Origin of the sequence: Agrobacterium sp. DSM 25558 (genome assembly GCF_900100825.1) — a bacterium.
Taxonomy (GTDB): domain Bacteria; phylum Pseudomonadota; class Alphaproteobacteria; order Rhizobiales; family Rhizobiaceae; genus Agrobacterium.
Map to the genome: position 1 here is coordinate 113,469 of NZ_FMUD01000001.1, position 54,899 is coordinate 168,367.

The 54,899-nt window shown below is 55.8% G+C and carries 61 protein-coding genes and 1 riboswitch (1 of these 62 only partly in view); of the genes, 28 read left to right on the plus strand and 33 right to left on the minus strand.

Features of this window, described 5'->3' with window-relative positions; genetic code table 11:
* On the minus strand, positions 1-1,271 hold the 5' portion of the coding sequence (locus DSM25558_RS00560) for an enoyl ACP reductase FabMG family protein (RefSeq protein WP_077100774.1). 97 nt of this gene lie to the left of the window's left edge; only the first 1,271 of its 1,368 coding nucleotides appear in the window; its start codon is at positions 1,269-1,271; its stop codon lies off the left edge, out of view.
* 157 nt (positions 1,272-1,428) lie between these two features.
* Positions 1,429-2,742, minus strand: a complete 1,314-nt coding sequence (locus DSM25558_RS00565) for an MFS transporter (RefSeq protein WP_077100776.1) — start codon at positions 2,740-2,742, stop codon at positions 1,429-1,431.
* Positions 2,743-3,158: 416 nt separating this feature from the next.
* On the opposite strand from DSM25558_RS00565, the gene DSM25558_RS00570 reads away from it, so the two are divergent.
* From DSM25558_RS00570 to DSM25558_RS00595, 6 genes are all read left to right on the plus strand, one after another.
* Positions 3,159-5,429, plus strand: coding sequence for a sensor histidine kinase NtrY-like (locus DSM25558_RS00570; protein ID WP_077100778.1), 2,271 nt, complete (start codon positions 3,159-3,161; stop codon positions 5,427-5,429).
* Entirely contained in the window at positions 5,419-6,783 is a 1,365-nt protein-coding gene (locus DSM25558_RS00575; RefSeq protein WP_077100780.1) for a nitrogen assimilation response regulator NtrX, read from the plus strand. The genes DSM25558_RS00570 and DSM25558_RS00575 overlap by 11 nt, the downstream gene beginning before the upstream one ends.
* 37 nt (positions 6,784-6,820) lie before the next feature.
* The gene (trkA, locus tag DSM25558_RS00580; RefSeq protein ID WP_077100782.1) at positions 6,821-8,197 is read left to right on the plus strand and encodes a Trk system potassium transporter TrkA; all 1,377 of its coding nucleotides are present in this window, start codon (positions 6,821-6,823) and stop codon (positions 8,195-8,197) included.
* A gap of 189 nt (positions 8,198-8,386) precedes the next feature.
* Positions 8,387-8,629, plus strand: a complete 243-nt coding sequence (gene hfq / locus DSM25558_RS00585; protein WP_003496145.1) for an RNA chaperone Hfq — start codon at positions 8,387-8,389, stop codon at positions 8,627-8,629.
* A gap of 86 nt (positions 8,630-8,715) precedes the next feature.
* Positions 8,716-10,161 (plus strand): GTPase HflX, encoded by a 1,446-nt coding sequence (gene hflX / locus DSM25558_RS00590; RefSeq protein WP_200800712.1) that lies wholly within the window; start codon positions 8,716-8,718, stop codon positions 10,159-10,161.
* A 103-nt stretch (positions 10,162-10,264) separates the two neighbouring features.
* The gene (locus DSM25558_RS00595; protein WP_083716254.1) at positions 10,265-11,536 is read left to right on the plus strand and encodes a GGDEF domain-containing protein; all 1,272 of its coding nucleotides are present in this window, start codon (positions 10,265-10,267) and stop codon (positions 11,534-11,536) included.
* Positions 11,537-11,552: 16 nt separating this feature from the next.
* On the opposite strand, the gene mazG is transcribed toward DSM25558_RS00595, so the two are convergent.
* Together mazG and DSM25558_RS00605 are read right to left on the minus strand one after the other, a co-directional pair.
* Positions 11,553-12,389, minus strand: coding sequence for a nucleoside triphosphate pyrophosphohydrolase (gene mazG, locus DSM25558_RS00600; protein WP_077100784.1), 837 nt, complete (start codon positions 12,387-12,389; stop codon positions 11,553-11,555).
* Between the two features lie 26 nt (positions 12,390-12,415).
* Positions 12,416-13,003 carry a tRNA-specific adenosine deaminase gene (locus DSM25558_RS00605; RefSeq protein WP_077100786.1) on the minus strand — a complete coding sequence of 196 codons (588 nt, stop codon included), beginning with the start codon at positions 13,001-13,003 and terminating at the stop codon, positions 12,416-12,418.
* 233 nt (positions 13,004-13,236) lie between these two features.
* Between DSM25558_RS00605 and cysG the strand changes: the two genes are divergently transcribed.
* From cysG to DSM25558_RS00630, 5 genes are all read left to right on the plus strand, one after another.
* Entirely contained in the window at positions 13,237-14,697 is a 1,461-nt protein-coding gene (gene cysG / locus DSM25558_RS00610; protein ID WP_143239983.1) for a siroheme synthase CysG, read from the plus strand.
* Entirely contained in the window at positions 14,690-15,004 is a 315-nt protein-coding gene (locus DSM25558_RS00615; RefSeq protein WP_077100790.1) for a DUF2849 domain-containing protein, read from the plus strand. Before cysG ends, DSM25558_RS00615 begins: the two co-directional genes overlap by 8 nt.
* An 8-nt stretch (positions 15,005-15,012) precedes the next feature.
* Positions 15,013-16,683 carry a nitrite/sulfite reductase gene (locus tag DSM25558_RS00620; protein WP_077100792.1) on the plus strand — a complete coding sequence of 557 codons (1,671 nt, stop codon included), beginning with the start codon at positions 15,013-15,015 and terminating at the stop codon, positions 16,681-16,683.
* Between the two features lie 11 nt (positions 16,684-16,694).
* A complete protein-coding gene (locus tag DSM25558_RS00625) occupies positions 16,695-17,201 on the plus strand; it encodes a DUF934 domain-containing protein (protein ID WP_077100794.1) in 507 nt (168 codons plus the stop codon).
* A gap of 144 nt (positions 17,202-17,345) precedes the next feature.
* A complete protein-coding gene (locus DSM25558_RS00630) occupies positions 17,346-18,158 on the plus strand; it encodes a ferredoxin--NADP reductase (protein ID WP_077100796.1) in 813 nt (270 codons plus the stop codon).
* A 50-nt stretch (positions 18,159-18,208) separates the two neighbouring features.
* Here the strand turns inward: DSM25558_RS00630 and DSM25558_RS00635 are convergent, their stop codons facing one another.
* Positions 18,209-19,477, minus strand: coding sequence for an MFS transporter (locus DSM25558_RS00635; RefSeq protein WP_077100798.1), 1,269 nt, complete (start codon positions 19,475-19,477; stop codon positions 18,209-18,211).
* Between the two features lie 139 nt (positions 19,478-19,616).
* On the opposite strand from DSM25558_RS00635, the gene DSM25558_RS00640 reads away from it, so the two are divergent.
* Entirely contained in the window at positions 19,617-20,120 is a 504-nt protein-coding gene (locus DSM25558_RS00640) for a hypothetical protein (RefSeq protein ID WP_077100799.1), read from the plus strand.
* A gap of 59 nt (positions 20,121-20,179) precedes the next feature.
* On the opposite strand, the gene gcvP is transcribed toward DSM25558_RS00640, so the two are convergent.
* The 4 genes from gcvP to DSM25558_RS00660 form a co-directional block, all read right to left on the minus strand.
* The gene (gcvP, locus tag DSM25558_RS00645) at positions 20,180-23,044 is read right to left on the minus strand and encodes an aminomethyl-transferring glycine dehydrogenase (RefSeq protein ID WP_077100801.1); all 2,865 of its coding nucleotides are present in this window, start codon (positions 23,042-23,044) and stop codon (positions 20,180-20,182) included.
* Positions 23,044-23,406 (minus strand): glycine cleavage system protein GcvH, encoded by a 363-nt coding sequence (gene gcvH, locus DSM25558_RS00650; protein WP_077100803.1) that lies wholly within the window; start codon positions 23,404-23,406, stop codon positions 23,044-23,046. The genes gcvP and gcvH overlap by 1 nt, the downstream gene beginning before the upstream one ends.
* Before the next feature lie 15 nt (positions 23,407-23,421).
* The gene (gcvT, locus tag DSM25558_RS00655; protein WP_077100805.1) at positions 23,422-24,561 is read right to left on the minus strand and encodes a glycine cleavage system aminomethyltransferase GcvT; all 1,140 of its coding nucleotides are present in this window, start codon (positions 24,559-24,561) and stop codon (positions 23,422-23,424) included.
* Between the two features lie 156 nt (positions 24,562-24,717).
* Positions 24,718-24,805, minus strand: a riboswitch (glycine riboswitch).
* A 127-nt stretch (positions 24,806-24,932) separates the two neighbouring features.
* Positions 24,933-25,118 carry a DUF3008 family protein gene (locus DSM25558_RS00660; RefSeq protein WP_077100807.1) on the minus strand — a complete coding sequence of 62 codons (186 nt, stop codon included), beginning with the start codon at positions 25,116-25,118 and terminating at the stop codon, positions 24,933-24,935.
* A gap of 129 nt (positions 25,119-25,247) precedes the next feature.
* Between DSM25558_RS00660 and DSM25558_RS00665 the strand changes: the two genes are divergently transcribed.
* Both DSM25558_RS00665 and DSM25558_RS00670 read left to right on the plus strand, forming a co-directional pair.
* Positions 25,248-25,658 carry a DUF2946 domain-containing protein gene (locus DSM25558_RS00665; protein WP_143239968.1) on the plus strand — a complete coding sequence of 137 codons (411 nt, stop codon included), beginning with the start codon at positions 25,248-25,250 and terminating at the stop codon, positions 25,656-25,658.
* Between the two features lie 72 nt (positions 25,659-25,730).
* On the plus strand, positions 25,731-26,732 hold the full coding sequence (locus tag DSM25558_RS00670) for a copper chaperone PCu(A)C domain-containing protein (RefSeq protein WP_077100811.1): 1,002 nt from the start codon (positions 25,731-25,733) through the stop codon (positions 26,730-26,732).
* 55 nt (positions 26,733-26,787) lie between these two features.
* On the opposite strand, the gene DSM25558_RS00675 is transcribed toward DSM25558_RS00670, so the two are convergent.
* Together DSM25558_RS00675 and DSM25558_RS00680 are read right to left on the minus strand one after the other, a co-directional pair.
* The gene (locus DSM25558_RS00675; RefSeq protein WP_077100813.1) at positions 26,788-27,216 is read right to left on the minus strand and encodes a plastocyanin/azurin family copper-binding protein; all 429 of its coding nucleotides are present in this window, start codon (positions 27,214-27,216) and stop codon (positions 26,788-26,790) included.
* Positions 27,217-27,305: 89 nt separating this feature from the next.
* Positions 27,306-27,590, minus strand: coding sequence for a hypothetical protein (locus DSM25558_RS00680; RefSeq protein WP_077100815.1), 285 nt, complete (start codon positions 27,588-27,590; stop codon positions 27,306-27,308).
* 192 nt (positions 27,591-27,782) lie between these two features.
* Between DSM25558_RS00680 and crcB the strand changes: the two genes are divergently transcribed.
* The 5 genes from crcB (at position 27,783) to DSM25558_RS00705 (ending at position 31,240) form a co-directional block, all read left to right on the plus strand.
* Entirely contained in the window at positions 27,783-28,160 is a 378-nt protein-coding gene (gene crcB / locus DSM25558_RS00685; protein WP_077100817.1) for a fluoride efflux transporter CrcB, read from the plus strand.
* Between the two features lie 62 nt (positions 28,161-28,222).
* Positions 28,223-29,215 (plus strand): RluA family pseudouridine synthase, encoded by a 993-nt coding sequence (locus tag DSM25558_RS00690; RefSeq protein WP_077100819.1) that lies wholly within the window; start codon positions 28,223-28,225, stop codon positions 29,213-29,215.
* Positions 29,212-29,868, plus strand: coding sequence for an HAD-IA family hydrolase (locus tag DSM25558_RS00695; protein ID WP_077100821.1), 657 nt, complete (start codon positions 29,212-29,214; stop codon positions 29,866-29,868). Before DSM25558_RS00690 ends, DSM25558_RS00695 begins: the two co-directional genes overlap by 4 nt.
* 12 nt (positions 29,869-29,880) lie before the next feature.
* Positions 29,881-30,678, plus strand: coding sequence for an ATP12 family chaperone protein (locus tag DSM25558_RS00700; RefSeq protein WP_077100822.1), 798 nt, complete (start codon positions 29,881-29,883; stop codon positions 30,676-30,678).
* 118 nt (positions 30,679-30,796) lie between these two features.
* Entirely contained in the window at positions 30,797-31,240 is a 444-nt protein-coding gene (locus DSM25558_RS00705; RefSeq protein WP_077101435.1) for a hypothetical protein, read from the plus strand.
* A 12-nt stretch (positions 31,241-31,252) separates the two neighbouring features.
* Here the strand turns inward: DSM25558_RS00705 and fghA are convergent, their stop codons facing one another.
* The 13 genes from fghA to DSM25558_RS00775 form a co-directional block, all read right to left on the minus strand.
* Entirely contained in the window at positions 31,253-32,086 is an 834-nt protein-coding gene (gene fghA / locus DSM25558_RS00710; RefSeq protein ID WP_077100824.1) for an S-formylglutathione hydrolase, read from the minus strand.
* 27 nt (positions 32,087-32,113) lie between these two features.
* Positions 32,114-32,776 (minus strand): DUF1345 domain-containing protein, encoded by a 663-nt coding sequence (locus DSM25558_RS00715; protein ID WP_077100826.1) that lies wholly within the window; start codon positions 32,774-32,776, stop codon positions 32,114-32,116.
* A 19-nt stretch (positions 32,777-32,795) separates the two neighbouring features.
* Complete coding sequence (locus DSM25558_RS00720) at positions 32,796-33,242, minus strand: YaiI/YqxD family protein (RefSeq protein ID WP_077100828.1); 447 nt, start codon at positions 33,240-33,242, stop codon at positions 32,796-32,798.
* Positions 33,243-33,524: 282 nt separating this feature from the next.
* Positions 33,525-34,748, minus strand: a complete 1,224-nt coding sequence (locus DSM25558_RS00730) for a multidrug effflux MFS transporter (protein ID WP_244554082.1) — start codon at positions 34,746-34,748, stop codon at positions 33,525-33,527.
* A 98-nt stretch (positions 34,749-34,846) separates the two neighbouring features.
* Positions 34,847-35,266 (minus strand): hypothetical protein, encoded by a 420-nt coding sequence (locus DSM25558_RS00735; RefSeq protein ID WP_077100833.1) that lies wholly within the window; start codon positions 35,264-35,266, stop codon positions 34,847-34,849.
* Between the two features lie 476 nt (positions 35,267-35,742).
* Positions 35,743-37,524 carry a chloride channel protein gene (locus DSM25558_RS00740; RefSeq protein ID WP_077100835.1) on the minus strand — a complete coding sequence of 594 codons (1,782 nt, stop codon included), beginning with the start codon at positions 37,522-37,524 and terminating at the stop codon, positions 35,743-35,745.
* Between the two features lie 35 nt (positions 37,525-37,559).
* The gene (locus tag DSM25558_RS00745) at positions 37,560-38,390 is read right to left on the minus strand and encodes an MBL fold metallo-hydrolase (RefSeq protein WP_077100837.1); all 831 of its coding nucleotides are present in this window, start codon (positions 38,388-38,390) and stop codon (positions 37,560-37,562) included.
* A gap of 3 nt (positions 38,391-38,393) precedes the next feature.
* On the minus strand, positions 38,394-39,176 hold the full coding sequence (locus tag DSM25558_RS00750) for a TatD family hydrolase (RefSeq protein WP_077100839.1): 783 nt from the start codon (positions 39,174-39,176) through the stop codon (positions 38,394-38,396).
* A gap of 6 nt (positions 39,177-39,182) precedes the next feature.
* On the minus strand, positions 39,183-40,733 hold the full coding sequence (gene metG, locus DSM25558_RS00755; protein WP_077100841.1) for a methionine--tRNA ligase: 1,551 nt from the start codon (positions 40,731-40,733) through the stop codon (positions 39,183-39,185).
* Between the two features lie 95 nt (positions 40,734-40,828).
* Complete coding sequence (locus tag DSM25558_RS00760; RefSeq protein ID WP_077100842.1) at positions 40,829-41,854, minus strand: DNA polymerase III subunit delta'; 1,026 nt, start codon at positions 41,852-41,854, stop codon at positions 40,829-40,831.
* Positions 41,851-42,537, minus strand: coding sequence for a dTMP kinase (tmk, locus tag DSM25558_RS00765; protein ID WP_077100844.1), 687 nt, complete (start codon positions 42,535-42,537; stop codon positions 41,851-41,853). The genes DSM25558_RS00760 and tmk overlap by 4 nt, the downstream gene beginning before the upstream one ends.
* A 73-nt stretch (positions 42,538-42,610) precedes the next feature.
* On the minus strand, positions 42,611-43,777 hold the full coding sequence (locus tag DSM25558_RS00770; RefSeq protein ID WP_077100846.1) for a D-alanyl-D-alanine carboxypeptidase family protein: 1,167 nt from the start codon (positions 43,775-43,777) through the stop codon (positions 42,611-42,613).
* A gap of 138 nt (positions 43,778-43,915) precedes the next feature.
* Complete coding sequence (locus DSM25558_RS00775) at positions 43,916-44,971, minus strand: septal ring lytic transglycosylase RlpA family protein (RefSeq protein WP_371479246.1); 1,056 nt, start codon at positions 44,969-44,971, stop codon at positions 43,916-43,918.
* Between the two features lie 473 nt (positions 44,972-45,444).
* Between DSM25558_RS00775 and DSM25558_RS00780 the strand changes: the two genes are divergently transcribed.
* From DSM25558_RS00780 to DSM25558_RS00790, 3 genes are read left to right on the plus strand one after another with little or no spacing between them, the layout of a single operon-like run.
* Entirely contained in the window at positions 45,445-45,726 is a 282-nt protein-coding gene (locus DSM25558_RS00780) for a hypothetical protein (protein WP_077100848.1), read from the plus strand.
* Positions 45,723-46,349 (plus strand): hypothetical protein, encoded by a 627-nt coding sequence (locus DSM25558_RS29170; RefSeq protein ID WP_077100850.1) that lies wholly within the window; start codon positions 45,723-45,725, stop codon positions 46,347-46,349. The genes DSM25558_RS00780 and DSM25558_RS29170 overlap by 4 nt, the downstream gene beginning before the upstream one ends.
* 49 nt (positions 46,350-46,398) lie before the next feature.
* Positions 46,399-46,671 (plus strand): hypothetical protein, encoded by a 273-nt coding sequence (locus DSM25558_RS00790; protein WP_077101441.1) that lies wholly within the window; start codon positions 46,399-46,401, stop codon positions 46,669-46,671.
* A gap of 18 nt (positions 46,672-46,689) precedes the next feature.
* Here the strand turns inward: DSM25558_RS00790 and DSM25558_RS00795 are convergent, their stop codons facing one another.
* The 5 genes from DSM25558_RS00795 to DSM25558_RS00815 are packed head-to-tail and all read right to left on the minus strand — an operon-like array spanning position 46,690 to position 47,904.
* Positions 46,690-46,947 (minus strand): hypothetical protein, encoded by a 258-nt coding sequence (locus DSM25558_RS00795; RefSeq protein ID WP_077100852.1) that lies wholly within the window; start codon positions 46,945-46,947, stop codon positions 46,690-46,692.
* Positions 46,944-47,132: a hypothetical protein gene (locus tag DSM25558_RS00800; protein ID WP_077100855.1), complete on the minus strand. Its 189-nt coding sequence runs from the start codon at positions 47,130-47,132 to the stop codon at positions 46,944-46,946. The genes DSM25558_RS00795 and DSM25558_RS00800 overlap by 4 nt, the downstream gene beginning before the upstream one ends.
* Positions 47,129-47,341, minus strand: coding sequence for a hypothetical protein (locus DSM25558_RS00805; RefSeq protein WP_143239970.1), 213 nt, complete (start codon positions 47,339-47,341; stop codon positions 47,129-47,131). Before DSM25558_RS00805 ends, DSM25558_RS00800 begins: the two co-directional genes overlap by 4 nt.
* Positions 47,338-47,661: a hypothetical protein gene (locus tag DSM25558_RS00810; protein WP_077100858.1), complete on the minus strand. Its 324-nt coding sequence runs from the start codon at positions 47,659-47,661 to the stop codon at positions 47,338-47,340. Before DSM25558_RS00810 ends, DSM25558_RS00805 begins: the two co-directional genes overlap by 4 nt.
* 54 nt (positions 47,662-47,715) lie before the next feature.
* Positions 47,716-47,904 (minus strand): hypothetical protein, encoded by a 189-nt coding sequence (locus DSM25558_RS00815; RefSeq protein ID WP_077100860.1) that lies wholly within the window; start codon positions 47,902-47,904, stop codon positions 47,716-47,718.
* 128 nt (positions 47,905-48,032) lie between these two features.
* Here DSM25558_RS00815 and DSM25558_RS00820 point away from each other — a divergent pair, with 128 nt between their 5' ends.
* The 4 genes from DSM25558_RS00820 to DSM25558_RS00835 are packed head-to-tail and all read left to right on the plus strand — an operon-like array spanning position 48,033 to position 50,099.
* Positions 48,033-48,278: a helix-turn-helix domain-containing protein gene (locus DSM25558_RS00820; protein ID WP_077100862.1), complete on the plus strand. Its 246-nt coding sequence runs from the start codon at positions 48,033-48,035 to the stop codon at positions 48,276-48,278.
* Positions 48,275-48,781 carry a hypothetical protein gene (locus DSM25558_RS00825; RefSeq protein WP_077100864.1) on the plus strand — a complete coding sequence of 169 codons (507 nt, stop codon included), beginning with the start codon at positions 48,275-48,277 and terminating at the stop codon, positions 48,779-48,781. The genes DSM25558_RS00820 and DSM25558_RS00825 overlap by 4 nt, the downstream gene beginning before the upstream one ends.
* A 43-nt stretch (positions 48,782-48,824) precedes the next feature.
* Positions 48,825-49,124 carry a hypothetical protein gene (locus DSM25558_RS00830; protein WP_077100866.1) on the plus strand — a complete coding sequence of 100 codons (300 nt, stop codon included), beginning with the start codon at positions 48,825-48,827 and terminating at the stop codon, positions 49,122-49,124.
* Between the two features lie 12 nt (positions 49,125-49,136).
* Complete coding sequence (locus tag DSM25558_RS00835) at positions 49,137-50,099, plus strand: site-specific integrase (protein ID WP_077100868.1); 963 nt, start codon at positions 49,137-49,139, stop codon at positions 50,097-50,099.
* A 7-nt stretch (positions 50,100-50,106) separates the two neighbouring features.
* Here the strand turns inward: DSM25558_RS00835 and DSM25558_RS00840 are convergent, their stop codons facing one another.
* Positions 50,107-50,586 (minus strand): Panacea domain-containing protein, encoded by a 480-nt coding sequence (locus DSM25558_RS00840; RefSeq protein WP_077100870.1) that lies wholly within the window; start codon positions 50,584-50,586, stop codon positions 50,107-50,109.
* Complete coding sequence (locus DSM25558_RS00845; RefSeq protein ID WP_077100872.1) at positions 50,586-51,419, minus strand: hypothetical protein; 834 nt, start codon at positions 51,417-51,419, stop codon at positions 50,586-50,588. Before DSM25558_RS00845 ends, DSM25558_RS00840 begins: the two co-directional genes overlap by 1 nt.
* A gap of 468 nt (positions 51,420-51,887) precedes the next feature.
* Here DSM25558_RS00845 and DSM25558_RS28070 point away from each other — a divergent pair, with 468 nt between their 5' ends.
* Positions 51,888-52,391, plus strand: coding sequence for a hypothetical protein (locus tag DSM25558_RS28070; RefSeq protein WP_077100875.1), 504 nt, complete (start codon positions 51,888-51,890; stop codon positions 52,389-52,391).
* Positions 52,392-52,403: 12 nt separating this feature from the next.
* Here DSM25558_RS28070 and DSM25558_RS00860 read toward each other — a convergent pair whose 3' ends face one another.
* Positions 52,404-53,048: a DUF3102 domain-containing protein gene (locus DSM25558_RS00860; protein WP_077100877.1), complete on the minus strand. Its 645-nt coding sequence runs from the start codon at positions 53,046-53,048 to the stop codon at positions 52,404-52,406.
* A gap of 131 nt (positions 53,049-53,179) precedes the next feature.
* Positions 53,180-54,004 carry a hypothetical protein gene (locus DSM25558_RS00865; protein WP_077100879.1) on the minus strand — a complete coding sequence of 275 codons (825 nt, stop codon included), beginning with the start codon at positions 54,002-54,004 and terminating at the stop codon, positions 53,180-53,182.
* A gap of 186 nt (positions 54,005-54,190) precedes the next feature.
* Here DSM25558_RS00865 and DSM25558_RS00870 point away from each other — a divergent pair, with 186 nt between their 5' ends.
* Positions 54,191-54,580, plus strand: a complete 390-nt coding sequence (locus DSM25558_RS00870) for a hypothetical protein (protein ID WP_077100881.1) — start codon at positions 54,191-54,193, stop codon at positions 54,578-54,580.
* Positions 54,581-54,899: the final 319 nt, after the last annotated feature.

Consider the following 54,899-nt stretch of genomic DNA (forward strand, 5'->3'; position numbering starts at 1 on the left):
AGCCACTGAACCGGGCCGCGCGGCTGGGAAGACGCACCGAAGATCAGCGCGCCAGTTGCCTCGACCACGAATGAACTCAGGAGATCGCTGATCAACGCCTTGCCATCACGGTGCATTGCCGTGATTTCATTGGATGTCCCGATCGTCAGGTCAGCCTGTGTCTGGCTGTTGGGCTTCGGCCATGCCGAGAAGTCATAGAATGGCACCATGACATCGCTGGCTTGCAGGCTGCTGATCTTGGCGATTACGTCATTCAACGTAAATCCGTCGGCCAGAAGCTTCTCGCATGCCTGCCACTGTTGGTCGGCCCACTGGCCGCCATTTTCTTTCTTCAACGCCAGCAGAAGCGGAATCAGCGGCAGCTCGATACCCGTGAAGACGTCGGAGGAATTGGTCCGGATTTCCGGGCAATTATACACGGATGCCTTGATGCCGTGAGCCCAGGCTTCTTCAGCGATACCTTCAAGCCGCATCTTGGCATAACCCTGGGTGTAGTTGGTGTAGGTCTGCCAGCGATATTCACCGTCGATCAGAATGCCCGTGCCGTGGTAGCCGTAGGCCGTATACCGCACCTGACCGCCCGAGGCCTCGACCCGCTCGCGGATTGCAGCACTTGCATCGATGAGATGACGGAAGGTATTGGCCGAAACCTCATCGAAATTCTTCAGGATGAGCTTGCCCATATCGCTGTCGATCAGCGACTGCGACGACATATGACGGGCACCCGTTCCCTTGTAGATTCTGTTGGCGATGACCAGGAACACCTTAGCCTTTGGAATGCCGCCAGCCATCGTATGGGCGAAAAATACATTGCGACCGGCAGGGATCATACCGTCCAGAATGGACATGACCTGAGCCGCGGAATCGGTAAACCGTTTCGTCGCTATCGCCTGGCATTTTTCGATATAATCCCAGTCGAGCTTTTCACGCTCCCAGCTTTCGAGTGTTAGCCCGGCGAGAAGATCGGTTGGTGTCGGGCCACCCTCGGGCGCATCCAGATCAAATCCTGCCATCAGAGGAACGTTGATGATCGTTCCACCCAGTCGTGTTTCCGCCTCAGCAAGCTCTTCGCTTGTCAGCGGACGCAGGGCATTATTCTCATCACGCCGACCGACGGTGATACCGACGATCTGCATTCCTGCTTTCCGGGCTTGATCGAGAAGGCCAGTGGCGTAACCGCGTCCAAACAATTCGCCGAACAGAACGAAGACATCGCCTTTTCGAAACACTGTGTTTTTGGAGATGTTCTCCAGCGCAATAGGGTTTTTCATGTGCTCAGTTCTTCATAAGGGGAATCGGGACGTGAACCCGACATGTGTTGAACACTAATTGAACGCAGTCGCTCCAGATGGAAAGTCATTTAAAGTAACCGATTATATCGAAACGTGAGCAGCGACCGCGGATCGTCGCCGATTTCAGGCTAAAACCCTACTCAAGAGCCTGATTTTTCGATTCTGCGTCGATCAACCAGACGCTTATGGCGGCAATAACGAGGAGGCCGGATATGACCCCCAACGCCAATCCAAAATTCGATGCCATCAGCGGAGCGACGATGGATGGTGCCAACAGCCCGCCGAATCGCGCAACGGCTCCCGCCATGCCCATGCCGCTTGCACGAAGTGTCGTAGGGTAGAGTTCGGGCGTGAATGCGTAGATGGCACCCCATGTGCCAAGCAGTGAGAAGCTCAGGAGCAAGGTCGCTGCCACCGCGATTTCGACCGTCTGTCCAAACCCGTATGCCAGCGTGCCGACCGCGCTCAGCAACAGAAACCCGATCAAAGTCGGCTTTCTACCCCATTTTTCGACGCCATAGGCGGCCAGCGCATAACCCGGCAGTTGGGCAATCGCGAGAATAACCAGAAAGACCTGACCTCGCACGAAACCAAAGCCATCGGCAGCGAGCTTTATCGGGAGATAGACGAACACCCCGTAGTAGGAGACCGAAATCAGTACCCAGGCCAGCATCAGGAAAATCGTGCGTCGGCGCAGCGTCGTGGAAAATAGCGCGCCAACCGATTTGCGTTGTGGTGTCTGAGGTGCAAGCGGCGAAATGTCGATAGTTCGACCGTTTTCCTTTGCGACCCTTTGCAAAACCTGCCGCGCCTCTTCGGAGCGACCCTGCTGGTTAAGGTAAAAAGGAGATTCAGGAACATAGAACCGCAGCAAAATGCCCATCAACGCCGGAATGCCTGTCACGAAGAAAATCGTTCTCCATGCCTCGCCCCCATTGGTTCCGGCAACAAGTGCCAACAAGGCAAGTGCAACAGTGCCTATTGCCCAGCACCCCTCGAGCAGAACCAGCCAGCGCCCGCGCCGGTCCGACGGCAGAAACTCTGCCATCATGGCGTAATCGACGGGGAGCGTCCCGCCAACGCCGAGACCGGTCAGAAAGCGGGCGACGAGCAGCCATTGCAGATCGGGTGCAAAAGCAGACGCGACGCCGAAAATCGCGTCGAGACTGATGGCGATGAACAAGACGGGTCTTCGTCCGATTCGGTCTGCCAGTCGCCCGAAAACAAAGGCACCGATCAACATTCCCAGGAAAAACAGCGTGCCGGTCTGTAAGGCTTGAGGCACAGTAACGCCGAAGCTGACAGCAATGGAGGGCGCGCTAAAGCCGATCGCCAGAACCTGCATCGCATCTGCCGCCCAGACGAGGCCGAAAATAACGAACAGACGCTTCTGAAATGCGCCGACACCCGCTGCTTTAATGCCTTCTTCTACCGTCACAGGTGACTGCATTACCCCATCCCCATTTCCGTCGTTGTTAAAAGACTGCTCTAAGCTCGTGCCGCAATTTTGGGCGGGCCCGACATAGAAAATGTCGCTAGATGACGGTCATTTCAGATATTCGATAGCACGGTTGCGATGATTCGCAGATGCTGATCAATTTCGTAAGCGCCTTCGTTTATGACGCATCTTGATATCCGGCTGGATTGACGGTGCCAAAGGCGTTGGCAGCAACTGGAGCGTTAGCACTCCTCATCCATATGTTGTGACTGGATAGAGTGGAAACGAGGTTGACAGCCTCTGCGTGCCGTTGCATTTTCGCCACAATGTGTTGCTTAAAAAACACGAGAAAACTGGAGTCGTCTCGTTCGCCCAGTTCCGTTTTTCAAGGTTGTGGTGCCACGAGATGTGGCATGGGAAAATGAACTATGCGCAAACCTGTCGCCGATAGGGTATCTGACCGTACATCGGGCGATGTCGTGATTGCCGATAGGCGTATGTCCTTTGCTTTCCCTGGACTTGTGCTGGCGGGTGTCGCGCTCATCTGCGCCACGCTGACGCTCTTCGTGTTGCTGGGGCTTACCCCGATTGCGCCGACGACAAATGTCGTCATTGCCTCTGTCGTCATCAACTCTCTACTGGTTCTGGGGTTGATGTATTTGATCGGCCGCGAGATCGGCCGGCTGATGAAGGCGCGGCGCCGAGGCCGGGCCGCCGCTCGCCTCCACGTTCGTATCGTTGCCCTGTTTTCCATCGTGGCGATCACGCCAGCGGTTCTCGTCGCTATCTTCGCCAGTATCACGCTGAATGTCGGGTTGGACCGATGGTTTGCACTTCGCACACAATCCATTGTGGATTCGTCCAGCAATATCGCTCAGGCCTATATGCTAGAAAACGCTGGATATCTGCAGGGCCAAACGCTTTCCATGGCGACAGACCTCGACCGCAACAGGGCGCTTTTTTATCTGGATCGCACCGGTTTTGTGGAGTTGATGACGCGCCAGGCAAAAGGGCGCGGCTTTCTGGGCGCGTTTCTGGTGCAGGAAGATGGCGATGCGGTCGTGCAGGCTGACATCCAGACCGAAAGGCCGCTCCCCGCCATTCCGCACGACGCGCTGGAAAAAGCGGCGGCCGGTCAGCCGACTCTTATTCCGCCGGGTGTGACCAATCTGGTGGGTGCCATCATCAAGCTTGAGGGCATTGGCGGGACTTTTCTTTACACCGTGCGCGCTGTCGACCCCAAGGTCATGTCGGCAATGCGGCAGATGGAAGAGAACCGCGCGGAATATAAGGCCATGGAGGCTGGCCGCGCGCCGTTGCAAATTGCCTTCGCTATTTTGTACCTCGGTTTTGCACTGATCGTTCTGCTCGCCGCCATCTGGACTGCTATCGCTATTGCCGACCGTATCGTGCGGCCGATCCGGCTTCTCATCAGCGCGGCGGACAGTGTGGCGATGGGCAATATGCATGTGCTCGTTCCTGTCCGTGCCGTGGATGGTGATGTCGGCCGTCTTGCGCGGACCTTCAACAAGATGATTTCCGAAATCCGCAGCCAGCAGGATGAGATCATCGAAGCCAAGGACGACATCGATAACCGGCGCCGCTTTATCGAGGCCGTGCTATCGGGTGTCACAGCTGCCGTCATCGGCGTCGATGAGCATCGAAATATCACCATCGCCAATCCTTCAGCCGAAGAGTTTCTGGCCGTGTCTTCCGACAGATTACTCGGATCGCCCCTGATCGAAGTTGCACCCGAAATCGAGCAGGTCGTTGCCGAAGCGACCGCATCTGCGAGAATGGATTTCCGCAACCAGATCAACATCATAAGACGCGGCAAGGAACGGACGTTGAACGTTCAGGTCACCCGTGAAGATGCGCGCGATGGCCACGAGTCCTACGTTATAACCCTTGATGACATCACGGATCTCGTCATCGCTCAGCGCTCGACGGCTTGGTCGGAAGTGGCGCGACGCATTGCGCATGAAATCAAAAATCCGCTGACGCCGATCCAGCTTTCAGCGGAGCGTATCAAGCGCCGGTTCGGCAAGCAGATCACCGATGAGGCTGACCGCGCCGTCTTCGACCAGTGCACCGACACCATTGTGCGGCAGGTCGGCGACATCGGCCGCATGGTGGATGAGTTTTCCGCATTTGCCCGCATGCCGAAGCCGACCAAAGAGATGTCGGATTTGCGCATTATTTTGAAGGACGCGGCGTTCCTGCGCGAAATGGGTGCCGCACACATCAAGTTCACGACCGAGTTCGGAGACGAACCACTTGAGGGCATGTTCGATGCGCGCATGCTGGGACAGGCTTTCGGAAACCTCATCAAGAATGCAACCGAGGCCATCGAGTCCGTCGAGACGGGCGATAGCCCACGCACCGGAAATATCTTGGTCAGGGCATCCTTTGATGCGGAACATAACCGCTTCATCGCAGATGTGATCGACAACGGGCGCGGCCTTCCGGTGGAAAACCGCCACCGGATTTTGGAGCCTTACATGACGATGCGCGAAAAGGGCACCGGCCTTGGTCTGGCCATCGTCAAGAAGATTATTGAAGAGCACGGTGGTCATCTTGAGTTGCATGATGCGCCCGCCGATTTCGATCAGGGCCATGGCGCCATGATCAGAGTGCTGTTGCCGCATGTCGAAGTGGTGACCAGCGAAGTTGATAAGGAAGTTGCATATGGCGTCTGATATTCTGGTCGTAGACGACGAGGCGGATATTCGCGAAATCGTGGCAGGTATTCTGTCTGACGAAGGCCACGAAACCCGCATGGCATTCGACAGTGACAGTGCGCTGGCCGCCATCTCCGAGCGTGTACCGCGGCTGATATTCCTCGATATCTGGATGCAGGGCAGCAAGCTTGACGGCTTGGCATTGCTGGATGAAATCAAGAACCGCCATCCTGATCTTCCGGTGGTGATGATTTCCGGTCACGGCAATATCGAAACCGCCGTCAACGCCATCAAGCGCGGCGCATTCGACTTCATCGAAAAACCGTTCAAGGCCGATCGTCTCATTCTCATCGCCGAACGTGCGCTGGAAAACTCCAAGCTGAAGCGTGAGGTATTCGAGCTAAAAAAGCGGGCAGGGGATGCGGTTGAGCTCATTGGCGCGTCGCTTGCGGTCTCGCAGCTTCGCCAGACGATTGATCGTGTTTCCCCCACCAATAGCCGCATCATGATTCTCGGTCCATCCGGTTCAGGCAAGGAACTGGTGGCGCGTATGATCCATAAGAAGTCGTCGCGCGCGACAGGCCCCTTCGTCGCGCTCAATGCTGCGACGATTACCCCGGACCGTATGGAAATCGCGCTGTTCGGTACCGAAGGCTTACCCGGCCAGCCGCGCAAGGTCGGCGCGCTGGAAGAGGCGCATCGCGGCGTGCTCTATCTCGATGAAGTCGGGGAAATGCCGCGTGAAACGCAAAACAAGATTTTGCGCGTTCTCGTGGATCAGCAGTTCGAGCGCGTCGGCGGTGGCAAGCGCGTGAAGGTGGATGTTCGCATTATATCCTCTACCGCGCATAATCTCGAAGGGCTGATCGCCGACGGACTTTTCCGCGAAGACCTTTACCACCGTCTGGCTGTCGTGCCGGTCAAGGTGCCGGCGCTGTCTGAACGTCGTGAGGATATTCCGTTTCTCGTTGATATGTTCATGCGCCAGATTTCAGAACAGGCTGGTATTCGCCCCCGCAAGATCGGTGACGACGCCATGGCGGTGCTTCAGACGCATGACTGGCCGGGCAATATCCGCCAGCTTCGCAACAACATCGAACGCCTGATGATTCTCGCTCGCCCGGAAAGCGGTGAAACACCGATTTCCGCCGATATGCTGCCTGCTGATATTGGTGACATGCTGCCAAGGATCGCGGCGCAGGGTGACCAACACATCATGACGCTGCCGTTGCGCGAAGCGCGTGAAATGTTCGAACGTGATTATCTCGTGGCGCAGATCAACCGTTTCGGCGGCAATATTTCCCGCACGGCGGAATTTGTCGGTATGGAGCGCTCGGCCCTGCATCGCAAATTGAAGTCGCTCGGCGTATAACGATCCAAAATTGCCGTCTGGCCCGTAGAGAGAGTGTATGAAAGTCATCATTTGCGGCGCAGGCCAGGTTGGTTACGGCATTGCGGAGCAATTGTCGCGCGAAGACAACGAAGTCTCCGTCATCGATACGTCAGCTGCTCTGATTGCAGCGATCACCGAGACGTTGGACGTTCGCGGATATGTCGGGCATGGCGCGCATCCGGACATGCTGGCCAAGGCGGGTGCCGATGAGGCCGACATGATCATCGCCGTGACGCTTTACGATGAGATCAACATCGTTGCCTGCGAGGTGGCTCATGCGCTGTTCAGCGTTCCCACCAAGGTTGCCCGCATCCGCGACCAGGCCTATCTTCAGCCTGAATATGGCGATCTCTTCAGCCGCGAGAACATGTCCATCGACGTCACGATTTCCCCGGAAATCGAAGTTGGCAAAATGGTGCTGCGCCGTATCGCGTTTCCGGGCGCGACGGATGTGGTTCGTTTTGCCGATGACAATGTCTTCATGCTGGCTATCGAGTGCATGGAAAATTGCCCGGTCATCAACACTCCGTTGCAACAGCTGAGCCAGCTCTTTCCCGATCTGGTCGCGACCGTCGTTGGCGTTTATCGTGGCGGTCATCTCAAAGCCGTCGATTCCTCCGAGCAACTGCGCGCTGGCGACTTGGCGTACGTTATCTGCCAGAAGCATCACGCTCGCAGAACGCTTGGTCTGTTCGGCCATGAGGAGCAGGAGGCGAGCCGGATCGTTATAGCAGGCGGTGGTAATATCGGGCAGTATGTGGCGCGCTCCATCGAGGAGTTTCAGCCCAAGACAAGGGTGAAAATCATCGAGTTCGACAGAGAGCGGGCCATCGCCGCCTCCGAAAAACTCAATTCCACGATCGTGCTTTGTGGCTCGGTGCTGGACCAGAAAATCCTGCACCAGGCGGATATCCAGGACGCAGATCTGATCGTTACCCTGACCAACAACGACCAGACGAATATTCTCGGCGCCGTCATGGCAAAACAGCTGGGCTGCAAGTCGAACCTTGCATTGCTGAACGGTCCGTCTTTTCATGATGTTGCCAAGTCGCTTGGTCTCGACGCCTATATCAACCCACGCGCCGTCACAATTTCGCGGGTGTTACAGCACGTCAGAAAAGGTCGCATTCGGTCGGTCTACGCCGTGCAGAGAGGCAATGGTGAAATCATCGAAGCCGAGGCGCTGGATACGTCGCCGCTGGTAGGACAGGCTCTGCGTGATATCGACCTCCCGGATAGTGTACGCATCGGTGCGATCTACCGCGACAAGACAGTCATCCGTCCTGACGGAAGCACGAAAATCAAGGCGAAAGACCGCGTCATCCTGTTTGCGTCGGCGGATGCAGTGCGGGATGTGGAACAGCTATTCCGTGTATCTATTCAATATTTCTAAAACATTGGGTATGAAACAGAAAAAGCTCGCCTTAGTAAATCCGGGTAAGTTTTTCGACATTGCGGAACAGATCGTGATTTGATACCAGAGTTGCTGATCGGCTGACAGGGGGACTACGTTCAACCGATCCTATTATTGATTGTTTATTTCCCGGTCTCCCATCCGGGCAAAAAAGAAAGAATCGGCGCCATGGCGGAACGTTCTCAAAACCTGCAAGATCTTTTCCTGAACACAGTTCGCAAGCAGAAGATTTCGCTGACTATTTTCCTTATCAACGGTGTCAAGCTTACGGGCGTTGTTACATCCTTCGACAATTTCTGCGTTCTTCTTCGCCGCGATGGTCATTCCCAGCTCGTCTATAAGCACGCGATCTCGACCATCATGCCTGGCCAGCCTATGCAGATGTTCGAGTCGGAAGAGGGCGCTGCTTAAGGCGGCACGGCTGTCTTTTAGCCATCATTCACACTATGTTGTGGCAGACAACGGAACCGTAGGACGGGTCCGTTGTTTTGCAGTCTATGCGCCATGAGATTTTCTGGCGGTTTCAACTGACACTCGAAAGGTGCGGGCACATTTCTACACGCGACACATCGAACGAATCCATTATCCCGGAACAGGAAAAGCACCGGGATGACATGCGCGCAGTGGTCATCATCCCCGTCCTGAAGCAGGGTCGCCCCCCGAAAGATGCCTCGGCTACGACGCCACTCCGTTCGATGGAGGCCAAGCTTGAGGAAGCCAAGGGTCTGGCGCTGGCCATCGATCTGCATATTTCCGGAGGACTGATCGTTCCAGTCAATCAGCCGCGCCCGGCCACGCTTTTTGGCAGCGGCAAGATCGAGGAAATTAAACACCTGCTGGAAGAAACCAATTCCGGTCTGGTCATTATTGATCATCCGTTGACGCCGGTTCAGCAGCGCAATCTCGAAAAAGAGTGGAACGCGAAGGTCATCGACCGCACCGGTCTTATCCTTGAAATTTTCGGTCGCCGCGCTTCGACCAAGGAAGGCACGCTTCAGGTCGATCTCGCCCACCTGAATTACCAGAAGGGCCGCTTGGTCCGAAGCTGGACCCACCTTGAACGCCAGCGCGGTGGTGCAGGCTTTATGGGTGGTCCAGGTGAAACACAGATCGAGGCCGACCGCCGCCTGCTGCAAGACCGCATCGTGAAGCTAGAAAAAGAGCTGGAGCAGGTGGTGAGAACCCGCCAGCTTCACCGCGCCAAACGTCGCAAGGTACCGCATCCGATTGTTGCGCTTGTTGGTTATACAAATGCCGGGAAATCAACGCTGTTCAACCGCATTACCGGCGCTGGCGTGCTGGCCGAAGACATGCTTTTCGCCACTCTCGATCCGACGCTCCGTCGCATGAAGCTGCCGCATGGCCGCACCGTCATCCTCTCCGATACGGTCGGTTTCATCTCGGACCTCCCAACCCATCTGGTTGCCGCCTTCCGCGCGACGCTTGAAGAAGTGCTGGAAGCCGACCTCATCCTTCACGTCAGAGATATGTCCGATCCTGATAACAGTGCGCAGTCCGCAGATGTCATGCGTATTCTCAATGATCTCGGCATTGATGAGAAGGTTGCGGACGAGCGGCTGATCGAAGTCTGGAACAAGGTCGACAGGCTTGATCTCGAAGCACACGACGCTATCCTTCATAAGGCTGAGGGTCGCGCGAATGTGCGTGCTGTGTCTGCCATTACCGGCGAGGGCGTCGACGTCCTCATGGATGAGATATCACGGCGTCTTTCAGGCGTCCTGATGGAGACGACCGTCGTCTTGAATGTCGAGCAACTGCCGTTTCTGTCTTGGGTTTACAACAATGCGATCGTGGATGGGCGCGAAGACAATGAAGACGGCTCCGTCACGTTGGATGTGCGGCTGTCTGAAGCGCAGGCGCTGGAACTTGAGCGTCGTTTGGGCAAAGTGCAGAAGTCGGAAGTTGAGGACTGGGAAGAATAACCCAGCCTCGGTTGCGTGCGCTTTTTAAAAAACATTCCACCAATCGCAAAAATGTTTTTCTGATTAAGATAAATTGTGTCGCGCATATCGGTTATGCGTTTTTATGCAACCGACAGCCCCCTTTTTGTTAGGGTTTAGTAATCAGAGCCGTGTGATATTGTCCTTCAATTCATACGAGCTTGCTAAAATGTTTCAACCTTTGGATCTGCCCACAGTCCTGCTGCTCCACAAGCTATCTTTTTTCGTGGCAGCACTGTGCTTTCTCTATGTGCGCTCTCAATCGCGCGAAAGCGTCGGACTGGGATTTTTAGCAGTTGGATTTTTCCTCGTTGCAACGGCGTCAACGCTTGTCAGTATCGGCAAGGTTTTCACTGATTATGAACATACCCTGGCACTCGCAGGCACCTTCGCCGGTCTGGTGGGGTACTCGTTATTTTGGATTGGAATGTGCCGGATAAGCACACAGAAAAGCCGACGCCGCGAATGGTTGATATTGTGTTTTCCGGTAATCGTCTGTGTTACGCTATTCGTCACTGGTCTTTACGAGTTTACGACAGCTCGAACTACCGCCATGCAATCCACGGCCGCCTTGTTGCTTCTCGCTGCCGCCTGCACCGTTTTTTTCGATCGTGTTATAGAACCGCTTCCGGTTCGACGAGCTCTCGCGGCAACAATTGGTTTTGCGGCGCTGCTGAGCGCGCTCGTCGTCCTTGGTGTTCTTTTCCCTGATGTGGCGCTGGTCTCTTCGCGAAACGCATTTTTTGTATCAATCGTCTGTCACTTCGCAATCGCAGTCTTTGTTCTCGCCTTGGTCAAAGAGCGCGCGGAGGAGGGGTTGAAACGGCTTGCGGATCTCGATGTGCTGACGGGCGTTCTCAACAGACGGTCGTTCTCCACCCGTCTGCCGCAGCAGATGCGTCAGGGCGATGCGATTGTCATGATAGACATCGACCACTTCAAACGCATCAATGATGGTTTCGGCCATTTTGCGGGCGATGAAGTGCTGGCGCGGGTGGCGCAAGAGCTATCCGCACGCGTTCGACCCAATGACAGCTTCGCGCGCTTTGGCGGTGAGGAGTTCATCCTGTTCATGCCAGCAACAGGTGAGGGGGAAGCTTCCACGCTCGCCGAAAGTGTTCGCCAGCTCGTGAGCTCCATAAAGCACTCCATCGACGATCAAAAAGTCGCTGCGACGTTGAGCATGGGGCTCGCCGTGTGCACGGATAAAACATGCACTCCGCATGCCCTCATGAAAATGGCCGATACGGCGCTCTATGCTTCGAAAGCGACGGGGCGTGATCGACTGACGGTTTACAATGCGGAAGACTTCGAAAGAAATCCGGCATTATCGAACCCTGCGCGTCACGCTGGCTGACGCGCTGACCAACTTGTCACTTAGTGATCTGCCGTTCGATAGCCTTCGCCTCCTGCCATAGTTGCTCCATACGGTCCAACGTTGCCGCCTCCAGCGTCTCGCCATTGTCTGCGAGCGTTGTTTCTATGTGGCGGAAACGACGGCGGAATTTCGTGTTGGTGCCTCTCAGCGCATTTTCCGGGTCGACCTTCACATGGCGGCCGATGTTGACAAGGGCAAAGATCAGATCGCCCAGTTCGTCGGAAACCTTTTCTGGTTTTCCGTCCTCAAGTGCTTCGCGAAGCTCTCTGATTTCTTCTTCAATCTTATCCAGAATGGGTTCTGGCGCCGACCAGTCGAAGCCGACGCGCGCGGCCTGTTCCTGAAGTTTCAATGCCTCGGTCAGCGCCGGTTGTGCGCGCTGGATGGAGCCCAGAAAACCCGCCTTCGAATCCTCGCCGGTGCCTTGCTGAGCGCGGCGTTGTGCCCGGTCGCGCTTTTCCTGCGCCTTTATGACGTCCCACTGTATTTTCACCGATTCAGGCGTATCGGCATCCGATTTGGCAAAGACATGGGGGTGACGGCGGATCATTTTGGAGGTTACGGCATGAACGACGTCACCAAATGAAAATTCGCCCATCTCCTGCGCAATACGGGAATGGAACACCACCTGTAGCAGCATATCTCCAAGCTCGTCGCAGAGATCGTCCATGTCGTTGCGCTCGATGGCATCGGCGACCTCATAGGCTTCTTCGACCGTATAGGGTTTGATGGTCTCGAATGTCTGCACGATATCCCATGGGCAGCCCGTCTCCGGCTGACGCAACGCCTCCATGATCTCGATGAGGCGGGAAATGTCTTTCGAGGCTTCCATGTGGAATGTTTCTTTCTGGCGCGTTTTCAGTTCAGCGGAATATTGTTTTCAGCCTTGGACGACTGGTAGTTTACCGACAGGGCATCATAGGCTGCCTTGATGCGCGCCGTCTGCTCTTTCAGCTCTGTTTTTAACGGCTGGTCTTCGTTTTCCACCAGATCGGAAATAAAATAAGAGTTCCAGAATGCGTTGCTGCGGCGATAACCACCCGGCTCCAGACCGAACACCTCTTTCAAAATCTTTAGATCATGGGGAATGGCGAAAGCATCGCGGGAATCTTCATGGCTGAAAAAGGAATAGAAATTATCGAAACCCGCCCAGGTGATGGCCGACATGCACATGGTGCAGGGTTCATGAGTCGATAGAAAGATCAGGTCTTTCGTATCAGGCTTTTCACCTAATTCATGGAAGCGTTTCAGCGTATGAACCTCGCCGTGCCAAAGCGGATTTTCCAGCTCGTTGTTGGTTTCGGCAATGACCAGCGAGAGGTCAGACTTGCGCAAAATGGCTGCGCCGAACACCTTGTTGCCGAGTGAGACGCCACGCGTGGTGAGCGGCAGTATATCGTTCTCGATGACGTGGAGCAGTCGAGATGCTATTGTCAGTTCAGTCAAGGTATTTTCCTGTCGTTAAGGGGCTGGCAGCCAAGTCGCATTCACGGCGAGAATCACGATAAAAGTATAGAGAATTGGTAGAAAATAGGTGGAATTACAACAGTGTGACGATTTCGCGTCGTCAGTCTCTTTTCCTCCAAATCTACGCTTGCCGAGAAATAAAAATCTACTGCAATATAGCAAGCGAATTTCTGTACCTTCAATATGGGAAACGGATCGGACATAGTATGAGCATGCTTCAAGACACCGCAGATAGAGCCGATCATCGGCTGACGACATTTCCTGCCTTTTTCAAGGTTGAAGGACGGTCTGTGGCGGTTTTTGGAAATGGCGATGAAGCCTTTGCGAAAGTTCGGCTTCTTCTCAATACCAGCGCTCAAATTTGTGCGTTCGCCGATGCACCGCAGGATGATTACGCCGCCTTGCTTGCGCAGGGAAAAGTAATCCATCATCCGGTCGGCTTCTCACCGGAACGCGTCGACGGCATGGTTCTCGTCTTTGCTGCAACAGGCGAAGAGGCGCTCGACCGGCAAATCGTGGATGCCGCCCGCGCGCGGTCTATTCCGGCAAACGCGGTCGATCAGCCTGGTTATTGTGATTTCTACACGCCGGGGCTCGTCGCTCGCGCGCCTCTGGCGGTCGCGATCTGCACGGAAGGGGCAGGACCTGTTTTGGGTCAGATGGTTCGCGCGCGGATCGATCAGATGCTTGCGCCATCGCTCGGTCGGTTGGCGCGGCTTGCGTTCGAGTATCGTGACGCGGCTGAGAAGGCTGTGCCCAAAGGCGCGCTTCGCCGTAATTTCTGGCGTCGGTTCTTTACCGGTAGCGTGGCAGATTCCGTTGCGCTGAATGACATCGATGCTGCCCACACTGCGGCTGCAAAACTTCTTCAATCGCTGGAGAGCCGCGAAGGCTATGTCTGGCTGGTGGGTGCCGGCCCTGGTGCCGAGGACTTGCTGACCTTGCGTGCGCAACGCGTTCTCATGCAGGCTGACGTCATCGTTTACGACGCGCTGGTGCCACAGGAGATCGTTGACATGGGCCGCCGTGACGCGGAGCGACTGTCCGTTGGCAAACGCAAAGGCTGTCATTCCAAGTCGCAGGAGGACATCAACAAGCTGCTGGTGTCGCTTGGACAAGAGGGCAAAAGAGTTGTCCGCCTGAAATCCGGTGATCCGCTGGTCTATGGCCGTGCAGCAGAGGAAATGTCCGCATTGCGGGAGGCGGGTATCGGTTATGAAATCGTACCCGGCATTACGTCTGCCTTTGCGGCGGCTGCGGATTTCGAATTGCCGCTAACGCTGCGAGGCGTGGCTTCGTCGCTCATCTTTACCACCGGCCATGATCTAGCCGGCGATATACTGCCGGATTGGGCAAGGCTTGCCGTGTCTGGCGCCACCATTGCCGTTTACATGGGCCGCTCAGTGGCAGCATCCGTCGCCACGCGCCTTATGAATGCTGGTCTCGATGAGAACACGACGGTTGCCGTCATTGAAAACGCCAGCCGATCCTATCGCCGCCTCATGCATGGCACATTGAAGGATTTACCTGATCTGGAGCATCGCAATGAGCTGACCGGTCCGGTCATGGTCATTATTGGTGATGCGGTTGCCGGTGCGAATTTCGAAAGATCCGAAGCCTTGTCCCTCGCGGATACGCATCAGGGTCTGAAACAGGAGTATGCAAATGGTTGACAAGGTTCTAACAGCCAACCGCCTTGGTGATGGCATCGCCGTTTGGCTGGACGCCAATGGTGAGTGGACCGAAGATCTCCAGTCGGCCCTCGTTGCCCGTCATGCAGAGGCTGAGGCCTCGCTGGAAGAAATCGGTAAGCGCGATTTTTCTGCCAATAAGGTGGTTGACGTGAACATCGTGGATGTGACCGAGGAGGCTGGTCGTCTATGGCCGACGCGCCTTCGTGAACGCATCCGTGCCGCAGGGCCGACCATTCAGTACGCCGCAGGTTTCAAGCCAGCCGACGCCGACTTTATCGCAGTCTGAGGAATACCATGTACCGCTATGACGAGTTCGACCATGCTTTCGTTCAAGGCCGCGTGGAGCAATTCCGCGATCAGGTAGCACGGCGCCTTTCCGGTGAGTTGGCGGAAGATGCCTTCAAGCCGTTGCGTTTGATGAATGGCGTTTATCTACAGCTCCACGCATACATGCTGCGCGTCGCAATCCCCTATGGCACCTTAAACGCCAAGCAAATGCGGATGCTGGCGCATATCGCACGCAAATATGACCGCGGTTATGGACATTTCACCACGCGTCAGAACATTCAATACAACTGGCCGCGTCTTGCCGACACGCCGGATATTCTGGCCGAGCTTGCAAGCGTCGAAATGCATGCCTTGCAGACATCCGGCAACTGCATTCGAAATGTCACTGCCGACCACTTCGCCGGCGCAGCTGAAGATGAGGTGGCCGACCCGCGGCCCTATGCGGAAATTCTGCGGCAATGGTCGTCCGTTCACCCGGAATTTTCGTTCCTGCCGCGCAAGTTCAAGATCGCAGTTACGGGTGCCGCCAAGGACCGCGCCGCCATTCAGGTCCACGACATCGGTCTGCATCTGAAAAAGAACGAAAAAGGTGAAATCGGCTTTGCCGTTTACGTCGGAGGCGGGCAGGGCAGAACACCGATGATCGCCAAGAAGATCAACGATTTTCTTCCGGAAGAAGATTTGCTGTCCTACACGACTGCTATCATGCGCGTGTATAACCTGCACGGTCGCCGCGATAACAAGTACAAGGCACGCATCAAGATACTCGTCCATGAGACGGGTGCCGAGGAACTGGCGCGTCAGGTGGACGCGGAATTCGCTCAGCTTAAAAACGGCGAACTGAAATTGCCGGATGCCGATATCGCCGCCATCACATCGTACTTCGCATCACCTGATCTCAAGGCGCGTCCTGAAGGTTGGGAGAGCATCGCCCGCTGGAAGAAGGCCGATCCGGATTTCGCCCGCTGGGTGGACCAGAACGTGCAGCCGCACCAAAACCCGGACTACGGCATGGTCACGGTATCGCTGAAGCCCATCGGTGGCATTCCGGGTGACGCATCCGACGAGCAAATGGATATCGTTGCCGATATCGCAGAAGAATACGCGCTGGACGAAATCCGTATCAGCCACGAGCAGAATATCATTTTGCCGCATGTGGCCCTGGCTGATCTGGAGCCGGTCTATCGTGCATTGCTCGGTGCTGGTCTTGCCACGGCAAATGCTGGCCTGATCACGGATATCATTGCCTGTCCCGGGCTAGATTACTGTGCGCTGGCCAATGCGCGCTCTATTCCTCTCTCGCAAGAAATTTCTACCCGCTTCGGATCGCCGGAACGTCAGGCGGAAATCGGTGAGCTGAAGATCAAGATTTCCGGCTGCATCAATGCCTGCGGCCACCATCATGTCGGCCACATCGGTCTGCTGGGTGTGGAAAAGAAGGGTGCCGAACTCTACCAGATCACGCTTGGTGGTTCGGGCGATGAGAACTCGTCCATTGGCGAGATTATCGGTCGTGGTTTCGAGCCGGAGAAGGTAACCGACGCGGTGGAAACCATCGTCGATACCTATCTCGGTTTGCGCCTGTCGAAGGAAGAGACGTTCCTTGAAGCCTATCGTCGTGTCGGTGCTCAGCCTTTCAAGGAAGCGCTCTATCCGGCAGCAGCCGCAGCCGCATAAGGAAACCGATCATGACAAAAATCTGGAACGAGAGCGGTTTCGTGGAAAACGATCCTTGGGTCATCGAGACCGAAGAGGTGAAGGCACAGGACGGACAGCAAGCCATCCTCGGCCTCGACGCCTTCATTGCGCGTGCCGAAGAGAGTAACGATGTCGGTCTTGGTGTTCTCGTTACGCCAGCGGATGACGTTGAGAAGTTGCGACCCTATATCGACCGTATCGCGCTCGTCGCGGTCAGCTTTCCGGCATTCAGCGATGGGCGTGGTTTCAGCCATGTGTCGCTGTTGCGCTCACGTCTCAACTACCAGGGAGAGGTGAGGGCGGTGGGTGATGTGCTGATCGACCAGGTGCCGTTGATGCTGCGCACAGGGTTCACCAGCTTTGCGGTGACGAATGAAACCGCAATCCGGCGTCTGTCTGAAAACCGTTTGCCGGGCATCGATGTCTATTACCAGCCGACCGCGAAACCTGCTGCGGATGGACCGGGCTATAGCTGGCGGCGCCGTGCAGCCAATTGAGGCCCTGTCGAGAAATATGAGTTTTTGATACATATTTCTACGCGCATAGCACCAATGACATTCCGATACCTTCAAAAGTCGGGGCAAATGGTATATTGCCCCACCTGAAAATGTCGCACATCATGTGAAATGGACGGATAGAGAATGAACGCTCCAGCCAAGACGGAAGAATTTGCGGTGAAAATCCCTGACGGCGTCTATGCCGAAACAGTGCTGTCTGTCGAACACTATACGGACCATCTGTTTCGCTTTCGTATGACGCGTCCTGCAGGCTTCCGTTTCCGTTCCGGCGAGTTCGCGATGATCGGCTTGATGGTTGGCGGCAAGCCGGTCTACCGTGCCTATTCCATCGCCAGCCCGGCATGGGATGAGGAGCTCGAGTTCTTCTCCATCAAGGTACCCGATGGCCCGCTCACGTCGCATCTTCAGGCCATCAAGCCCGGTGACACGGTGTTGATGCGCAAGAAGCCGACAGGCACGCTGGTGCTGGATGCGCTCACCCCCGGCAAGCGCCTCTACATGTTTTCGACTGGAACCGGCGTTGCGCCTTTCGCGAGCCTAATCCGCGATCCGGAAACATACGAAAAGTTCGAGGAAGTCATTCTCACCCACACCTGCCGCGATATCGCAGAACTGAAATACGGCTTCGATCTGGTCGAGGAAATCAAGAACCACGAGTTCCTGAGTGAAGTCGTTGGTGAGAAGCTGAAGCATTATGCCACCGTGACCCGTGAAGATTATGCCTTCACCGGACGCATCACCGACCTGATCGAAAACGGCAAGATGTTTTCAGATCTCGGTGTACCGGCACTTGATCCAGAAGTGGATCGCGGCATGATCTGCGGATCGACTGCGATGCTGAAAGACACGAAGGTTCTGCTTGAAAAGGCGGGATTGACCGAAGGCGCGAACAACAAGCCTGCGGAGTTTGTTATCGAACGCGCCTTTGTCGGCTGATACCTACCCATGAATGTAAAAAGGAGGCCAACTGGCCTCCTTTTTTATTGTCAGGTTCCGTCTGTTTCCTGTCTTGGCGCGATGTCGTGACGGAAAAGGATGAACAGGACGATGGCAATGGCTGCGATACCGCCGCCGACGATATGTGAAAGCGCATAACCGCCCTGCGTTGTCAGCCAACCCGCCACGCCGTTGCTGAGAGACGCACCGATACCTTGAACGGTCATCACGCTAGCAAGGCCCACGTTGAAACGGCCGGTTCCCTTGAGTATCCGTTCCACCGCGACTGGCGTGGCGATGCCGAGCAGACCAGCGCCGATACCATCCAGCAACTGCACGGGATAGATCACCCAGAACTGATCGAACGACGCGGCGAGGAGGCCACGGATTGGCAGGGCCAAAAGCGCGATTATAAAGACCGCTGAAAGCCCAAACCGGCGAATGAGCCAGGGCGCAGCAGCGGCTACGAAGATCATCGCAAATTGCGCCACGCCGGTGATGATAGCCGTGGTGCGAAAAGGCGTGTTCAGTTCTATCGCAAAGTTCTGAGCAATCAGGCGGCCCATAGGTGCATTGCCGAAGTGGAAAATCAGCAGGATGATGGACAGGAAAATCAAGCCCTTTTCCTTGAAGAGAACCTTCACGCCGGACGGGCCAGGCTCGCCTTTATCTTCGTCAAGCCCACGCGCCACCTTGTGGTCGATGCGCTTGGGATCGATCGCGGCGATTGCCGCCAGCGCTCCAAGCGCGGTGACGACCATCAGGCCGATAACACCGGAAACGCCGAAAGCTGTTACCGCAACATAGGTGGCGAAAAGCGAGACGAAATTGCCGCCATGGTTCCAGAATTCGTTGCGCGAAATCTGGTGCGAGAACAGTCGTTCGCCAACGAGCCCGAGTGTCAGGCCAGCAAGTGCGGGTCCAACAACGGCACCGACGACTGCCGTCATGATCTGGCCGGTCCAGACAACAGCTTCGTTGGTGAACATCAACGTAATGAGTGCGCCAATCGTGACCAGTACGACAGGCACCGCAATCAGCGTTCGTTTCCAGGTCGAGCCATCCACCAGTGCTCCGCAAAGCGGCGTAGCGGCCAGCCCTACGAGACCGCCGACCGTGGCGATGACGCCCAGTTGCATGGCCGACCAGCCATTGGTGGCGAGGAATGCATCCAGAAACGGGCCTAGTCCGTCACGTGCATCCGCAAGAAAGAAATTGAGAATGGCGAGTGCAAAAAGCGAGGGGTCGGATATGCCGCTCCCCGGGGTTTTCCCGAGAGAGTGACCGCTGGCATCGATAGGCGCTGTAAGCGTTGTCATGGAAAGCTCTCCGGGACGGTGGGTGAAGCTGGCGAGAAACGCGCCGACTCGGTTTAGGTTGCTTTAGCTCATAACAATCTGCGTAGAGGAACAATTGGCGAGGCGGGGCGTTCGGTTTCCAAACACAAGGAAAACGCGAATGACATGCAAACTGATTTCTATCGTAGCACTCGCGACGGCACTGGTGGCACCGCCGGCCATGGCCGATGAAAGCCAATTCCTTTCCTCGCTGAAAGGCAGCTGGAAGGGTTCTGGTACCGTTACGACCAAGATCGGCTCCAAGCCCATCAACGTCAACTGCACCTTCGACTCAACCACGTCAGGTGCCTCATTGCGTATGAACGGAACATGCCGCGGACTGCTCGTTATCCGCCGCGCCATATCCGCCGATTTGAATGCTTCCGGTACGCGCTACCGTGGCAATTATGTAGGACCATCCGGAATACCTTCGGCACTCGCAGGCAGCCGCAGCGGTAACTCCATCAACCTCGCTATTACATGGAAGCGCGTCATCAATGGCGACAAGGCAGCAGCCATGACCATTACAAAGGTGGGCAACAATGGCTTGCGTCTGCGCACGACCGACAAGGATGGCGCAGGCGGCCCGACGGTGGTGACTGCCGACATTCAGTTGACGCGGTAATCAAACGCTCGTTTATTTAAAATGAAAAGGCCCGGATCGCTCCGGGCCTTTTTAACTTCTTACTCCGCAGCTTCCGCATATTCGCTCATCGGCGGGCAAGTGCAGATGAGGTTGCGGTCGCCATAGACGTTGTCGACGCGGTTGACCGGGGACCAATATTTGTCCACGCGGAACGCGCCGGGTGGGTAGCAGGCCTGTTCGCGGGAGTAGGGACGATCCCAGTTTCCAACGAGGTCTTCCACCGTGTGGGGCGCGTTCTTCAGCGGGTTGTTGGTCTTGTCGGATCGACCTTCCTCGATATCGCGGGCTTCCTGACGGATGGCCAGCATCGCGTCGCAGAAGCGGTCGAGTTCGGCCTTCGGCTCGGACTCCGTCGGCTCGATCATCAGCGTACCGGCAACTGGCCAGCTCATGGTCGGGGCGTGGAAGCCGCAGTCGATCAAACGCTTGGCCACATCGTCCACCGTCACGCCGCAGCTCTCATTGAGCGGGCGGGTGTCGATGATGCACTCATGCGCCACGCGTCCGGCTTCGGACTTGTAGAGCACGTCGTAAGCGCCCTTCAGCCTTGCCGCGATATAGTTGGCGTTGAGGATCGCGACCTTGGTTGCCTGCGTCAGGCCTTCGCCACCCATCATGAGGCAGTAGCTCCAGGAGATCGGCAGGATCGATGGCGAGCCGAAAGGGGCTGCCGAAACCGCGCCTGTGCGTCCGTCGCTGGCCGGGTGACCGGGCAGGTAAGGGGCAAGATGCGCCTTGACGCCAATCGGGCCCATGCCGGGACCGCCGCCGCCATGCGGAATGCAGAAGGTCTTGTGCAGGTTGAGGTGCGAAACGTCTGAACCGATATCGCCGGGGCGGGAAAGACCGACCATGGCGTTCATGTTGGCACCGTCAAGATAGACCTGACCACCATGTTCGTGGGTGATGTCACAAATCTCGCGAACGGTCTCCTCAAATACGCCGTGGGTCGACGGGTAGGTGATCATGCAGCACGAGAGGTTTTCGGCATATTGTGTTGCTTTTGCACGGAAATCTTCGATATCGATATCGCCGTTTTCTCTCACCTTCACCGGCACCACGCGCATGCCGACCATCTGCGCGGAGGCAGGGTTGGTGCCGTGTGCAGAGGTTGGAATGAGGCAGACATCGCGGTGTGCGTCGCCGCGTGCGAGGTGATAATTGCGGATGGTCAGCAGGCCCGCATATTCGCCCTGCGCACCGGAATTCGGCTGCATGGAGAAGGCGTCGTAGCCGGTGACCTGACACAGCTTCGTAGAGAGATCGTCGATCATCTCCTTGTAGCCCAGCGCCTGATCGGCTGGCACGAAGGGGTGAATGTCGGAGAATTCCGGCCATGTGATCGGCAGCATTTCGGCTGTCGCATTCAGCTTCATGGTGCAGGAACCGAGCGGGATCATCGAACGGTCGAGCGCCAGATCGCGGTCCGACAAGCGGCGGATGTAGCGGGTCATCTCGCTTTCAGCGCGGTTCATGTGGAATATCGGGTGCGTCATGTATTGCGTTGTGCGCAATAGGTTTTTGGGCAATCGATAGTCCGGTTCGAAGTCCGAAATCGAGAAGTTGCCACCGAAGGCACGCCAGACGGATTCCAGCGTTGCCGGGCGCGTGCGTTCGTCAAGGCTCATGCCGATCTTGGTGGAGCCGACCTTGCGCAGGTTGACGCCTTCGGCAACGGCGGCGCGCAGGATCAGCGCCTGCATGTGGCCGACATCGACGGTGATGGTGTCGAAGAAGGTTTCGGGCTCGATGACGAAGCCAAGCTTCTCCAGACCCTTTGCCATCAGCACGGCCTTCTGGTGGGTCTGCTGGGCGATGGCCTTGATGCCCTGCGGGCCGTGGAACACACCGTACATGGAGGCCATGACGGCCAGCAGCACCTGTGCGGTGCAGATGTTGGACGTCGCCTTTTCACGGCGAATGTGCTGCTCACGGGTCTGGAGCGACAGGCGGTAGGCTCGGTTGCCGCGTGCGTCGACCGATACGCCCACGAGACGGCCTGGCATGGAACGCTTGATTGCATCCTTGACGGCCATGAAGGCTGCGTGTGGGCCGCCGTAACCGACTGGAACACCGAAACGCTGTGACGAGCCAATGGCGATGTCCGCGCTCATTTCGCCGGGTGATTTCAGAAGCGTCAGCGCCAGCAGGTCAGTCGCGACAGCCGCAATCGCACCAGTCTGGTGCAGACGAGAAATCAGGCCGGTGAAATCATTCACATGGCCGTGCGTGCCGGGATACTGGAACAGCGCACCGAAGACGTCGACGGGATCGAGATCGGTGAAGGGATTGCCGACGATGACATTCCAGCCGAGCGGTGCTGCACGGGTTTCGATCAGCGCGATGGTCTGCGGATGGCAGTTGGCATCCACGAAGAAGGCGGTCGCCTTGGACTTTGCCACGCGCTGGCACATAGCCATGGCTTCGGCAGCAGCCGTTGCTTCATCCAACAGCGAGGCATTGGCGACATCAAGACCGGTCAGATCGGAAATCATGGTCTGGAAGTTTAGCAGCGCTTCCAGACGACCCTGCGATATCTCAGGCTGATAGGGCGTGTAGGCCGTGTACCAGGCCGGGTTTTCCAGAATGTTGCGCTGAATGACCGGCGGCGTGATGGTGCCGTAATAGCCCTGACCGATCAGCGAGGTCAGAACCTTGTTCTTGTTGGCGGTTTCGCGAAGACGGTCCAGCGCTTCGCGCTCCGTCAGTGCTGCGCCCCAGGCGAGCGGCGCCTTCTGGCGAATGGAGGAGGGCACAGTCGCGTCGATGAGAGCGTCGAGGCTGTTGTAACCGATCACCTTCAGCATATCCGTCATTTCAGACGGCGACGGCCCGATATGACGCCGATTGGCAAAGTCATAGGGCTGATAGTCGGTGAAATGGAACTCTGTGGGAGTCGTCATTACGCAATAAGCTCCTTATAGGCCGCTTCATCCAGCAGCGCATCGGCGTCGGACGCGTTGGAAAGCTTGAGCTTGAAGAACCAGCCGGCACCCTGCGGATCGGAGTTGACCAGCGATGGGTCGTCCACGATGGCCTGGTTGATTTCGATGATCTCGCCATCCAGCGGACAATAGACGTCGGAAGCAGCCTTTACGCTCTCAACCGTTGCAGCATCGCCATCCTTGGAGAAGGTCGCGCCGACTTCCGGTAGTTCCACGAACACCAGATCACCCAGCTGCTCGGCAGCGTGCGTTGTGATGCCGACGGTGGCGACATCGCCTTCAATCTTCAGCCACTCGTGTTCTTGAGTAAATTTCAGCATTGGTCTCTCCGGAAATTAGCGTTTGTAAGTGGGAGTGATAAAGGGCAGGGCGGCAACGGCGACAGGCAGATACTTGCCGCGGACTTCCGCGAAAATGGCGGTGCCCGGCGTTGAGAATTCTTTCGGCACGTAACCCATGGCGACCGGGCCTTCGACAGTCGGACCAAACCCACCGGACGTGACTTCGCCGATCTCGGTTTTACCTTCGGCATCGGCAAAAAGCTTGGCGTGGCCGCGCACAGGTGCCTTGCCTTCCGGCTTCAGGCCAACGCGACGGCGGGCGGTTCCGTTGGAAAGCTCACCCAGAATGCGCTGCGCACCCGGGAAGCCACCTTCGCGATCGCCACCGGTGCGGCGCGCTTTCTGAATGGCCCACTCAAGCGAGGCTTCGATGGGAGAGGTCGTGGTGTCGATGTCGTTGCCATAGAGGCAAAGGCCAGCCTCGAGACGGAGGCTGTCGCGTGCGCCGAGGCCGATGGCTTCGCAATCGGGATGTTCCAGCAACGCCTTTGCAACAAACTCGGCCTTGTCTGATGGAACGGAAATTTCAAAACCGTCTTCGCCGGAATATCCTGATCGCGAGACGATGCAGGGCACGTCAAGCAGCGGGATTTCCCGCACATCCATGAATTTCATGGCCGAAACGCCAGCCCAGAGTTCCGCCAAAACGGCCTCGGCGCGTGGTCCCTGAAGAGCGATGAGAGCGCGGTCTTCGAGCAGCGTCACAACGCAGCTATCGGATAGATGCGCCTGCATATGAGCGAGATCGGCGTCCTTGCAGGCGGCGTTGACGACGACGAAGAGGTGATCACCGCGATTAGTGATCATCAGGTCATCCAGAATGCTACCATTCTCATCGGTGAAGAAGCCGTAGCGCTGACGGCCTTCCTTCAGGCCGAGGATATCGACAGGGACGAGCTTTTCGAGAGCGAGCGCCGCGTCTTCGACCTTACCGGACTTCGCCTTCACGAGGACCTGACCCATATGGGAAACGTCGAACAAGCCAGCAGACGTGCGGGCGTGCAAATGCTCCTTCATCACTCCCGAAGGGTATTGCACCGGCATGTCGTAGCCTGCGAACGGTACCATGCGGGCACCAAGGGACACGTGCAGAGAATGAAGTGGGGTGACTTGTAACTCGGCTGTATCGGCCAAGGACGCCTCCAGGGTTACGCGATGTCGCGCGGGCTCGTGTCATGACACTGTTTAAAAGTGTCGGGTTCAAGAGCCCCCTCTGTCCTTGTCGCCTGAGATTGTTATCCCTTCGGCGAGCCGTCCTTAATACAGGGTGGCTTCTCTCCAGAGTTCCGTCCTCGTCCGCTGGTCCTTTTGCCTGAGAGTTTCCGGGGCGGTTGCTCCTTCGGCCCCGCCGTGAGGCGGTGTCTCCCAGCGGGATGCACGTTCATTATCTGCTAAGCCAGTTTCTTGGCAAGGACCAAATGACGCAGTCAAACAGTTTTTTGTTCAGCCTGCGCCATTGTTGGATTTGGATGAACTTCTCCGAAGCGGCGGACGTGTGAAGTCCTTCATCCGTCTTTCTTTTCGGGCAGCTTCTTGTGTTTGGTCGACGCCATATCCTCAAGTTCTTTTTCCGTCATAGACTTAGCCATGGTTTTTGAAGCGCCTTGTAAACGTGACTTCGGCATGTCGCCACGTTTTGCGGCCAGCGCTGCACCGGCGGCTTTCTGTTGTGCTTTGGATTTTGCGGGCATGGATTTGTCTCCTCACTGTCTTTGACTGAGGAAAGAACGTGGCTTTGATTGCAGCGGTTCCGCTCGCCTGCAATTCCACTTTGATTTACGGCAAAAACCGGGATATCGCTTCGTGTCATGAGAGTTTCCATGAGCAAGCAAAGCATATCAGCCACAAGCCTCGTGCGCATCTTCTGTGCCACGCTGATGCTGTCGCTTGGTTTCGCTCATAAGCCGATGGCAGCGGTCGCGGCACCTTCCATGGCTCTCGAAGAGGCCTATCGCCTTCCGGATGGAAGTTTTGCCGAGATTTGCGAGGGACATGCGGGTGTCGAAGCAACGACACACGGGAAGGGCAAGACTGACCACTCCGGCATGCCATCGCTGTTTTGCGAAGCCTGCCTTCTCGCGTCATCGATTCTCCTGCCCACCCCGGATATGAACTCGTGGATGAGGGCGTATTTTGCCTGGCTGGATAATCGGCCAGCCCTCTACGTCTCAATCGCCCATCACGTCGACGATCAGCCCGCCAAAGCGCGTGCGCCACCCATCACTCTTTGATCCCTGAACCGTATAATGACCAAAAAACGCGACTGGCGATGCTTGAAGAGCACCAGTCGAAAGGATCAAAAAATGAATATTCGTAACGTCACACTCTGCGCCACTCTGCTGGCATCCGTTTCCACCTCACCGGCCTTTGCCCATACCAGCTTCGTCAACCCGACCGCCGAGCAGGAAAGCACCATCGTCGCTGCCCTTCAGGTGCCGCATGGCTGCGATGGCGGCCTTGCTACGACCGAAGTACGCATACAATTGCCGGAAGGTTTCATTTCCGCAAAGCCACAGCCGAAAGCCGGTTGGGACATCGAGATCATCAAGGATGATTACAAGAAGACCTATATGAACCACGGCACGGAAGTAAAAAGCGGGCCGATTGAGATTCGCTGGACGGGCGGCGATCTGCCGGATGCCTATTACGATACGTTCAACGTGCAGGGCAAAATTTCAGGCGTGGATGCCGGTACCGACTTGCCATTCAAGGTCAACCAGGTTTGTGGAGACAAGGGCACGGCCAAGTGGGATGAGATTGCCGCTAAGGGGCAGGACGCGCATTCGCTGAAGAACCCGGCACCAACGATCAAGATCGTTGCGAAACAAGCAACGGGCGAGGGTCAGGAACATGATCACGCCGCCCACAATCACGGTGCGGGTGAGCATGCCGCAGATGTCGTGAAATCGGGAGACCTCGAGCTTTCGGGCGCTGTTGCCAAGGCCATGCTGCCTGGACAACCCGTCGGGGGTGGTTTCGTTACGATCAAGAATGACGGCTCGTCAGATGATAGGTTGATATCGGTAGAGACGCCGATTGCCGGTCGTTCTGAAATTCACGAGATGGCCATGGTCAATGACGTGATGAAAATGCGCAAGCTGAATGAAGGCATCGTCATTCCCGCTGGCAAGACTGTGGAGCTTACGCCGGGTGGTCTGCACTTCATGTTCTTCAATGTGAAGAAGCCCTTTGCCGAAGGCGACAAGGTTCCTGCTACGCTGACCTTTGAGAAGGCTGGCAAAGTGGATGTCGTGATCGAGGTCGGATCGGCCAAGGGTGGGGATCAGACACATAATCATAACTAAAAAAAGAGACTGCCGGATCATGTCCTGATCCGGCAGTCATTGACCGAAATCAGTTTTATTTCGTGACCGTGAGTTTGGCCTGCATTCCAGCCGCGTAATGGCCTTTGATGTTGCAGAACAGAAGATAGCTACCTGGGGTGAGCTTGGCTTTCAGTGTTCCGTTCTTTCCGGGTTTCAAATCCGAAACCTCGCCGAGGCTTTTTAGCTTCTTCTCATCGACGCGGTTCTTAGCCGCATCAACCAGAATCGTCTCGTCAGCAGTCTTCAGTTTCACGAGAACCATTTCATGCTCTTCCGACATGGCATCGTTGTGCACGATGAATGTCGCGCTGCCAGCCTTCACGGTTGGTTTGTCGATGACCAGCGTCATCGGCTGTCCAGCCTCGCCGTTTTCGGTGACTTTGATTGTCGTTGCCGCAAAGGCGGGCGCCGCTATAACCAAGGCAGCTGTCACGGCGAGTATAGGTGTCGAAGCGATTTTCATAAGGTGGCTCCCGATTAACATCGATTGGAAGCCTTTACCCACTCGCTGACACCAGACTGAACGCTAAGGATCAGACGCACCTGAGAGCTCTACTCAGACGCGGTCTTGTTTTCCTCATAGGCTTCTATGACCTCTTCGAGAGTAGCCTGCGGATTTTGATGCTTTCCGGCAGTCAGAAAATGAAGCGACAGCGCTGGCTGTCCCACCACAGCCGCCATTGCATTTATCTGAGTTTCTTCACTGCGTCCGGTCTTGCGCGCAAGCTCGCGCACCGCTTGCTCGACCTCTGTTTTTCTGGAGGGGCGCTGTACGGACTTGATGCTATCTGAGACATAACCGGCGGTGGTCGCCGAAACTGTCAAAACTTGCACCATACCATCACCCTCCTATGCCTGAATTGAACCAAGCTATCACCGGCGAATGTATTCCCAATTAAATCCAGTGGTTGTATTTGAATGAAGTTTTAACAGCTTCGAAAATACATTTTTTACCAATGCCCAGGCGTTCTGGAATTCCGCTTTGCGTCTCTTTGTCGTAGAGAAAAGCATATCAACCGGAGGACGCTCATGCTGAATATCGCGCTTGTTGCCATAGGCGGTGCAATCGGCTCGATTGCGCGGTATCTTGTCGGTGTTTGGAGCGTCCGGTTTGCTGGTCCCAATTTTCCCTTGGGTACGTTGACCGTCAACGTTGTCGGCGCCTTTCTGATTGGCCTTACGGTAGAGGTCATTGCGCGTCGGTTCGATGCCTCTTCGGAAATGCGGGTCTTCCTCGTGACCGGGGTCATTGGCGGTTTCACCACATGGTCTTCCTTCACGCTTGACGCGGTGGTGCTGTTCGAGCGCGGAGAAATCGGACTTTCGGCGCTTTATCTCGGCGCAAGTCTTCTCGTTTCTTTCGCCGCGATCTTCGCCGGGCTGGCCTTGGGCCGCGCTTTGTTCTAAAGGCAACGGAAAATACCGCACGCTGATGATGCGGAGTTGAGAAAAGAAAGACTGGAATTGCCATGGCAGGTATCGAGCACATCAAGGTCGAGGCCGAAGAAGGCGGGATGCGTCTCGATCGCTGGTTCAAGATTCACTATCCGGGCCTCGGCTTCGGACCGCTGCAAAAGCTTATGCGGTCCGGGCAGGTTCGTGTCGATGGCGGCCGGGTAAAAACCGATGCGCGCGTCGAAGCTGGGCAGATGGTTCGGGTGCCGCCGCTCGATGTCGATTCAAAGGTCAAGGGCGGGCCGATCAGCTCGACCGACCTCAAGAACTCCGACGATGTCGATCTGTTGAAGCGCATGCTGCTGCATGAAGACGACAAGGTTTTCGTTTTCAACAAGCCCGCCGGCATTGCCGTGCAGGGCGGCTCCGGCATCAACCGCCATATCGATGGTCTGCTGGAAGCATGGACGAGCTCCAAGGGTGAAAAGCCGCGCCTTGTTCACCGTATCGACCGCGACACATCTGGCGTTCTCGTCGTTGCCCGCACCAGAGGCGCCGCGCAAAAGCTGACGGCTGCCTTTCGCGAACGCGACACCAAGAAGACCTATTGGTCTCTGGTAAAAGGCGTTCCGCGCAAGCACCAGGACAAGCTGTCGACATGGCTCGTCAAGGAACAGACACCGGATGGCGACCGCATGCGCATTGCCAAACATGGTGAGGAGGGTGCCGACCACGCCGTGTCCTATTACCGCGTCATCGATACCGCTGCGCAGAACTTGGCATGGCTGGAAATGGAGCCCTATACCGGTCGTACGCACCAGCTGCGCGTCCACGCTCTGCATATGGGCCACCCGATTATCGGCGACCCGAAATATTACGTCGAGGATAGCAACTGGGATTTCCCGGGCGGCGTCCAGAAACGCCTGCATCTGCATGCGCGCAAGATTGACATTCCGCATCCGTCCGGCGGGCGCCTGCGCGTAACGGCGCCTTTGCCACCACACATGGTGCAGACATGGAATCTGCTCGGCCTCGATGTGGCAGACGGCGATAGAGACGACGAATGAAGCTCGTACTATTCGACTGCGACGGCACGCTGGTGGACAGCGTCGGCCTCATTCATGAGGTGATGGCGCGCACCTTCGTCCATTTTGGTTATGACCGACCGGACGTATCGCTGACCAAGTCGATCATCGGCCTGACGCTCGACATCGCTATTGCCCGCATGCAGGGCAAGCCGCATGTGGACGATGAAGCTGTGGCGATGACGTTGCACTACAAGTCCATATATGCGCAAACTCGCGCAGAGGCCGGTTTTCAGGAACCCGTTTTCGATGGTATCACCGCCATGATCGAGACACTGGCAAAACGCGAAAATCTGTTGATGGGTGCAGTAACCGGAAAATCCCGTCGCGGCCTTGATCTCATCATGGATACACACGGGTTCCGCCAGCATTTCATCGTATCACGTACGGCCGATGATTGCCCCTCCAAGCCGCATCCGGCCATGGTGACGGAATGTTGCAGCCAGACCGGCATTGTCCCGGCCGATACTATTGTCATCGGCGATGCGATTTACGATATGCAAATGGCAAAGGCTGCTGGTGCCAAAGCTATCGGCGTTGCCTGGGGCTACGCTTCCGTCGACGATCTTTGGAAAGCCGGTGCCGATGCCATCGTTGAGCATCCGAGTGAAATTCCCGGTCACATTCCGGGCTGATAAGGACATATCATGCGTGACCTGTTGAATGATCTGACCGAAGGTCTCAGCCACCCAGATCCCATTCGTCGTTCGCAAATCCAGATGCAGAAACCTTTGCCGAAGCGTTTCTACAAGGATGTGACCGTGGGTGAGACGGAGGAGGGCTCCTTCAACATCCTTCTCGACGGTAAACCCCTACGCACACCCGCAAAGAGCCCACTGACGGTACCGACACGAGCGCTGGCACAGTTGTTGCGCGACGAGTGGGATGCGCAGACCGAGGTAATCGATCCCACACTCATGCCGGTGTCGCGCCATATCAACACGGCAATCGATGGCATTGCCGCCGATACGCAGGCAGTGTTCGAGGACATCCTTCGTTTTTCGTCCACCGATCTTCTGTGTTACCGGGCAGGGGAGCCTGAAGCATTCGTGGCGCGTCAATCCGAACATTGGGATCCGATCATAGACTGGGCGACATATTCGCTGGGCGCAAGGTTCATTCTTGTTGAAGGTGTCATGCATCAGGAGCAGCCGCGTGAAGCCATTGCCGCCTTTGCCGTGACACTGAGGAAATACGATACGGCGATTGAACTTGCGGCTCTGCACACAATGACGACGCTGACTGGCTCGGCTATTCTGGCGCTTGCACTGGCAGAAGGCGAACGTTCTCTGGAGGAGGTCTGGGCTCTGGCACACCTAGACGAGGACTGGACCGCCGAGCAGTGGGGTGAAGACGAGGACGCGCAGATAAGACGCGCCAAAAGGCTGGTGGAAATGCGCGCAGCCACGGACGTGTTGGCGGCTGCCAGAGCGGATAAAGCCTGACGCTTAACGATTTTCTAACCGTAAATGGGGACTATGGGCGCACATCCTAACGTAAGGGGAGGCGTCTATCTTGCACCGATCGCTGAAGCGCCTTGGCATCGTCCTGCTGGCGTCCCTCATGCTCATGTCATTCAGGCTGGAGCCTGAAATGAGCGAGGGCGAGCGGTTGATGTATGACGTGCGCGGCGCATTCGTAGCAGCAAAGCCGGACGTTCCCGCCGAATTGATGCAGTCGGTCCAATATCATATTTCGAATGCGATCGCGTCCACGAAGCGTGACAAAAACCGCCCACGCGTCGTCCTGACGATCCGTCTCCTCTCCGTCACCACGGGAACATTCATGTTCGGTGAGCGTGCCTCGGCCCGCGTTGTCGTGCGGGCCGCGGCGGTGCAAACGGGCGAGGTGGTGGCAGAAACGAAATTCATGGCCACCATTGTCGGTATCGACAAAGCTGCCATCGATGAAGAACTCGCTTATGGTATTTCAGAGCGTGTCATTGCTGAGTTCCGTCTGAACCGTCCTGCCACCTTGGCAACCGCTTTGTCTTCCGGTCGTTTTTAGGCTAGCTGAGCGTCAGCCGAGCCGCTCCGCATGCCATTTCAGGTGATCATCCATGAAGGTCGAGATGAAATAATAGGAGTGGTCGTAACGCTCGTGCATCCGCAGCGTCAGCGCAATATCCGTTCCCTTGACCGCGTCCCCGAAGAGCCACGGGCGCAGGCCATTTTCGAGGAAATTGTCGGCCTTTCCCTGATCAATCAGGAATTCCGGAAAGCGCGCACCGTCTTCCACCAGCGCGCAAGCATCGTATTGGCGCCACGCGGCCTTGTCTTCACCCAGATATTTTTCGAAGGCGGGCTCCGACCAGTCGGCGGAGGAGGGGGCGACGATGGGGGCGAAGGCTGAGCAGCTTTTGAAGCGATCCGGGTTCTTCAGCGCAATCGTCATGGCGCCGTGGCCACCCATGGAATGGCCGAAAATACCCTGACGGCTCATATCAACCCGGAACTGTTCCGCGATCAGCGCCGGCAGTTCCTCGGTGATGTAGCTGTACATCTGATAATGCTCGGCCCAAGGCTCTTGCGTTGCATCGAGGTAGAAGCCGGCGCCCTTGCCCATCTGCCAGTTGGTCAGCTCATCAGCGACATCGTTGCCGCGCGGGCTGGTATCGGGGCAAACCACAATCAAGCCGAGCTCCGACGCCATACGGCGATATTCGCCCTTGTCCATGACATTGGCATGGGTGCAGGTCAGGCCAGAGAGATACCACAGAACCGGGCAGGGCTCTTGTATCGCTTTTGGGGGCACGTAGACGGCAAATGTCATCTCGCAATTGGTGACGCTTGAATCATGCGCAAAAACGCCCTGCATGCCGCCAAAGGCGGAGTTTTGAGAGATGATTTTCATGGAGCTATTCCTTGTATGAAGACACGTTCAGCCCGCCAGCGAGACAGCGGCGTTGACGGCCGCAGCGACGAGAACGGTGTTGAAGAAGAACGAGACAATGGAGTGCAGAAGCACGACTTTGCGCATCGATGTCGTGGTGACGGCGACGTCTGATGTCTGTGCCGTCATGCCGATGACGACCGAAAAATAGAGAAATTCGTAAATCCCCGGCTCGTTGGTATCGGGGAAATCCATGCCACCGCGCGGTTGCTTTTTCTCATGAGCTCTAGATGGCCGCCAGAACAGATGAGCGTAATGAAGCGCCGTCATCGTATGGATGGTCAGCCAGCCGAACAAGACCGATAAAAACGCGAGCGTAAGCGACCACGCGGTTTCGCCAGCCGTGTGATTGAGCGCAATGAACAGTGATGCGACGGAAACACCCACCGCCAGAAAGGTTATGGCGATGATTGCGATCGCCGGCAGATCGTCGCTGTCGGCATGCGCTTTCATATGCGCCGCGGTGAGGCGAGGGAGGTGAAAACAAATGATCCCGAGATAGGTCAAAAAGAAAGCGATAGCCGCGCCTTCGACCGCCAGAGACGGTATGGCGACCAGCAGCCCCACCAACACCAGCGCGCTGAGCGCAACAGCGATCAGAAAGGGCCGATGCCTCGAATAATTGCTAACCTTCTGCTGCGGTGTTTTCATCGATGTTCTCCAAATCGACCTATTTCTTGACCCGACGACACATGCGGTCAAGCGTTTCCAGAAACTGGGATCGATCACGGGGCGAGAACGCGGCGTTGTAGCCCTTGCTCTCACCCGTTTCCCGCAGATGCGCGCCAAGATCACGCATCGCCGTTGCCATGCCGATATTGCTTTTATCAAAAGTCCGGCCAGTCGGCCCTGTGACCTGCGCACCATTGGCGACGCAACGCCCCGCTAAAGGCACGTCGGCGGTAATGACGATATCGTCCTCGCCTGCATGTTCCGCAATCCAGTCGTCGGCGGCGTCGAAAGAGCTGGATACGATGACGTTCTTCACCATCGGATCGCGCGAAGGCCGCAGCCCGGAATTGGCAACAAACGTCACCTCAAGCCCATGCCTCTCAGCCACCTTCAAAATCTCCGGCTTCACTGGACACGCATCGGCATCAACATAAATCTGCGGCATCAACACTTCTTCTCAAACGAACTCAGACAGTCTTTTAGAAGCGCGGCCGCAATTTCCCAAGAGCTATTTGCGGGTTGCCGCTCATTCGAAAAGCAAGAGCACGAATATAGTAACGAACATGAGGGCAGCGACGATATAACTGGATTTCCAGGTTGGGAAAATCCATATGAAGCGGCTGGGAAACAAAAAGCGGTTCAACAGGAATGCTCCTGAATACATACCGGCTAAGAACAAGCTCGCTACGACGTCATGTGTCGTGATCATTCGGGCCTCTCATAGACATCAACCGTCAGCCGCTTGCACCGCCGAGGCGTCGCTACGCAAAGCCACTTCCGCCACCACAAGCGCGCTGATACCCGCAACGAAAAAGCCAACGGATATATATACGACCGTCCCATCATAAAGCCGACCGAAAGCAATGGCGAAGAGCGTCGAAACAAGGCTCGACCCCGAGGCGATGATGGATGCGCCGAAGCCGGCGATCTGTCCAAGAGATTGCATGGCCAAGGCATTCAGATTGCCGAACAGCAGGCCCATGGTGAAAAAGGTGATGAAGAGCATCACGAGGAAAGCGGGAAAAGGCAGGTGGTTTCCGTAAGCGATGGAGGCGATCATCATAACAAATGTTATGCTTGCCAGACCGATGAAAGCCCCACGCGCCATGGCCTCCATGCCGAAGCGCTGAACGAGCCTCGCATTTATGAAAAAGGCCAGCGCCATGGAGATGGCAAGCCCGGCGAAATAGAAGGGCAGGGTCTCTGCAACGCCATAGGCATCATAGAAGATGTCGGCAGCCGTGCTGAGATAGAGGAGTTGCGCGCCGAAGACGAGGCCGCTTGCCACAAACAGCAACGTGACGCGACGGTTGGAAAGGATGCGGATGCCATTGGCCACAAGCAGACGCGGGCGAAATGGAATGCGCCGGGCAGCAGGCAATGTTTCCGGATGCCGAATGGCCAGCCAAAGGCCAAGCGCGAGAGAAATCACCAGATAGGCGACGAAGACACTGCGCCATCCCGCAATGTAAATCAGTCCCTGCGCCAGCGCGGGCGCAATCATCGGCACCAGAATGAAGAGGGTGAACATGAAGGACATGACACGTGCCATGGCATTGCCTTCGAACTGATCGCGGATCATGGCACGCGTTGCGATCTTCGGGCCGGACACACCGATGCCCTGCAAAAATCGCCCGACAATGACCATCTCCAGCGAATTCGCCAGCATCGCGATGACGGTGCCACAGAGATAGATGCCGAGCCCGAACAGAAGCGCGCGTTTCCGCCCAATCGCATCGGATATCGGCCCCAGCATCAGCTCGCCAAACGCCATTCCGAAAATGAACAGCGAAATGACGTGTTGGGTAGAGAGTGGCGGTGGCGTACCCAGCTCAGCTCCAATCGCGCGCAAGCCGGGCAACAAGGCGTCGATGCTGAGCGAGGTCAAGGATGTCAGGAGTGCATAAAGGATAAGGCGTTCGCGAAACTGCATGGAAATGAAATGAGCCATTGTAGAAAAGGGATCAGAACAACTTATACGAAATGCGGAAGGCCACAATGGTTTGATATCATTGAAATTTCTGAATACTCAGCTTTATTGTGTTCAAGCTATCGAACGATCAGGAAAACATCGCCGATCTTGCGCCGAGGCTTCAGTACCAGTTTGATTTCGCCGCGTTCGGCACCATCGAAAATTTCAAATGACCGTTGGTTCTGCAAACTCAACTGCGATCGACCTGACACAAACGAGCAGTCCTCAGAACATTGAATAACCATCGTGCCAAGCTCGCCATCTTGCTGTTGATTGAGTGTGATGGAAAGTTTGATACGAGGCTCAGCACTGGAAATGACATCACACTCTTCATTCACCCGACACATGGCCGTTCCCAAAAATGGGTCAGCGGTGCCATCAAGCATGATTGCTGCCTGAACATGATGGCTCTCGGAATTTGCTGTCTGGGCAAAGGAGGGCGACGACGATCCTAAGGCGACCAGAAACACCAGTTGACTCAGGCGACAGCGGCTCATTCGTGGTGGTCCTCGGTCCATTTATGATGCCATCTGCGTCAACATGGCTGATGTTGCATGCGGCGATTACGATGTAGTGCTCTTCAAGATCGATAGCGCAACGTAATGGCTGGAAATATTCAAAATGTCAGATTGGGTAGATTGGTTTCCGATTGTCTTCTTTCCGCTGAAGATTCTCGTGTTGGGCACGGGCATGTTCTTCTCCATCAAGTGGCACTACGATCAGGGGAATAACAAGAAGTGATGAGACCAGTGGACTGTGGGCGTCTGACATCCGTTGGCATCGACACAGTCATGGGAGAAGGATATCGCATCTATCTTTCTCGACGGTGGTATTCCCGTGTCACAGCCACACACAAAGATCGCATAAGATATATTATGGAACTTTTATGGATTGGTATGCTGCAGAACTTGATCGGTCTAGAAAATTCATAATCCAATAGAATCAATATTCTCTACCGAAAACCTAAACCAACCTATATCTCTCCCGACGCCTCTCGACGTCTGATTTCCAACTCTTCGCTGTATCTTCTCAGCGTGTGGCTTTCCGTCAGCAGACCTATCGGTCGGTTTTCGATTTTGTCGTTCACCACTGCCAGTGCTTCGCTCTGTGTGGCGTCGAACAACGCTGCGGCCTGGCGTGCGTTCATGGTCGGCAAAAGCACATCGGTTTTATAGCGCAGATAGGTTTCGAGACTGATCGTTTTGGAATCGCGCTCCATGGGATCGGCGTAGATTTCCGGCACCAGGACCATGCCGGCGTAGCGGCTGTCGTCGTGGGTCATGATGACGCGTTGGGTTGAGCCGAGCGGGAATTTTTCCTTGAAGGCTGCAAGGCCGATGCTGACCGGTTCCTTGCGAATATCGGCGCGCATCATTTTGCCGACGGTCAGATCTCTAATCCACCCGATGTCATGGGCGCTGCGAATGCTTTCACCGCGCAAGTGAAAACGCCATGTGGCGAAGGAATAGCCGAACGTCGTTCGCACCACCAACGATGTCGTCATCACGGCTGCGAGAACCAGCACCGTTATCTGGAAGTCACCCGTGAGCTCCAGAGCCAGAAACGTCATGGTCAATGGACCGCCGATGATCGCCGCTGCGAAAGCGCTCATGCCGATCACGGCATAGACGATGGGCTGGGTATCGCCGTAGCCGATATAGGGCGCGCAGATCGCGAAGATCTTGCCCAGCAGCGATCCCATGAACAAGGACGCGAAGAACAGGCCGCCGCGAAAGCTGGAGCCGATGGAGATTGCGCTGGCTGCGGCTTTGAGAATGAAAATGCCCGCCAGTCCGGCAATCGTCATATTTGCATCGAGGTTGAGATGCAGCGCGCCGTGGCCGCTGGACAGCACCTGCGGCGAAATCAACGCCAAAACGCCGACTGCAACGCCGCCAATGGCAGGCCGTAGCCAGATGGGGATTCTGCTTTTCCGCGCCGTTTCCTCGATGAATGACACCGCCTGCATGAGGACGATGCCGACGCCAGCGCAAACGGCACCCAGAAAGATTGCCGGCACATAATCCGGTGGCGTGACTTCGCTGGAGCCGAATATGTCGATGCTGAGACCGTGCTGGGACAACAGCCCCGTGACGATGGTTGCGACCAGTGCGGAGACGATCAAAGGCGCGAGCGTGACGATCGTATAGGTGCCGATGATGAGTTCGATGGCGTAGAACGCACCAGTCAGCGGGGCGTTGAAGGCGGCGGCAATCGCGCCTGCGGCTCCACAGCCGACAAGGATACGCATGTCCCCTCGCCTCAACTTCAGCTTCACACCCAGCTTGGATGCGACGCCACTGGCCACCTGCGTATAGCCAGCTTCGAGCCCGACAGACGCGCCAAAACCGTTGGATACGATGTTTTGCAGGCAGACGATAACGCTATCGGTCAAAGACAGACGCCCACCATGCAGAGCATTCGCCTCGATAGGGTCGATCATCGGCTTTTTTCGCGTTTTGGAAAGGACGAAAATGATGATGCCAAGAACGACGCCACCCGCCAGTGGCCCCAGCAAAACGATCCAGCCGGAGAGATCGCTACTGCTCAGACGCTCAACGCCGAAGATGAGGACATGCAACGCGGTCGTTATAGCACCGATCAGCACAACAAAAAGGCCCGCGGCAATACCGACGAAGAACGCCAGAATGACGAGCGCGATTTCGCCACGCCGGAAGATCGCGCGTAGGCGGCTGGAGCGCAGATTGTCGAAGAAGCTTGCCATACTGGGCGCACGGAAAGGCTTGGTCGACATGATATCTCCTCCGGCCGTCTGCTCAAGCTTCTAGATCAGAATGCCTCAGCCGACATATCGATTTCAAAACGCATCTGGTCGTAGCCCGGCTCGACGTGATCGGGCGTTTCTCCCATGACTATGTCATAATCCAGCGGCGTATGCATGTGTGTGAGGATCGCCCGTTTGGGCGCGAATTTTTCGATCCAGCCCAGCGATTGCTCGATGGAAAGATGGCTGGGATGAAAGCGATATTGCAACGTATCGATGACAAGCACAACAAGCCCACCCAAGTTGGCGATGGCCTGTCCCGTAAAATCGCTGACATCGGTGCAGTAGGCCACATTGCCAATGCGAAAACCCAGCGAATGGGTGTCGCCATGCTGTTGCAGGTGTGGCTTGAACGTGATGGTTCCACCTGCCCCGTTGATGGCTATTTCGGCTTCCAGATCACCGATGAGATGTGGCTCGACGATGGGCGGGTAATTGCTGCCCGGCGGCGTTTCCAGGCAGTAGGGAAAGCCATCGCGAATGCGCTGCATCGTCGCCGGGTCGGCATAAATGGGAATGCGCTGGCGGCTGGTAATGAAATATCCGCGCAGATCATCGATACCATGCAGATGGTCGGCATGGGCGTGTGTGTAGAGAACCGCATCGATATGTGCGACTTTTGCGGCAATCAGCTGCGCACGAAGATCCGGCCCGGTATCGATGACGACAGTCGTGACGCCGCCATCCGGGGCGAATTGCTCCACCATGAAGGCGGCACGGGTGCGCTGGTTTTTCGGATTGTCAGGGTTGCAGGCACCCCAGTCGCCGTTGATACGCGGCACGCCGGGCGATGAGCCGCAATCGAGTATCGTGAACCGACGCCGAAAGCCTACCACAGCCTAAACCTTCGTCATTTTCGAAAAGCAGCGAAACGCATTTTCAGTGGTGATCTCTGCCATGCGCTCATAGGCAATGCCGTGAACCTCGGCCAGAACTTCCGCCGTGTTGACGACGTAGGAAGGCTCGTTGCGCTTTCCGCGCCAGCGCTTCGGTGCCAGATAAGGCGCATCCGTTTCCACTAGAAGCCGGTCTAACGGAACGGTTGCTGCGATATCGCGGATATCCTGCGATTTCGGAAATGTCAGAATGCCGGAGAACGAGACGTAACCGCCAAGCTCCACGCCAACTTTCGCCAATTCCGGCCCAGCTGAAAAGCAATGCAGAATGAAGGGGAAGGCGCCCTTCCCGTTTTCCTCACGCAGAACTGCAATCATGTCGTCATCGGCGCTGCGGCTGTGAATGACGAGCGGCAACTGGGTGATGCGCGCAGCCTCGATGTGGCGTCGCAGGCCGGTTTTCTGGTCTTCCGGCTTTTGCGTATCGTAGAAATAATCCAGACCCGCCTCGCCGATTGCCACGATCTTGTCGTGGCTGTTGGCCAGCCGCACCAGATCGTCTGCCATGATATCGAGTTCTTCATCCGCATTGTTCGGATGCGTGCCGACCGAGCAGAAGACCGAGGGATATTTTTCCGCGATTTTCAGCAGTTCGCCCAAGCGGGCAACGCGGGTAGAGATCGTCACCATCTGGCGAACGCCGGATGCGTGAGCGCGCGCGATGATATCGTCGCGCTCTGCATCGAAATCGGCAAAATCCAGATGGCAATGGGTATCGATCAGCATTTCTCTTTAAGCCTCTGGCGCCACGTAACGCGGGAAGACCGGCTTCGGCGCTTCGAGCGGCGTGCCTGGCACCAGACGTCCCGCTTCACCCAAAGCCGTGAAATCGCGCTTGTCCGCAGGTGCGGCTACGAGATCAAGCAGCTTCTCGCAAGAGCCGGGCATGAACGGCTGCAGCAGAATGCCGATCTGGCGCACCACTTCCGCAGTCACGTAGAGAACAGTGCCCATACGCTCCGGATCGGTCTTTTTCAGCGCCCATGGCTCCTGACCCGCGAAGTAGCGGTCGGTTTCCGAAACGACGGCGATGATGGCGGCAAGCGCCTTGTGGATCATCTGCTTGCCCATTTCGTCGCGGCATGTCGCCAGCAACGCATCGGCCGCCGCAACCATGGCCTTGTCTTCTTCCGTATAGGCACCCGGCGTAGGAACCCGCCCATCGCAGTTCTTGACGATCATGGAGAGCGAACGGCTGGCGAGGTTGCCGATACCGTTGGCCAGATCGGCATTGATCCGGATGCCGATGCCCTCTTCGCTGTAGCTGCCGTCCTGTCCGAAGGACACTTCGCGCAGGAAGAAGTAACGCACCTGATCCAGCCCGAAATGATTCACCAGATTGACGGGATCGACCACGTTGCCGAGCGACTTCGACATCTTCTCGCCCTTGTTGAGCAGAAAGCCGTGCGCATAAACCCGCTTGGGCAGCGGCAGACCGGCGCTCATCAAGAAGGCTGGCCAGTAGACCGCGTGGAAACGGATGATGTCCTTGCCGATGATGTGAACGTCGGCGGGCCAGTATTTCGCGCGCGGACCGTTCTTGTCTTCGATGTAGCCGGTCGCGGTGATGTAGTTGGTCAGCGCATCGACCCAGACATACATGACGTGCTTCGGATCGTCAGGAACCTTGATGCCCCAATCGAATGTGGTGCGCGAAACCGAGAGATCCTTGAGGCCGGATTTGACGAAGGACATGATTTCATTGCGGCGCTCGGCGGGGCCGATGAAGTCAGGGTTGTCTTCGTAAAGCTTCAGCAGCTTGTCCTGATATTCGGACAGCTTGAAGAAATAGCTTTCTTCCTCGACCCACTCGACAGGTGCACCTTGTGGACCATAGCGAACACCATCGGCACGCACTTCCGTTTCGTCTTCGGCGAAATACGCCTCGTCACGCACGGAGTACCAGCCTGCGTAGCTGTCCTTATAGATGTCGCCATTGGCCTCCATCAGCTTCCAGATGCTGCGCGAGGTCTCGTGGTGACGCTCTTCCGTGGTGCGGATGAAATCGTCATTGGAGGCGTTGAGCAGCTTGCCCATTTCGCGGAACTGGTCGGAGTTGCGCTGGGCCAGTTCTTCCGGCGTAATTCCTTCGGCGCGCGCCGTCTGCTGCATTTTCTGGCCGTGTTCGTCCGTGCCCGTCAAAAAGAAGACGTCCTTCCCATCCAGACGCTGAAAACGCGCCATGGCATCCGTCGCGATCAGCTCATAGGCGTGGCCGATATGCGGCTTGCCGTTGGGATAGGAAATCGCTGTGGTGATGTAGAAAGGTGTCTTGTCTGTCATGACGCTCAATCGGTTTTTACGGTCTGTTTTTGATAAACCGCTCTTAGCCTATTGTTCGCACAAGCGAAAGCAAAAGCAGTACAAAATCTACCACATCAAACCGAGCGCATGTCTTCCAGAATGGAAAGCACCATCTGCTTCTTGTCCAGATTATAGGCCTGCGCGATGGTGATGCGTTCCGAGAGTGAAGACGACAGGCGCGCGTGACGCTCTGCGGCATTGATGTCACCCGCAATGGCAGCCGCCCTCGCCCGGTCCATCAACGTTTCCGTGGCGTGTTCCATGAAGAAACCGAGGACGATGTCGCCATCCTTTTGCGCCAGAACATCGGCCAGCTTGTGCATCTGTTTTCGGGCAGACGGGCCGGTCGCGGTCATGACTTCACCGAAGACATCGACGATGTCAGAGCCGCCGTAGTTCAGCAACTTCAGCGCCTGCGAAACGCTGCCCTTGGAAGCGTCCAGAAGCGTATCGCGCTTGTCCGCAGACATCGTCAGCCCGAGATTTTGCAGCGCCAGTTCCATATCGTGATTCTGCAAAGGCAGCAGACGAAGCGGCATACAGCGGGAGCGGATGGTGGGCAAAAGCTTGCCCGGCGCGTGTGACAGCACCAGAAACATAGCCCGTTTCGGCGGCTCTTCCAATATCTTCAAAATCGCATTGGCAGCATTGCGGTTCAGATCATCTGCGGGATCGATGATGACGATGCGCCAGTTGCCGGTGCCAGAGGTCTGCGAAAAGAAATGCCCTGCCCTGCGCACCTCATCCACAGTGATCGCGGATTTCACCTTGCCAGTCTTTTCATCCACCGGGCGTGTGAGATGCAAGAGATTATGCGAAGCGCCAGAGGAAATCTGCCGGCTGACCATGGAATCCTGATCGGGATCGGCAATTCTTTCCGGTGCCAATGATGGCTCCGGGTGGGACAGGACATGGTTGGCAAAGCGGAAGGCCAGCGTCGCCTTGCCGATGCCTTCTGGCCCCTCTATGAGAATGGCGTGGTGGCCTTTTCCCGAACGGTAGGATTGCGCCAGAAACTGCTCCGCCTCGTCATGGCCGAACAGTTTGGTGTTTTCCTGCGGCGGGATGGCACCGTCCAGAACGCCCTGTACTTCGCTCATTGCGCGACTTCCGAAACGCTGGACATTTTGGCAAGCAGAGGCTCGACAAAGGAGAGAACGTCTTCTGTTACCTTCTCTTGCGGCTGATCTGCATTGACGATGCGGCAACGACGCGGCTCGTTGAGAGCAATGTCGAGATAGGCCTCACGGCGCTTCTCATGGGTTTCCAGTTCTTCTTTTTCGAAACGGTCTGGTGCTACACCCTCGTCCGCTCTCTTGCGCGCGCGGGCAAGACCTGCCGCGGCTGAAATGTCGAAGATCAACGTCATTTCCGGCATGGTGCCATCAATGGCGATGCGCTGCAGCGTTTCGATGAATTCCGGTTCGAGATTGCCCGTGGTGCCCTGATAAACGCGGGACGAATCGAGAAAACGGTCGCACAGAACGACGGCACCTTTTTCCAAGGCCGGGCGAATAACTTCCTCGACGTGATCATTGCGTGCAGCGGCAAACAGCATCGCCTCCATCCTCACGCCAAAGGGTTCTGCTGCACCGGATAATAGCACGTGCCGCACCGCTTCGGCACCCGGCGAACCGCCCGGCTCCCTGGTCACGACGACCTCAAGACCTCGTTCACGCAGCGTTTCTGCCAGAAGGCGAATCTGTGTGGATTTGCCAGCGCCCTCGCCGCCTTCGAAGCTGATGAACAATCCAGTTTTTTCGGGCCCAGTGTTTTCCGGCAAAATCTCTTCCTGACTTCAGCAGTTACGCCAGTTCGTGTTTAACCCATATCGGCGCGCGGTGAAACCTTACGCGCTATAACCAGAAGAACAGAAGTTCCTTCAGTGCGCCTGCCGCATTCTGGGTCAACGTTCCTTTTTCGACCGCAGCCGTGGTGTAAAGCGGCACTTCGCGAAGAAGCTTTTCGCCTGAAAAAATCTTCAGCGTCGCGGCATTATATCCGGCTTCCAGCGGCGCATTCAGCGGCCAGTTATAGACGATACGACCAGACAATCGATCTGGATTACTGATGGGGATCAATATGCTCACAGGTTCATGAACGGCAAGATCAATGGCCGCTGTCGAGCCGCCATAGACGCCGATGTTGCCGACAGTCTCGTCTTTCTGAAACAGATCGCGCTTCTGGAACGCCGTCAGCCCCCACTCCACCACCCGGCGCGCTTCTTCCTGACGCGTCTTGTCATCCGGCAGACCGGCAAGCGTGAGATAAATACGACGGCCATCGCGTTCCGCAGAAACGACGGAGGAAAAGCCGTGCCCTTCGGCAAAACCCAGCCCCAGCCCGTCTATGCCGTTTCCAAGCAGAGAATTCTTGTTGCGCTGGAAAATCCGGTTCCACTCGAAATCGGGCTTGCTGAACAGACCGTAGCGCTCGCCGAAAGTCTCATGGATGTGTTTTGCCAGTAGAACCATATCCCTGGCGGTTGTCTTGCTGACCTGATCCGGCAGACCTGTGGAGTTGGCAAAGGAACTGCTGGTCATGCCCAATGCAGCCGCACGTTCCGTCATGCGTTTGGCGAAAGCTGCATCAGATCCTGCCATACCCTCGGCAACAACAAGGCAGCCGTCATTGGCATTCTGCACGATGATACCGGTCAGAAGGTCATTGATACCGACGGATGATTTAAGGGCCGCGAACATTGTGGAGGTGCGCGACGGTGCCCCGCCTGTACGCCAGGCATATTCAGAAACCGGGTAGCTGGTCTCCGCACTAATCTGGCGCTTGGAGAGGGCATCCATCACCACCTCCACCGTCATCAGTTTGGCGAGCGAGGCTGGCGGAAATGGCGTGTTTTCATCAATGGCCAGCAGCACCGTACCGGTTTCGGCATCGATCATATAGGCCTGTTGAGCCTTGACGGCGATGCTGGCGGATTGTGCAAAGGCACCACTTGTTACCGCTGCAACGCAGGCAGCAGCCACCAAAAGCGCACGAAGATGTCGATAAATTGCTTTGCGCATCAAAATGTCAGCCCGCCAGTCTGTAGCACTATGCCAATGCAACGGCTCTGAGTGCCTTACGACGGATTGTCGTTGGCACCATCAGAATCGCTGCGCAATTGCGGATATTATGCGAGAGGCAGACTGAAAGGGCAAAAATCAGCGAGTTTTGCCCTGCTTGTTTTTCACAAAGCTGAGAATGGATTGTTCGGTTAGTTCGCCACGCTTGACGAGAACTTTGTCGAACGCGCTGGCAGCTTTGGAAACCGGTGCTTCTTCCGAGTAAGCGGCGGCAAACCGGCCCGCTGGTGTCGGCGCGCGCAGGAAGTTGCCTTCTGGCCGCTCAGTAAGGAACGGACCGATTTCAGGCAAGATCACAAACTGCTCACTGCCCTGCCCCATAACGGGAGCTGGACCGTTGACGAGCGGCATCGCCTGAAGCGCGTGGTTGCTCCTGGAGCCAACAAGCGCCGTCTGCGCAGAACCGCCATAGGCAGCGCTCTGCGGAATGGGAATGCTGGAACGGGAGGCTGATGCCACCATCACACCGCTGGCGATCTGTCCTTCAGGATTGATACCAGGATTACGCGAGCCTTTTGGCGAGTAAGACGCCATCAAATACGGCATGTCATGGCCATCGAGTGGTGCGCGTCCAACATATTGCACGCGAACATTGGCAGTACCGGTCGCCTTCATGTCCAGCAGGTCAGCGGTCTTGCTCGATACGTCGATCAAGCGACCTTCGTGGAACGGGCCACGGTCATTGACGCGAACGATAACGGAAGAACCGTTGTTGATATTGGTGACGCGGGCATAGCTGGGAAGCGGAAATGTCGGGTGGGCTGCGGACAGGTGTTCCTTGTCATAGGCCTCGCCATTGGCGGTCAACCGACCGTGAAACGCAGAACCGTACCAGGACGCAAGGCCGGACTTGTCGTAATTCTGCTCTTCCTTGGGGAAATAGCGGCGCCCCTTTACCGTATAGGCATTGCCGACGAGAAAACGTCCGCCGCCCTTTGGAATATTGGCACCATCTGCAACACGCGGACTAGCCTTCACGCCGTATTCGGACTCGGAAAAATATTCCTTGCTGCGCTTTGGCTTCGTCTCGGTTTTGGATGTCGTCGAACAGGACGCGGTCGCTGCGCAAAGAACGGCAATGCCGAGCCACTTCGCGCTCACACCGACTTTCGTAACCGTATTGTTCAAATTCATGCCCCGTGCTGCATCGGATCACATCAACTGTGACCCCTCTCAAGCTTCGATAGTCATGCCCGTGACATCGAAGCACCTAACAGCCGCTTAATCTTGCCCGCAACATGGCGAAATTACGAACGCTCTCCGCAGATTAGGTAAAATTGTAATCAACGTGGTTAGCGATGCGTTAACGAGGAGCCGCTGATTGTGCACCGAAATGCCTAAGCGAACGGATTGACGCGCTAGGGCAAACAGTTATAAAGCGTCGCGTAACACGGATGGGTGTCCGAGTGGTTTAAGGAACCGGTCTTGAAATTCGGTTATCGCCATATTCATCTGTATTCCATCATCCTTAGATAGCCTCAATTACAACGCTTTTCGAACAGTGCCGTGCCAGTCGGTGCGGCTCTATCTGCTATCGTGCTACCGCGTTCGGTAGCAATCCGGTAGCAAATCGTTCCCGTGGCGTTCACGCCGAGATGAATTCAGATATGGTCGATTTATCCCAAGCAATGACACCTGCAATGGTGGCTAAAACACTTCGCAATCGCGGGATCATGATTTCCGAACGAACTTTGAGAGAACGCGCCAGGCGGATCGGGGCATTCCGCGAAATCGGAAAGGCAATGTTCTTCATGCCGGAAGATATAGAGGCACTCTTGGAGGCAGCGAAGCCTGCGCAAAAGCCACCTACCCTCTCTGCAAATCAATGGACGGACAAGGACACTGCTAACCTACGCGCAACGTTGATTGCGAGGGAGCGGCGGAAGTGACGAAGAGAGCCCTCGTAAAGCAGGCCGAACTAAAGCGCATGGCAGCTATTGCTAAAAGCGAAGGCGTGGTGGTTTCAATTGAGGTGGATGGACGGAAGTTTTCGGTCAGCCCGTTCATTCCCGAGAGTACCCATGCGGGTACTCCGAGCCAGGGCCCTAATTCTCTTGACGAGTGGCAAGCCCAGCGGAAGGCGCGGTTCGGTGGTGACGACTCGTCGGCAGCAAACATCCCCAAGCTAAAAGACAACCGACGGAAAGTGATCGACGTCGATAAAGTTCTCAATGATTGGAACGCCTATCTCGGTTACGACCCTAGAACGATGAATGGAGACGACTACAAACGTTTATTCGCTGCTAAGGAGCAAAAAAGAAGGAAAGAAATTCCGAGCCTCCCAATGACAAAGTTGGAGAGGTCAGCTCTGCGGCAGCTCTTGGCATACGGAGTTGGCGTCTCAGTAAACAGCAGCCTCATCAAACCATGTGGGCCAGAAACTGAAGAGAGGTTGGAGGCTCGTGGCTTCATCGAATTCCAAATGCACGAGAAATTTCCGGATCAGGTGCAAGCCTACGTTCTCACAGAGGCTGGCCATGCCACGGCCGTCAAGCTTTTAGACCAGTCTTGACAGACGGGAACAGTCTGGCACGTTACGCCGACGAGGTGTGGGGGCCAGGATGGACAAGTTTCTTCAGGTTGTGGGTTGGGTCGGCATAGCAGTCGTTGCCGCTGCACTGCTCGCCGTCATTGTGAAATCAGGCACGAGCGAATATGCGTTGCTCGCGTTGTTAGGGGCAATGACGTGGGCTCTGCCGGCAGTGATCGGCTTTGTGATAATAGCGGCGTTTGGGAGCATGCTCTCCCAGCTTAAAGCCATTCGGGCGGCGTCGGAACGGCAGGCTGATATTTTCTACGAGATCATCTCCAGCCGAAAGAGACCGGGGGCGTAGGCAAGCGGACAAGCTCACTCATAGGCCACACCCTCCAGACAGACGGCCGCAACTATGGTCCATTTCGTCGCCAGTGAGTTCGGAATCGTCGGTTTCGAATTCGAGATCATCCTCGATGCGAGTGCCGATCCACCGGGCCTGGCCACCTATTGACGGTTCCAGATCGCCGCCCTCTTCGAGATCACAGTCGCCGTCCACAAGATCGAGGAGCGCAACAAGTTCCTCAATCTTGGCTTCGAGGCGAGCGCGGGTGACTTCGATGGGGGCGTGTCTCATGATTTGACTCCCATGTGGTCGATGATGCCTTTCGACAGATCCCGGGCAATCCACAGGAGACTATCGACGCGGCGATCAATCTCATCGCCTGCTTCAAACTGGACCAAGCATATCACGTCCAGCAGGTCGTGAAGGTTGTTGGCGGCGGATGCGATTTCGTTATCTTCCAGAATGACCTTGCTCATGCCAGTTCCTCCCGAAGTTCCTCGATGCGATCAACGATGACGCCAATGCGGCTTTCGATTTCATCGCAGACAGACTGCAGCGCGTTGGTTTTGGTCATATCACCTACGTCGCCAGCGGCCATGAACAGTGCGTTATTGAGGTGTTTGACTGTATGGATCATGTCAGTGATGTCGGCCATCCGACGACTTGCCAGTGATGGAGTGCTCATTCCATCTCCTCCCCGTTCCAAGCCGCATCGAACTGTTTCACGAGGTGGTTGCATCTGCTGGCTACGTTGTTGATCAGGAAGGACATCTGATCTTCTTCGCGGGTGGTCACTGCATAGGTAACGCATTTATCATTCCTCGCTGATACGCGGTTGGCAGTACCGAAGGTCTCATCGAAAATATTGGCCGCGAGATAGGACATGTGCATCAACTCGCGCACCGCGCCTTCGAGATTGCGCATCGCGCTAGCGACTTCCTCGTCTGTCGGTCTTTTCTCGGTAGGCATGGCTTCGCAAGAGGCCTGACCTGATAGGTTCGGCATTGGGTATCTCCAAATTTTTTAGGAAGAGGGTTTGCGTGGCTGTTCGCCGTTCGATTATGCGTGTTCGAGAACTCTGTGGTTCCGCTCGATCGACACTGCAGCTCCACCGATAAACTTCGGCTGGCGTGGTGCCGGAACAACCAAGGCTGCACCGTTGTCGCGTTCAGCGCGCTCGAAGGCTGCTTTCAGCGCGGGATTGGTGAAGAGGCTGGAGAGGCGAACCTGTGCTTTATTGCTGGTCATGATATTTTTTCCTTTCTAGGTAAACATTTTCTGTCTATAAATAAACCATAAGAGTTAACCATGGTCAATGGAAAATGTTTACTCGTAAGCAAAAAATGTTTATACGGGTGGAATAGCAAGAGGAACAGATGTTGAAAGCAAGCCAAATCCGAGCCGCAAGGGCACTGTTGAACTGGTCGCAGAATGAGCTGGTCGAGAAGTCTGGCTTATCTTTGACGACTATCAGGCGCATGGAAGACGACAAGATTGGACCAGAGAGAAGCTCTGCCGGTAACGTCGCAGCCATAACAAAAATCATTGAGGAGGCAGGCGTGACTTTTCTTCACGAGGGTGACCAGACACCGGGTGGAGCTGGTGTGAGGATTAGTGAATGAATATCGAAACCTCGCCCTTCTACGACGAATGGAAGAACCAAGCGGAAGCTGAGCGTTATCGAATTTCCGCCCGAGAATATCTTGAACATTGCAAGACCTATCAGGCTGCTAGCCGCGCTGGTCATATGGACTATGGGAAGTGGCTGATCGCGTCTCTTCTAGCAGTTCATGGTGGTTCGATCTACGCGATATCAAGCATTCGAAACTCTGTAGGAGCCAAACAGATACCCGGCTTGATCGACGCAGCGGCGTTTAATCTTGGCGGCATTTTTATGGTTCTTGTTGCCGGGTTTTTCGCTTGGTTAAATCTGCAAGCTGCGGAATCGCTTTACAACAAATGGAATGACTCAGCTGTGCTTTACAGATCTGACATGTTCCAGAGGGATGACGGAAAGACCGATCTCGTCACCGCCTCCATATGGGGTGCAGCCGCTTTTGGCTTGATGTCTGGATTTATGTTTCTGGCAAGTGCCGTAACCGTCGTAAACACATTGAAGCTTTAGTCGCGAGAAACCCGCTTATCAATACCTATCCGGGGGGCAATGAATGAATCTGATTAAATCAGCGCTGGTGTGGGCACTGCTCCTGATCGGCGCGATCTTGATGGCTTTCTTGTTGCTGCTGTTGGTCACTTGGCTTTCGTCATCGAACGCCAAGCAAACGAACGCGGAGTGCTCAATGTTGATAATCGAAAAGAAGATCTCGCCAGAACTCATGGCGACCGAGTACCGGCGCGCGTGCATGGCGGCGAAAGGCTACGGCATGCTGCCAAGTTGCTACTTTGAGAACAACATCGTTGCCTCATGTTTCATCCCGAGATGGATGTTTTGGATCAATACTGTTTGAGGAGATTTCCGAATGCCAGCACTTACTTTGATCTCCTCGCAGCCGGGAATACAGGCTGCATCCGATCTCTCTGACGCTGCGCTCGACTATGGCCGGGCCGCCCTGTCCGAAAACACCATGCGAGCTTACAGAGGCGATTGGCTGGAGTTTGAGGGCTGGTGCGCAGATCGATCAAGATCGCATCTCCCGGCCACTCCTGCCACCGTGGCGAACTATGCTTCGTCACTAGCCGATGCTGGCAAGAAGGTGCCTACAATTGCACGCAAGCTGGCCGCTGTCCGGTTCTTCCATCGCGGGGCTGGTATGGAGAACCCTACCGACAACGCGGGCGTGGCCGCCATCCTAAAAGGCATCCGCCGTACAGTGGGCACAGCAAGCCGTCAGAAGGCACCGGCAACCGTTGACGTCATTCATGCCATGGTGGCGAGGATCGACGCGGATAGCCTTCAAGGGAAGCGTGACAGGGCTTTGCTCTTGCTTGGCTTCGCTGGTGCATTCCGCCGGTCTGAACTGGTGGCGATCACTGTCGAGGATCTGACATTCAGCGATGAGGGTGTGGACGTATTCCTGTCCAAGTCCAAGACGGACCAAGAGGCGAAAGGCCAGTCCGTTGCCATCCTCAATGGGAAGGCACTGAAACCCGCTGACAGGCTCAAGGAGTGGCTTGACGCTGCGGGCATAGTCTCCGGCCCTATCTTCCGCCGCTTCAAGCGTGGTGACCGACTATCAGACGACACGCTCACACCGCAGGCCGTGGCGCTGGTGGTCAAGAAGTATGCCGAGGCTGCTAGCTTTGATGTTGCAAGCCTTTCGGGCCATTCCCTGCGCGCTGGCTTTGTCACATCCGCAGCGGAAAACCGGGCCAGCATATCGCGCATCATGGAAGTGACCCGGCATCGCGACCCGCGCACCGTGGAAACTTATGTGCGCCGTGCCGATCGGTTTAAGGATCATGCCGGGGACGGTTTTCTATAAGACAGACTCAGGCGACAATCTTTTCTCGCTCGCCATACTCTTTTGCTTTCTGAACAAGATCGAGCGTGCTGTATCTCTCCGAGCTCGCGATCGGATGTGTAGAATAGACCAATTTAATGAAGTCTTTCCAATAGAGCCTTTTCGTCACTTCGATTATGTGGTCAATCGCGGCTTTCTCTGAAGAGGATAGCTTTGGTTTGTAACTGGTGTCCTTCATTGTGAAAGATTTTTTTGGTTGGCCGTACATGTTGCTACCTAAATCGGTGGCAAAGAGGTCGTCACGAAAAGCAGCAGTGGTTTCGACGTCCCTCACAAATGGACCGAAATTATCGAAGTACCACTTGATAGTAGATATCTGTCGACCCTCCGAGATGGCCTGCCTCCAGTCAGCAAGATAAACCATCTTCGTCAACCGAGCGTTTGATAGCTCATGCTTTGAAGGATAGTTTTGAATTATGTAAGCCATGACATCATGTATCTCAGCCATCACAAACCGCTTTCTGCCGCACTGGCGGGGTTGGGTATGTAGCTCTTCAAGTTGTGGACCATGCGTGCGAAGTCATCAGCGACGTCGTCGAGTTTACCACGTATCACGTCTTGCTGAAATTGGTTACTGTCCATCGCCTCAACAACTAGCACCGCCACCGGCGTACCAAGCACGTTATCCAGCCGCCGGACTGCGTACAGGCATGAGAGCATTCTTATCTCGGCATTTGCGTCTTCCGAGATACCATAGTGTTTTTGGTTGTAGTTGCGTCGCGCGGTTCCCGACGCAGGGATCGAGTTATCGAAGTGCCACTCTCTTTTCCAGCCTTCTGCGATGCACCCTTCATTGTCCGGATAAGATGTCCTGCCCGGGTTGCTAACCGTAGGGTCGGGTGAGTATCTTCCACATGGTATGAACCGACCTTTATCAGGATCATGCACATACAATGATATGCGAAAATTGGCACCTCTCGGGACGTCGAGCTTTCTGCTTAGATTGAGCAGCAAGCCATCGAAGAGAATGATGATGTTGTTGCCGATCTCACCCTTTTCATCCTGCTGTTTCTGTATCTCGGTTTTCAGCTTCACGAGGGTCTTTTCCCGTCTGGCCAAGTAAAGGCCGAGGATCAACGAAAAAACAGCTGAAATCAAGAACGTCCAAAATATCCGATTGCTCTCAAGCACGTCGAAGAGACCAGGCCACCGAGGGAAATCAGCTCGCATCTTTTTGTAGTCGAACGACATGATCGCGCCAGATACAAGAACGATGAAGGCCAAAATGGGCTGAACCCACACGGCTAGAAAATCTAGAAATTTGTCCCAGCGTGATTTCATTCAGAGTCCCACAACTACCTATACAGGTAAGAAGCGATTCTCTTGCAAGTGCAATAGCGTGCTAATACCACCTTGAGAAAACGTGATGTTTGCACCGAATAACTCTGGGTATTGATAATGGTCATTCTCGCTATTGATCCGCCTGCCCGTCTGTGATGCAAGCGATTGAGATGAGCAATGAGATGTATTCCCATGGATTCGATACGCGCCCGCCGGAAGCACTACGACGAAAGGCTCGGCGCGGCGTTGCGCCAACTGAATGACGCAATCCGCGATTGCCACAAGTCCGGGCTTGATGTCGACGTCAGCACTCTCACAATGCACACACAGCGTGGGCCGATGGTTCAGGTAGACTTGCGCACGTTCCGTCTGGACGGTGCCCCTCCTACCCTCAAAGTCGTTGAGAGTAACAATTTAAAGCTCTGGTAAAACGTCGACCGGCGGGGACCATCAACGGAGAGTATAAGCATGAGCCGCGCGTCATTCCGTCAAGCCGACATTGAGCGCATCATTCGGGCTGCTGAGAAAACCGGGGCGACCGTCCAAGTTGATCTGCGTTCGTTCGTCGTGACGATCTTTCCAGGCACGGGCTTGATTCCGAAGCCTGCAGCACCTCTTTTCGGGTTCCCGGACGGAAAAGAAAACTGGGACGACGACGGCCCATATGAAAAGCCCGATTCGATGGGCCGGGTCTACAGCAACGAGAGAGAACCGATATATCCGCCTCTCGATCATCGAGAACACGGAATGATGGAGCGGCTTATCGCACTTGGAGTAGGTAACAATGTCCATTCGTATGGCCATCGCAACTTCGGCCCATCGACCCAGCAGAAGCTGCTAGACCGCGGGTATGTCGAAGTTACGCATCAGCCAGACGGCAAATTCACCGATGACGAGATATGCTTGACGAAGAAGGGCCTTGCAGACTGGAAAGCTTTGGAAAAGCACCGATCAAAATATTGGTCGTTGTGATCTCGGAGATCTCTACGCCGCCGCTGACTTGGCCAATCGCATATAGCTGATGGCCGTCGCATAGCTCACGCCTGCATTCTTCTTCAGCCATGGCAGCCAATCACCACGAGACATGCTTTCCTTGACCTCAATCAACTCTCGGCCGAGTTCGATGGCCTCCTGACGTCCGATCTGGCGAGCCGACAAATCGCCCTCGGCTTTCTGGACCCGGCGAACGAAAGAATAGCTTACCTCGCGGTTTGCCTTCCTGCCCGCGCTATAATGCACCAGCATGAGATATACAGCGCCGGCAAGCGCATGCCGCATGTGGCTTTTTCCCGAAAGCTCCTGGACGTGCCACAGCACATAACCGAGCGGGACTGCATCCCAAGCCGCGTACCATGATGACAGGTCTTTCTCGATCCACTCGCTGCATGACTGCACGAGGTCACTGACCGCCCAGAGAGACGTTTCCGTAATGAGGCCTTGGTTGTTTTTCGTCTCTGCCAGCGTCGATAGCACCAGGCGCGTGTGCGGCTCACCATGCTTTGCCATGATCCGGCAGATAGTCCCTATGGCGCGTGTTTGGCCGGGGACTGGCATCTCGTTTGCGGGGATGACTTCAATCTCAAATTCTGCGCATAGGCGGCGGGCATCAGGCTCGTTTTGAAGCGGCAAGGCTGGTCTCCGGTTATCAATCTGTCATCAGTTGCATCAAGTCACGATGGCGGCGACCAATTTCGGCTAGTTCGCGCTTCATCTCGATCATCTCGCAGGTAAATCGTCCGTGCTTGTACGCACCATTCTGCTTACCCCTTGGCGCTCCTGCCCTTGCCCCGTGGAACCTGCACACGCTCTTGCCGCGCTCTGCTGGCGCCTGGCATCTGCACTTCGTCCGCTTCGACATAGCCGAGCATCGCGGCGCTAGCTGGTAGGGATAGATTGTCTTGTTCATGGGATTGCGCACCTCTTTGCTTCTTGCCCCGCCCCCCGTGGGTGACGTTGCCAACAATCGCCTGCCCGCCGCTGTGGACATGGACATGCTCGACAACCACCTTCTGATTGCCACCGTTCCTGTGCTTCCGCAGCGCTTCCATTTGGCTGGTGAAGGTCCGCATGAGCTTGTTGACTGTCCGCTCGTGGATATCGAGTTGTTCAAAGCTTTCCGATGTCAGCATTGATCGGGAATGCCGCATCGCTGCCATGTGGACGGTTGCCATTTGCGTGGCAAGAAGGGCCTCGAGGTTATCGCGCGGCTCGATACTGGCAACAGTGGAGATGGCCGCGTTCAACTCTCCGATGTCCGCGCTCTGGTCCTTTGAGACGGCGTTCGTCAGTTGGCGGATTATCCCATAAAAGAGAGTTTCATCGGTGATTCCCATGGCGTGCATCAAAACGGCCATGCCGATCTCCTGCCGAGGGTGATCAATCGCCATCTTCAAAATGCCATTCATGGCCTTGTACTGAGGCAACTTGACAGTATCGAGGAATGCTCGTGCCGCCTCGATTTCATGAGGCTTGATCTCATACTCTTCAGAAAGCTCCGCATCGACCTGGGCAGGCGTCTGGCCTTGGGAAAGACGAACGATGCGCTCAATCTTCTGCTGTCGAGAATTCCCGTTATCGCTAGTCATCTTCGCCTCGATCTATTGATGAGGCTTTACTCTACCATCCTGCGGCTATCCAAATGCTCTGAAATGTCTGGAAGCGTTTGGCGGCACTAACATTCGGAAAATTTGTCGTTTGATCTTCGCCGCTCAAATCGACTCGACAACTCACGCGCGATTTGCTTCATTCTTCGGAGTAACCGGGGGTAATTCATGAAATCTAAAATCGCTACCGTGGCGCTTTTGTCAGCGCTTCTGTCTTCCTGCGTCACGGCAGAACAGGCAACGCAAATGTACGGCGCTCAAACGCCTGCGTCACCGGTCATCAGGGCCGCTATCGTGGAGCACGTTCGCAATACCTTCTTTGATCCATACTCTATACGGGACGCCGAGATATCAAATCAGCTCAGGCTTAGCTCATTGGGTGTCGACGTAGTCTGCTTCAAAGCCAACGCTAAAAACAGAATGGGCGGTTACATTGGTCGGAAGGCCGTTTCTGTGCGCATCAAAGACGGTAAGGTCAATAGCTGGGTTGAGGAGGCTACTGGCTGCTCTGATCCGCGTTTGAAGTACGAGCCTTTCCCCCAGCTAGAGAACCTATAATGAGAAGAGACGCAGCCAATCTTTCGATCATTCTGTTGGCTGTGTCTCTCGCGAGTTGCAATGCCATGAGCGTTCAATACGTGGACTCCACAGGGAGACGCGGCACTGGCACCACAAACATATCTGCAGTGCAGACTGACGGAACATTCTCAGTCACCGACAAAGGAGCGACATGTTCCGGCAAGTTCCCATCTTGGCAGCAGATGACCGTTGTGTTTCCGGTCCACTGCACAGACGGCCAATCTGGCTCCGTCACCATGACGCGCTCGGCCAGCGGGTCGATTGCTGGCGAAGGCACTATGCAACTGGCTTCTGGTGA

Excerpts from the sequence above, each read along its gene's own strand:
- DSM25558_RS00565 (WP_077100776.1), bottom strand. The coding sequence starts at position 2,742 with ATGCAGTCACCTGTGACGGTAGAAGAAGGCATTAAAGCAGCGGGTGTC.
- DSM25558_RS00570 (WP_077100778.1), top strand. The coding sequence starts at position 3,159 with ATGCGCAAACCTGTCGCCGATAGGGTATCTGACCGTACATCGGGCGAT.
- DSM25558_RS00575 (WP_077100780.1), top strand. The coding sequence starts at position 5,419 with ATGGCGTCTGATATTCTGGTCGTAGACGACGAGGCGGATATTCGCGAA.
- trkA (WP_077100782.1), top strand. The coding sequence starts at position 6,821 with ATGAAAGTCATCATTTGCGGCGCAGGCCAGGTTGGTTACGGCATTGCG.
- hfq (WP_003496145.1), top strand. The coding sequence starts at position 8,387 with ATGGCGGAACGTTCTCAAAACCTGCAAGATCTTTTCCTGAACACAGTT.
- hflX (WP_200800712.1), top strand. The coding sequence starts at position 8,716 with ATGCGCCATGAGATTTTCTGGCGGTTTCAACTGACACTCGAAAGGTGC.
- DSM25558_RS00595 (WP_083716254.1), top strand. The coding sequence starts at position 10,265 with ATGCAACCGACAGCCCCCTTTTTGTTAGGGTTTAGTAATCAGAGCCGT.
- mazG (WP_077100784.1), bottom strand. The coding sequence starts at position 12,389 with ATGGAAGCCTCGAAAGACATTTCCCGCCTCATCGAGATCATGGAGGCG.
- cysG (WP_143239983.1), top strand. The coding sequence starts at position 13,237 with ATGCTTCAAGACACCGCAGATAGAGCCGATCATCGGCTGACGACATTT.
- DSM25558_RS00615 (WP_077100790.1), top strand. The coding sequence starts at position 14,690 with ATGGTTGACAAGGTTCTAACAGCCAACCGCCTTGGTGATGGCATCGCC.
- DSM25558_RS00620 (WP_077100792.1), top strand. The coding sequence starts at position 15,013 with ATGTACCGCTATGACGAGTTCGACCATGCTTTCGTTCAAGGCCGCGTG.
- DSM25558_RS00625 (WP_077100794.1), top strand. The coding sequence starts at position 16,695 with ATGACAAAAATCTGGAACGAGAGCGGTTTCGTGGAAAACGATCCTTGG.
- DSM25558_RS00630 (WP_077100796.1), top strand. The coding sequence starts at position 17,346 with ATGAACGCTCCAGCCAAGACGGAAGAATTTGCGGTGAAAATCCCTGAC.
- DSM25558_RS00635 (WP_077100798.1), bottom strand. The coding sequence starts at position 19,477 with ATGACAACGCTTACAGCGCCTATCGATGCCAGCGGTCACTCTCTCGGG.
- DSM25558_RS00640 (WP_077100799.1), top strand. The coding sequence starts at position 19,617 with ATGACATGCAAACTGATTTCTATCGTAGCACTCGCGACGGCACTGGTG.
- gcvP (WP_077100801.1), bottom strand. The coding sequence starts at position 23,044 with ATGACGACTCCCACAGAGTTCCATTTCACCGACTATCAGCCCTATGAC.
- gcvH (WP_077100803.1), bottom strand. The coding sequence starts at position 23,406 with ATGCTGAAATTTACTCAAGAACACGAGTGGCTGAAGATTGAAGGCGAT.
- DSM25558_RS00660 (WP_077100807.1), bottom strand. The coding sequence starts at position 25,118 with ATGCCCGCAAAATCCAAAGCACAACAGAAAGCCGCCGGTGCAGCGCTG.
- DSM25558_RS00665 (WP_143239968.1), top strand. The coding sequence starts at position 25,248 with ATGAGCAAGCAAAGCATATCAGCCACAAGCCTCGTGCGCATCTTCTGT.
- DSM25558_RS00670 (WP_077100811.1), top strand. The coding sequence starts at position 25,731 with ATGAATATTCGTAACGTCACACTCTGCGCCACTCTGCTGGCATCCGTT.
- DSM25558_RS00675 (WP_077100813.1), bottom strand. The coding sequence starts at position 27,216 with ATGAAAATCGCTTCGACACCTATACTCGCCGTGACAGCTGCCTTGGTT.
- DSM25558_RS00680 (WP_077100815.1), bottom strand. The coding sequence starts at position 27,590 with ATGGTGCAAGTTTTGACAGTTTCGGCGACCACCGCCGGTTATGTCTCA.
- crcB (WP_077100817.1), top strand. The coding sequence starts at position 27,783 with ATGCTGAATATCGCGCTTGTTGCCATAGGCGGTGCAATCGGCTCGATT.
- DSM25558_RS00690 (WP_077100819.1), top strand. The coding sequence starts at position 28,223 with ATGGCAGGTATCGAGCACATCAAGGTCGAGGCCGAAGAAGGCGGGATG.
- DSM25558_RS00695 (WP_077100821.1), top strand. The coding sequence starts at position 29,212 with ATGAAGCTCGTACTATTCGACTGCGACGGCACGCTGGTGGACAGCGTC.
- DSM25558_RS00700 (WP_077100822.1), top strand. The coding sequence starts at position 29,881 with ATGCGTGACCTGTTGAATGATCTGACCGAAGGTCTCAGCCACCCAGAT.
- DSM25558_RS00705 (WP_077101435.1), top strand. The coding sequence starts at position 30,797 with ATGCTCATGTCATTCAGGCTGGAGCCTGAAATGAGCGAGGGCGAGCGG.
- fghA (WP_077100824.1), bottom strand. The coding sequence starts at position 32,086 with ATGAAAATCATCTCTCAAAACTCCGCCTTTGGCGGCATGCAGGGCGTT.
- DSM25558_RS00715 (WP_077100826.1), bottom strand. The coding sequence starts at position 32,776 with ATGAAAACACCGCAGCAGAAGGTTAGCAATTATTCGAGGCATCGGCCC.
- DSM25558_RS00720 (WP_077100828.1), bottom strand. The coding sequence starts at position 33,242 with ATGCCGCAGATTTATGTTGATGCCGATGCGTGTCCAGTGAAGCCGGAG.
- DSM25558_RS00730 (WP_244554082.1), bottom strand. The coding sequence starts at position 34,748 with ATGGCTCATTTCATTTCCATGCAGTTTCGCGAACGCCTTATCCTTTAT.
- DSM25558_RS00735 (WP_077100833.1), bottom strand. The coding sequence starts at position 35,266 with ATGAGCCGCTGTCGCCTGAGTCAACTGGTGTTTCTGGTCGCCTTAGGA.
- DSM25558_RS00740 (WP_077100835.1), bottom strand. The coding sequence starts at position 37,524 with ATGTCGACCAAGCCTTTCCGTGCGCCCAGTATGGCAAGCTTCTTCGAC.
- DSM25558_RS00750 (WP_077100839.1), bottom strand. The coding sequence starts at position 39,176 with ATGCTGATCGATACCCATTGCCATCTGGATTTTGCCGATTTCGATGCA.
- metG (WP_077100841.1), bottom strand. The coding sequence starts at position 40,733 with ATGACAGACAAGACACCTTTCTACATCACCACAGCGATTTCCTATCCC.
- DSM25558_RS00760 (WP_077100842.1), bottom strand. The coding sequence starts at position 41,854 with ATGAGCGAAGTACAGGGCGTTCTGGACGGTGCCATCCCGCCGCAGGAA.
- DSM25558_RS00770 (WP_077100846.1), bottom strand. The coding sequence starts at position 43,777 with ATGCGCAAAGCAATTTATCGACATCTTCGTGCGCTTTTGGTGGCTGCT.
- DSM25558_RS00775 (WP_371479246.1), bottom strand. The coding sequence starts at position 44,971 with ATGAATTTGAACAATACGGTTACGAAAGTCGGTGTGAGCGCGAAGTGG.
- DSM25558_RS00780 (WP_077100848.1), top strand. The coding sequence starts at position 45,445 with ATGGTCGATTTATCCCAAGCAATGACACCTGCAATGGTGGCTAAAACA.
- DSM25558_RS00790 (WP_077101441.1), top strand. The coding sequence starts at position 46,399 with ATGGACAAGTTTCTTCAGGTTGTGGGTTGGGTCGGCATAGCAGTCGTT.
- DSM25558_RS00795 (WP_077100852.1), bottom strand. The coding sequence starts at position 46,947 with ATGAGACACGCCCCCATCGAAGTCACCCGCGCTCGCCTCGAAGCCAAG.
- DSM25558_RS00800 (WP_077100855.1), bottom strand. The coding sequence starts at position 47,132 with ATGAGCAAGGTCATTCTGGAAGATAACGAAATCGCATCCGCCGCCAAC.
- DSM25558_RS00805 (WP_143239970.1), bottom strand. The coding sequence starts at position 47,341 with ATGAGCACTCCATCACTGGCAAGTCGTCGGATGGCCGACATCACTGAC.
- DSM25558_RS00810 (WP_077100858.1), bottom strand. The coding sequence starts at position 47,661 with ATGCCGAACCTATCAGGTCAGGCCTCTTGCGAAGCCATGCCTACCGAG.
- DSM25558_RS00815 (WP_077100860.1), bottom strand. The coding sequence starts at position 47,904 with ATGACCAGCAATAAAGCACAGGTTCGCCTCTCCAGCCTCTTCACCAAT.
- DSM25558_RS00820 (WP_077100862.1), top strand. The coding sequence starts at position 48,033 with ATGTTGAAAGCAAGCCAAATCCGAGCCGCAAGGGCACTGTTGAACTGG.
- DSM25558_RS00825 (WP_077100864.1), top strand. The coding sequence starts at position 48,275 with ATGAATATCGAAACCTCGCCCTTCTACGACGAATGGAAGAACCAAGCG.
- DSM25558_RS00830 (WP_077100866.1), top strand. The coding sequence starts at position 48,825 with ATGAATCTGATTAAATCAGCGCTGGTGTGGGCACTGCTCCTGATCGGC.
- DSM25558_RS00835 (WP_077100868.1), top strand. The coding sequence starts at position 49,137 with ATGCCAGCACTTACTTTGATCTCCTCGCAGCCGGGAATACAGGCTGCA.
- DSM25558_RS00840 (WP_077100870.1), bottom strand. The coding sequence starts at position 50,586 with ATGGCTGAGATACATGATGTCATGGCTTACATAATTCAAAACTATCCT.
- DSM25558_RS00845 (WP_077100872.1), bottom strand. The coding sequence starts at position 51,419 with ATGAAATCACGCTGGGACAAATTTCTAGATTTTCTAGCCGTGTGGGTT.
- DSM25558_RS28070 (WP_077100875.1), top strand. The coding sequence starts at position 51,888 with ATGAGCCGCGCGTCATTCCGTCAAGCCGACATTGAGCGCATCATTCGG.
- DSM25558_RS00865 (WP_077100879.1), bottom strand. The coding sequence starts at position 54,004 with ATGACTAGCGATAACGGGAATTCTCGACAGCAGAAGATTGAGCGCATC.
- DSM25558_RS00870 (WP_077100881.1), top strand. The coding sequence starts at position 54,191 with ATGAAATCTAAAATCGCTACCGTGGCGCTTTTGTCAGCGCTTCTGTCT.